At 65.4% G+C, this 57,671-nt stretch carries 54 protein-coding genes, 3 tRNA genes, 1 pseudogene and 1 riboswitch (2 of these 59 cut by a window edge); of the genes and pseudogenes, 23 read left to right on the top strand and 35 right to left on the bottom strand.

Going from position 1 to position 57,671, the window contains the following annotated elements; genetic code table 11:
- Both GOACH_RS22845 and GOACH_RS22840 read right to left on the bottom strand, forming a co-directional pair.
- Positions 1–645: the 5' portion of a maleylpyruvate isomerase family mycothiol-dependent enzyme gene (locus GOACH_RS22845; protein WP_005180663.1), read on the bottom strand. The gene continues 183 nt to the left of window position 1, outside the view; only the first 645 of its 828 coding nucleotides appear in the window; its start codon is at positions 643–645; its stop codon lies off the left edge, out of view.
- 87 nt (positions 646–732) lie between these two features.
- A complete protein-coding gene (locus tag GOACH_RS22840) occupies positions 733–2,034 on the bottom strand; it encodes a family 1 glycosylhydrolase (RefSeq protein ID WP_005180662.1) in 1,302 nt (433 codons plus the stop codon).
- 319 nt (positions 2,035–2,353) lie between these two features.
- Between GOACH_RS22840 and GOACH_RS22835 the strand changes: the two genes are divergently transcribed.
- The 6 genes from GOACH_RS22835 (at position 2,354) to GOACH_RS22810 (ending at position 7,541) form a co-directional block, all read left to right on the top strand.
- Positions 2,354–3,280: a CE1 family esterase gene (locus GOACH_RS22835; RefSeq protein WP_005180660.1), complete on the top strand. Its 927-nt coding sequence runs from the start codon at positions 2,354–2,356 to the stop codon at positions 3,278–3,280.
- 57 nt (positions 3,281–3,337) lie between these two features.
- Positions 3,338–4,306: a helix-turn-helix transcriptional regulator gene (locus GOACH_RS22830; protein WP_005180658.1), complete on the top strand. Its 969-nt coding sequence runs from the start codon at positions 3,338–3,340 to the stop codon at positions 4,304–4,306.
- A gap of 140 nt (positions 4,307–4,446) precedes the next feature.
- Positions 4,447–5,547 (top strand): SDR family NAD(P)-dependent oxidoreductase, encoded by a 1,101-nt coding sequence (locus tag GOACH_RS22825; RefSeq protein WP_005180655.1) that lies wholly within the window; start codon positions 4,447–4,449, stop codon positions 5,545–5,547.
- Complete coding sequence (locus tag GOACH_RS22820) at positions 5,547–6,260, top strand: CPBP family intramembrane glutamic endopeptidase (protein WP_040519619.1); 714 nt, start codon at positions 5,547–5,549, stop codon at positions 6,258–6,260. Before GOACH_RS22825 ends, GOACH_RS22820 begins: the two co-directional genes overlap by 1 nt.
- Positions 6,261–6,451: 191 nt before the next feature.
- Positions 6,452–6,523: transfer RNA gene (locus tag GOACH_RS22815), tRNA-Val, on the top strand.
- Positions 6,524–6,593: 70 nt separating this feature from the next.
- Positions 6,594–7,541 (top strand): GmrSD restriction endonuclease domain-containing protein, encoded by a 948-nt coding sequence (locus GOACH_RS22810; RefSeq protein WP_005180652.1) that lies wholly within the window; start codon positions 6,594–6,596, stop codon positions 7,539–7,541.
- A gap of 60 nt (positions 7,542–7,601) precedes the next feature.
- Here the strand turns inward: GOACH_RS22810 and GOACH_RS22805 are convergent, their stop codons facing one another.
- On the bottom strand, positions 7,602–8,477 hold the full coding sequence (locus tag GOACH_RS22805) for an aldo/keto reductase (protein WP_040519638.1): 876 nt from the start codon (positions 8,475–8,477) through the stop codon (positions 7,602–7,604).
- A gap of 249 nt (positions 8,478–8,726) precedes the next feature.
- Here GOACH_RS22805 and glgX point away from each other — a divergent pair, with 249 nt between their 5' ends.
- A complete protein-coding gene (gene glgX, locus GOACH_RS22800) occupies positions 8,727–10,751 on the top strand; it encodes a glycogen debranching protein GlgX (protein WP_005180645.1) in 2,025 nt (674 codons plus the stop codon).
- Positions 10,752–10,778: 27 nt separating this feature from the next.
- Here glgX and GOACH_RS22795 read toward each other — a convergent pair.
- From GOACH_RS22795 to GOACH_RS22785, 3 genes and pseudogenes are all read right to left on the bottom strand, one after another.
- A pseudogene (locus tag GOACH_RS22795) lies at positions 10,779–11,278 on the bottom strand (redoxin domain-containing protein).
- Between the two features lie 47 nt (positions 11,279–11,325).
- The gene (locus GOACH_RS22790) at positions 11,326–11,787 is read right to left on the bottom strand and encodes a DUF3052 domain-containing protein (RefSeq protein WP_005180642.1); all 462 of its coding nucleotides are present in this window, start codon (positions 11,785–11,787) and stop codon (positions 11,326–11,328) included.
- Between the two features lie 180 nt (positions 11,788–11,967).
- A complete protein-coding gene (locus tag GOACH_RS22785) occupies positions 11,968–12,579 on the bottom strand; it encodes an Rv2240c family protein (protein ID WP_245551999.1) in 612 nt (203 codons plus the stop codon).
- A 190-nt stretch (positions 12,580–12,769) separates the two neighbouring features.
- Here GOACH_RS22785 and aceE point away from each other — a divergent pair, with 190 nt between their 5' ends.
- From aceE to GOACH_RS22755, 6 genes are all read left to right on the top strand, one after another.
- Complete coding sequence (gene aceE, locus GOACH_RS22780; protein ID WP_005180638.1) at positions 12,770–15,664, top strand: pyruvate dehydrogenase (acetyl-transferring), homodimeric type; 2,895 nt, start codon at positions 12,770–12,772, stop codon at positions 15,662–15,664.
- A gap of 89 nt (positions 15,665–15,753) precedes the next feature.
- Positions 15,754–17,004, top strand: coding sequence for a PucR family transcriptional regulator (locus tag GOACH_RS22775; protein WP_174320867.1), 1,251 nt, complete (start codon positions 15,754–15,756; stop codon positions 17,002–17,004).
- A gap of 195 nt (positions 17,005–17,199) precedes the next feature.
- On the top strand, positions 17,200–18,099 hold the full coding sequence (locus GOACH_RS22770) for an ACP S-malonyltransferase (RefSeq protein ID WP_005180633.1): 900 nt from the start codon (positions 17,200–17,202) through the stop codon (positions 18,097–18,099).
- A 123-nt stretch (positions 18,100–18,222) separates the two neighbouring features.
- Entirely contained in the window at positions 18,223–18,534 is a 312-nt protein-coding gene (gene acpM / locus GOACH_RS22765; RefSeq protein WP_005180631.1) for a meromycolate extension acyl carrier protein AcpM, read from the top strand.
- Positions 18,531–19,802, top strand: a complete 1,272-nt coding sequence (locus tag GOACH_RS22760; protein WP_005180629.1) for a KasA/KasB family beta-ketoacyl-ACP synthase — start codon at positions 18,531–18,533, stop codon at positions 19,800–19,802. The genes acpM and GOACH_RS22760 overlap by 4 nt, the downstream gene beginning before the upstream one ends.
- A gap of 106 nt (positions 19,803–19,908) precedes the next feature.
- Complete coding sequence (locus GOACH_RS22755) at positions 19,909–21,360, top strand: acyl-CoA carboxylase subunit beta (protein WP_005180627.1); 1,452 nt, start codon at positions 19,909–19,911, stop codon at positions 21,358–21,360.
- A gap of 125 nt (positions 21,361–21,485) precedes the next feature.
- Here the strand turns inward: GOACH_RS22755 and GOACH_RS22750 are convergent, their stop codons facing one another.
- The 5 genes from GOACH_RS22750 to GOACH_RS22730 all read right to left on the bottom strand — a co-directional run bounded on the left by GOACH_RS22750 (position 21,486) and on the right by GOACH_RS22730 (position 26,738).
- Entirely contained in the window at positions 21,486–22,004 is a 519-nt protein-coding gene (locus GOACH_RS22750; protein ID WP_005180625.1) for a DUF3145 domain-containing protein, read from the bottom strand.
- A gap of 176 nt (positions 22,005–22,180) precedes the next feature.
- Entirely contained in the window at positions 22,181–22,996 is an 816-nt protein-coding gene (locus GOACH_RS22745; protein ID WP_005180622.1) for a serine hydrolase domain-containing protein, read from the bottom strand.
- Between the two features lie 28 nt (positions 22,997–23,024).
- Entirely contained in the window at positions 23,025–24,155 is a 1,131-nt protein-coding gene (locus tag GOACH_RS22740; protein ID WP_005180621.1) for an NDMA-dependent alcohol dehydrogenase, read from the bottom strand.
- Between the two features lie 121 nt (positions 24,156–24,276).
- On the bottom strand, positions 24,277–25,878 hold the full coding sequence (gene fadD5 / locus GOACH_RS22735; protein WP_005180619.1) for a fatty-acid--CoA ligase FadD5: 1,602 nt from the start codon (positions 25,876–25,878) through the stop codon (positions 24,277–24,279).
- Positions 25,879–25,904: 26 nt separating this feature from the next.
- Positions 25,905–26,738 carry an enoyl-CoA hydratase-related protein gene (locus GOACH_RS22730; RefSeq protein WP_157227945.1) on the bottom strand — a complete coding sequence of 278 codons (834 nt, stop codon included), beginning with the start codon at positions 26,736–26,738 and terminating at the stop codon, positions 25,905–25,907.
- 189 nt (positions 26,739–26,927) lie between these two features.
- On the opposite strand from GOACH_RS22730, the gene GOACH_RS22725 reads away from it, so the two are divergent.
- The gene (locus GOACH_RS22725) at positions 26,928–28,112 is read left to right on the top strand and encodes a TetR/AcrR family transcriptional regulator (RefSeq protein WP_005180616.1); all 1,185 of its coding nucleotides are present in this window, start codon (positions 26,928–26,930) and stop codon (positions 28,110–28,112) included.
- Positions 28,113–28,144: 32 nt separating this feature from the next.
- On the opposite strand, the gene GOACH_RS22720 is transcribed toward GOACH_RS22725, so the two are convergent.
- Complete coding sequence (locus GOACH_RS22720; RefSeq protein ID WP_005180614.1) at positions 28,145–28,918, bottom strand: Rv1363c family protein; 774 nt, start codon at positions 28,916–28,918, stop codon at positions 28,145–28,147.
- A 58-nt stretch (positions 28,919–28,976) separates the two neighbouring features.
- On the opposite strand from GOACH_RS22720, the gene GOACH_RS22715 reads away from it, so the two are divergent.
- Together GOACH_RS22715 and GOACH_RS22710 are read left to right on the top strand one after the other, a co-directional pair.
- A complete protein-coding gene (locus GOACH_RS22715; RefSeq protein ID WP_052004109.1) occupies positions 28,977–30,164 on the top strand; it encodes an acyl-CoA dehydrogenase family protein in 1,188 nt (395 codons plus the stop codon).
- The gene (locus tag GOACH_RS22710) at positions 30,121–30,867 is read left to right on the top strand and encodes a GntR family transcriptional regulator (RefSeq protein WP_083859133.1); all 747 of its coding nucleotides are present in this window, start codon (positions 30,121–30,123) and stop codon (positions 30,865–30,867) included. The genes GOACH_RS22715 and GOACH_RS22710 overlap by 44 nt, the downstream gene beginning before the upstream one ends.
- Here GOACH_RS22710 and GOACH_RS22705 read toward each other — a convergent pair.
- The 5 genes from GOACH_RS22705 to GOACH_RS22685 all read right to left on the bottom strand — a co-directional run bounded on the left by GOACH_RS22705 (position 30,847) and on the right by GOACH_RS22685 (position 33,273).
- Positions 30,847–31,272: a pyridoxamine 5'-phosphate oxidase family protein gene (locus tag GOACH_RS22705; RefSeq protein ID WP_005180606.1), complete on the bottom strand. Its 426-nt coding sequence runs from the start codon at positions 31,270–31,272 to the stop codon at positions 30,847–30,849. The two genes, GOACH_RS22710 and GOACH_RS22705, sit on opposite strands and share 21 nt — an antisense overlap.
- A gap of 39 nt (positions 31,273–31,311) precedes the next feature.
- Positions 31,312–31,626, bottom strand: coding sequence for a DMT family transporter (locus GOACH_RS22700; protein WP_005180604.1), 315 nt, complete (start codon positions 31,624–31,626; stop codon positions 31,312–31,314).
- Between the two features lie 15 nt (positions 31,627–31,641).
- Positions 31,642–31,705: riboswitch (guanidine-III (ykkC-III) riboswitch) on the bottom strand.
- Between the two features lie 98 nt (positions 31,706–31,803).
- Entirely contained in the window at positions 31,804–32,004 is a 201-nt protein-coding gene (locus GOACH_RS22695) for a hypothetical protein (protein WP_005180600.1), read from the bottom strand.
- A gap of 476 nt (positions 32,005–32,480) precedes the next feature.
- A tRNA-Asn gene (locus GOACH_RS22690) sits at positions 32,481–32,553 on the bottom strand.
- A gap of 120 nt (positions 32,554–32,673) precedes the next feature.
- Positions 32,674–33,273, bottom strand: a complete 600-nt coding sequence (locus GOACH_RS22685; RefSeq protein WP_005180596.1) for a TetR/AcrR family transcriptional regulator — start codon at positions 33,271–33,273, stop codon at positions 32,674–32,676.
- A gap of 87 nt (positions 33,274–33,360) precedes the next feature.
- On the opposite strand from GOACH_RS22685, the gene GOACH_RS22680 reads away from it, so the two are divergent.
- The 3 genes from GOACH_RS22680 (at position 33,361) to GOACH_RS24055 (ending at position 35,221) form a co-directional block, all read left to right on the top strand.
- Positions 33,361–34,518 carry a DUF418 domain-containing protein gene (locus GOACH_RS22680; protein WP_005180590.1) on the top strand — a complete coding sequence of 386 codons (1,158 nt, stop codon included), beginning with the start codon at positions 33,361–33,363 and terminating at the stop codon, positions 34,516–34,518.
- Positions 34,519–34,685: 167 nt separating this feature from the next.
- Positions 34,686–34,759 (top strand) — tRNA-Ile (locus GOACH_RS22675).
- A gap of 303 nt (positions 34,760–35,062) precedes the next feature.
- The gene (locus GOACH_RS24055; protein ID WP_005180589.1) at positions 35,063–35,221 is read left to right on the top strand and encodes a hypothetical protein; all 159 of its coding nucleotides are present in this window, start codon (positions 35,063–35,065) and stop codon (positions 35,219–35,221) included.
- A gap of 6 nt (positions 35,222–35,227) precedes the next feature.
- Here GOACH_RS24055 and dnaG read toward each other — a convergent pair whose 3' ends face one another.
- Positions 35,228–37,147 (bottom strand): DNA primase, encoded by a 1,920-nt coding sequence (gene dnaG / locus GOACH_RS22665; RefSeq protein WP_005180587.1) that lies wholly within the window; start codon positions 37,145–37,147, stop codon positions 35,228–35,230.
- Positions 37,148–37,293: 146 nt separating this feature from the next.
- Here dnaG and GOACH_RS22660 point away from each other — a divergent pair, with 146 nt between their 5' ends.
- A complete protein-coding gene (locus GOACH_RS22660) occupies positions 37,294–39,516 on the top strand; it encodes a glycoside hydrolase family 3 C-terminal domain-containing protein (RefSeq protein WP_005180585.1) in 2,223 nt (740 codons plus the stop codon).
- Between the two features lie 16 nt (positions 39,517–39,532).
- Here the strand turns inward: GOACH_RS22660 and GOACH_RS22655 are convergent, their stop codons facing one another.
- The 3 genes from GOACH_RS22655 to GOACH_RS22645 form a co-directional block, all read right to left on the bottom strand.
- Complete coding sequence (locus tag GOACH_RS22655; RefSeq protein WP_005180582.1) at positions 39,533–40,840, bottom strand: deoxyguanosinetriphosphate triphosphohydrolase; 1,308 nt, start codon at positions 40,838–40,840, stop codon at positions 39,533–39,535.
- The gene (locus GOACH_RS22650) at positions 40,833–41,306 is read right to left on the bottom strand and encodes a cold-shock protein (RefSeq protein ID WP_005180580.1); all 474 of its coding nucleotides are present in this window, start codon (positions 41,304–41,306) and stop codon (positions 40,833–40,835) included. Before GOACH_RS22650 ends, GOACH_RS22655 begins: the two co-directional genes overlap by 8 nt.
- Before the next feature lie 124 nt (positions 41,307–41,430).
- Positions 41,431–42,834 carry a glycine--tRNA ligase gene (locus tag GOACH_RS22645; protein WP_005180577.1) on the bottom strand — a complete coding sequence of 468 codons (1,404 nt, stop codon included), beginning with the start codon at positions 42,832–42,834 and terminating at the stop codon, positions 41,431–41,433.
- Positions 42,835–43,021: 187 nt separating this feature from the next.
- Here GOACH_RS22645 and GOACH_RS22640 point away from each other — a divergent pair, with 187 nt between their 5' ends.
- Entirely contained in the window at positions 43,022–43,453 is a 432-nt protein-coding gene (locus GOACH_RS22640) for an ArsR/SmtB family transcription factor (protein ID WP_005180574.1), read from the top strand.
- Entirely contained in the window at positions 43,450–43,905 is a 456-nt protein-coding gene (locus GOACH_RS22635; protein ID WP_005180573.1) for a Fur family transcriptional regulator, read from the top strand. Before GOACH_RS22640 ends, GOACH_RS22635 begins: the two co-directional genes overlap by 4 nt.
- A gap of 24 nt (positions 43,906–43,929) precedes the next feature.
- Here GOACH_RS22635 and GOACH_RS22630 read toward each other — a convergent pair whose 3' ends face one another.
- The 13 genes from GOACH_RS22630 to hrcA form a co-directional block, all read right to left on the bottom strand.
- Complete coding sequence (locus GOACH_RS22630; RefSeq protein ID WP_005180570.1) at positions 43,930–44,361, bottom strand: hypothetical protein; 432 nt, start codon at positions 44,359–44,361, stop codon at positions 43,930–43,932.
- 41 nt (positions 44,362–44,402) lie between these two features.
- Entirely contained in the window at positions 44,403–45,239 is an 837-nt protein-coding gene (locus GOACH_RS22625; RefSeq protein WP_040519613.1) for an isoprenyl transferase, read from the bottom strand.
- Positions 45,205–46,011 (bottom strand): DNA repair protein RecO, encoded by an 807-nt coding sequence (recO, locus tag GOACH_RS22620; protein WP_005180565.1) that lies wholly within the window; start codon positions 46,009–46,011, stop codon positions 45,205–45,207. The genes GOACH_RS22625 and recO overlap by 35 nt, the downstream gene beginning before the upstream one ends.
- Positions 46,012–46,116: 105 nt before the next feature.
- The gene (locus GOACH_RS22615) at positions 46,117–47,694 is read right to left on the bottom strand and encodes a YhgE/Pip domain-containing protein (RefSeq protein ID WP_005180563.1); all 1,578 of its coding nucleotides are present in this window, start codon (positions 47,692–47,694) and stop codon (positions 46,117–46,119) included.
- Positions 47,695–47,723: 29 nt separating this feature from the next.
- Positions 47,724–48,653 (bottom strand): GTPase Era, encoded by a 930-nt coding sequence (gene era, locus GOACH_RS22610; protein WP_005180560.1) that lies wholly within the window; start codon positions 48,651–48,653, stop codon positions 47,724–47,726.
- Positions 48,650–48,988 carry a cytidine deaminase-like protein gene (locus GOACH_RS22605; RefSeq protein ID WP_005180558.1) on the bottom strand — a complete coding sequence of 113 codons (339 nt, stop codon included), beginning with the start codon at positions 48,986–48,988 and terminating at the stop codon, positions 48,650–48,652. The genes era and GOACH_RS22605 overlap by 4 nt, the downstream gene beginning before the upstream one ends.
- On the bottom strand, positions 48,985–50,460 hold the full coding sequence (locus GOACH_RS22600) for a hemolysin family protein (protein ID WP_005180555.1): 1,476 nt from the start codon (positions 50,458–50,460) through the stop codon (positions 48,985–48,987). The genes GOACH_RS22605 and GOACH_RS22600 overlap by 4 nt, the downstream gene beginning before the upstream one ends.
- Before the next feature lie 2 nt (positions 50,461–50,462).
- A complete protein-coding gene (gene ybeY / locus GOACH_RS22595; RefSeq protein WP_005180553.1) occupies positions 50,463–51,056 on the bottom strand; it encodes an rRNA maturation RNase YbeY in 594 nt (197 codons plus the stop codon).
- On the bottom strand, positions 51,053–52,144 hold the full coding sequence (locus GOACH_RS22590; RefSeq protein ID WP_005180551.1) for a PhoH family protein: 1,092 nt from the start codon (positions 52,142–52,144) through the stop codon (positions 51,053–51,055). The genes ybeY and GOACH_RS22590 overlap by 4 nt, the downstream gene beginning before the upstream one ends.
- Positions 52,145–52,272: 128 nt before the next feature.
- Positions 52,273–53,043, bottom strand: a complete 771-nt coding sequence (locus GOACH_RS22585) for an alpha/beta hydrolase family protein (protein ID WP_005180549.1) — start codon at positions 53,041–53,043, stop codon at positions 52,273–52,275.
- A gap of 11 nt (positions 53,044–53,054) precedes the next feature.
- On the bottom strand, positions 53,055–53,804 hold the full coding sequence (locus GOACH_RS22580) for a 16S rRNA (uracil(1498)-N(3))-methyltransferase (RefSeq protein ID WP_005180547.1): 750 nt from the start codon (positions 53,802–53,804) through the stop codon (positions 53,055–53,057).
- A 55-nt stretch (positions 53,805–53,859) separates the two neighbouring features.
- Complete coding sequence (dnaJ, locus tag GOACH_RS22575) at positions 53,860–55,005, bottom strand: molecular chaperone DnaJ (protein WP_005180545.1); 1,146 nt, start codon at positions 55,003–55,005, stop codon at positions 53,860–53,862.
- A gap of 216 nt (positions 55,006–55,221) precedes the next feature.
- On the bottom strand, positions 55,222–56,256 hold the full coding sequence (gene hrcA, locus GOACH_RS22570) for a heat-inducible transcriptional repressor HrcA (RefSeq protein ID WP_005180542.1): 1,035 nt from the start codon (positions 56,254–56,256) through the stop codon (positions 55,222–55,224).
- A 168-nt stretch (positions 56,257–56,424) separates the two neighbouring features.
- On the opposite strand from hrcA, the gene GOACH_RS22565 reads away from it, so the two are divergent.
- Entirely contained in the window at positions 56,425–56,901 is a 477-nt protein-coding gene (locus tag GOACH_RS22565; protein WP_005180538.1) for a type II toxin-antitoxin system VapB family antitoxin, read from the top strand.
- A 60-nt stretch (positions 56,902–56,961) separates the two neighbouring features.
- On the opposite strand, the gene GOACH_RS22560 is transcribed toward GOACH_RS22565, so the two are convergent.
- Positions 56,962–57,671, bottom strand: partial view of an aliphatic amidase gene (locus tag GOACH_RS22560; RefSeq protein ID WP_005180536.1) — the 3' portion only. 328 nt of this gene lie beyond the right edge of the window; the window shows 710 of its 1,038 coding nt (coding positions 329–1,038); its start codon lies beyond the right edge, outside the window; its stop codon occupies positions 56,962–56,964.

The following is a 57,671-nucleotide window of genomic DNA, read 5'->3' as shown; positions in this document are numbered from 1 at the left end:
CCGGCCGTTCACCGCGACCCGGACGACACGAGGTGCACTTCCGACGACTTCGAAGCGAACGGTACTGCCGTCGGGGGCTGCGGCGCGCTTGCCCACCACGAACGGCAGCGACGCGGAGATCTCGTCGAGGGCCGCGCCCGCGGGGACCGGATCGGACGGTACCGAACCGTCGGCAAGCGCGTCGCGCAGGTCGATCTCGTGGATCCAGCAGTCGAAGACGCGGATACGCATGAATCGCCCATAGGTGTCCGGACCGGCAGGTGTGGCGCTCTCCGCGTCGAACTCCTCCGGCGACATCGCCAGAAGTGCCGCAGTGCGGACCTCGATGATCTCGTCGAGCGCAGCGAGCACCTCATCGCGCGACTTGCCGCGGAAGTGGTCCACCCATCGCTCGTTGAGTTCACCGATCGGATTCCTGACGTGCGAGCGAGCGGTGATGTCGTCAGCGGCCTCGACATCGCGCCCCGCGAGCATGCTCTCGGTGCCGATGATGTGGGCGACGATGTCGGCGTTGGTCCAGCCCGGCAGTACCGACGACGCCGACCACTGCTCATCGGTGAACTGCCCGGCCAGCGTCCGCAAGGCAGACCATTCGGCTCGCAGCGCAGCGGTGATCGCGTCCTTGTCGACGACGGTGTGTGCCATGTCCTCGCCTTTCGGTAGGTGGAGTGGGTGTGTAAACCGCTTGCCTGCATCGATGACCGAACTCGACGATGCGGGCGGTTCGATCGATCAGTGCACGGGCTGGGTGCAACTCGCGGGGGCTGCCGCCAACGAGCACCATTGCGCCGGCCGAGTCGGACGATACGCCTGCCCTACCCCGTTGTGTGCGGTGACGTCGCGATACGCGGAGACCGCATCGGTCGGCTGTCTGCGCAGCGTCGGATCCGTCTTGACGTCGACCGTATACAGTCCGAATCGTGGTGTGTACGAACCCCATTCGTAGTTGTCGGTCAAACTCCAGTAGTTGAATCCGATGACCGGGATGCGGTCGGCGCGCGCCCGGGAAACCCAGTAGACGAGGTCGCGGAGGTGGTCACCGCGTCGATAGCCGTCGCGGCGCGGCTTACCGTTCTCGGTCGGCATCCCCGTCTCGATGATGTAGAGCGGCTTGCCCGGATAACGCCGTGCGAGGTCGCGCAATGCATAGTAGATGCCGTCTGCGGATACCGAGGCATTCCACGCGGTGTCCGTCGCGGCGTTGATCGCGCTCAGGTCGCGCACCGACGCCGAGTAGTAGTAGTCGAGTCCGATGAAGTCGAGGGAGTCGCGCACGCGGTCGACGAACGCGGCGTCGAGGACCGGCTCCACCGTCGGCACGTAGGCGATGTTCGAGGACACCTGGGCACCCGGTTGGCGCTGATGGATGTAGCGATAGATCGACGTGTGCACGTCGACGAGCCGATCACGCATGCTCGCGGCGGCACTCGCGGACAGCCCGCCCATGCGTACCTCGTTGAGGATGTAGACCGCGGGTTCGTTGATCGTGATCCAGAGCGGGTCGTAGCGCGCATACCTGTCGACGACGAATCGGGCGTTGCGTAGCCAGGCCGTCGGCGTCGAGGCGTTCGACCATCCGCCACGCGAGGCCACCCAGCCCGGGTAGACCCAGTGGTCGAGAGTGATCATCGGGCGCATTCCGGCGCCGACGATCGCGGCGATCATGTCGTCGTAGTAGGCGAGCTCTCGCCGGTCGACGACCCCCGGCCGCGGCTCGATGCGGGCCCATTCGACCGACACGCGATACACCTTGACGCCCAACGACTTCGCGAGTGCGATATCCGAGCGGTAGCGGTGTCGGAAGTCGACGGCCGTCCCCACGGGGTCGTCGACTTTGCCTGCCGCGACGTACCTGCTCCAGTTGCTGTCGGGCGACGATCCTCCCGAGCGGAGTCCTTCTGATTGGAAGCCCGACGACGACACGCCCCACAGGAATCCCTGCGGCAACGTGCCCGGTCCCGCTGTCACCGGCGCAGCAATCGCTTGCGCGGGCAGTACCCAGACCGTCGCGAGCAGCGCGGACGCCAGCACCATCAGCGGCGCTGCGAGTCCTCGTCGACGGCGCTCCCGGATGACGCTCCTACCGAGTCTTGTCGCACACCGTCCACGCATCTGCATGTCGCTCAGCATCGCAAACCCGGTCCCGCAGCACAGCCGGATCGGCACGACTGCGCCAGAATGCCCAGAAGCCCAAAATGCACGGACCCCTGGATGCCCGGGCTGCCCTGATAACAGGGATCCCCGGATGCCCTGCGTGGGTCGCTCCGTTGTCGGTCGCACCCACTATTCTTTGTGCGTGCCGCAATCCGCCCGACGCAGCGCTTGGCGCTCTGCGATCTCCGTCGCCCTCGGTGTGCTCATCGTCCTCGCCGTCGTCTCGGTTGCCGAGACCGTGCCAGCGGCGAACGCTGCGCAACCGTTGCGCGGGGCGGCCGATCTCTCCGGCTGCGCGGGTCCGCATCGGCTCGCACCGGGGACGTCCAAGCACACCACCGAGGTCGATGGCGTCGAACGCGGTTACAGCGTGACCGTGCCCGCCGGGTACAGCGGACACTCGGCGTATCCGTTGATCCTCGCCTTCCACGGTCACGCTGAGCCCGCCGCGACCTTCGCCCGGTTCACGCAACTCGGGCAACTGCCTGCGATCGTGGTCTACCCCGAGGGGTTGCGCGGCACCGACGGACTCGTCTCCTGGGAGGGCGCTCCCTACTCCTCGCCTCGCGCCGACGACGTCGCGTTCACCAGGTCCATCCTGCGTGAGGTCAGCGCCGGCGCGTGTATCGATCCCGCTCGCACCTATGCGGTCGGCCGGTCGAACGGCGGTGGGCTCGTCGCCATGCTCGCGTGCCGCATGCCCTCCGATTTCGCCGCCTACGCCGTGGTGAGCGGGGCGTTCTACGACGTCGGCCGCCCCAACTGCCCCGGCGCTCCACCAGCGTCGATCATCGACTTCCACGGCACCGCCGATCAGACCATCCACTACGGCGGCGGTGTACGCCACGGCGGTGCCTACACCCCGGTGATGACCTGGCTCTCGGGATGGGCTGCGCGCGACCGCTGTTTCCCACAGCCTCTCGAGTTCCCCGTCAACCGATACGTGACGCGCGTCGACTGGCCGTTCTGCGCGGCGTCGGGCCACGAGATCACCCATTACCGGATCAACGGCGGCGCGCACGTGTGGCCCGGTTCCACCGGAAGTCCGTCGAAGGCCGGTCAGCTGAGCAATTCGATCTCGGCGACCTCACTCATCTGGCAGTTCTTCACCCGCCACGCGAAGTGACACCGCACAGTCGTATCGAGGACCACTTGTGTCCGCAATCCGGGCGACAATGACCGCATGCTCGATTCGTCGGCACGGCTCCTCCAGCTCCTGTCCCTGCTTCAGATGCGGCAGGAATGGTCGGGTGACGACCTCGCCCGACGACTGAACATCACGACGCGCACGGTCAGACGTGACATCGACAAGCTCCGTGACCTCGGTTATCCCGTCGACTCGACAGTCGGCGTCGGCGGCGGCTACCGCTTGGGCGCAGGCGCGGAGATGCCCCCGTTGCTGCTCGACGACCAGGAGGTACTCGCCGTCGCACTCGGCCTCAACGCGATCGGCAGCGCTGCCGTCAGCGACATGACCGAGGCCTCCGCGGGAGCACTCGCAAAGTTGCGACAGGTGATGCCCTCGCGGTTGCGTCATCGTCTCGATGCCCTGACACTCGATTCCCTTCCTCAGGGACGGCGCGATACCGAGGTAGCCGCCGCGGTTCTCTCCGACATCGCCACCGCGTGCCATCGCCACGAGCGTCTGCGTTTCGACTACCAGCGCCACGACGGCACCGGGAGTCGACGCGAGGTCGAACCGTACCGCCTGGTGCGCAAGGGATCTCGCTGGTACCTCGTGTCCTGGGACCCCGACCGCGACGACTGGCGCTCGTTCCGGGTGGACCGTATGAGAGTCAAAACCCCCAACGGCGCGCGCTTTTCGCCCCGCGAACTCCCCGAGGGCGGTGCCGCGGCGTATCTGGCCCGCAGCCTCGGCGCGGCCTACCGGTCGGCCACCGCTCGCGTGCGTGTCCACGCGCCGCTGGCGATCGTCGAAGCCATGGTCGACGACGCTTGGGGCACAATCGAGTTCGGCGACGGCTCGAGCTGCGACGTCACGCTCTACGCGACGTCGCTGACCTCCATCGCGCGGTGGCTACACGCCTTCGACGCCGACTTCTCGGTTCTCGAACCTCCTGCACTCCGCGAGGAGTGCCGAGCGGTTGCACAGCGGCACCTCCAACTCGCCGAGCGATACCGCCGCGCATAGATCGTGCAGAGCACTTCCGCCCGCCCGCTCGCGTTCTCCTCGTGGGCGCGTGATCCCTCGTGGTCGCGTGACCGTGATGGTCTCGTGACCAGGCAATCACGAGTGGGCCACGTCCTCCCGCGCTCGCTATCGTGGCGGAAATGCGACTACTGGTAACCGGCGCGACCGGATACGTCGGCTCACGACTGGTCCAAGCACTTCTCGACGACGGCCACGAGGTCGTCGTCGCGTCGCGCTCGCCGAAGCGACTGTCCCGGTACGGATGGGCCGACGAGGTCACCGCCGTCGAGATGGACGTCGACGACGCCGACTCGGTGCGTGCCGCGCTCGACGCGGCGAGCGCGGGCGGACATCCCGTCGACGCCATCTACTACCTCGTGCACGGGATCGGGCAGGCCGACTTCGCCGACGGCGACCGCGCTGCGGCGCACAACGTCGCGCAGGCCGCTCGCACCCTCGGCATCGCTCGCATCATCTACCTGGGTGGTTTCGTACCCGACGGCGACAAGATGTCAGCACACCTGCGCAGCCGGGCCGATGTCGGCGAGGGGCTGTCCATCGAAGGCGGCGCCGAGGTCGTCTGGTTGCGTGCGGCGGTCATTCTCGGCGCGGGCTCGACGTCGTTCGAGATCCTGCGCTACCTCGCCGACCGATTCCCGGTGATTCCCGAACCCGGCTGGATCGACAACCCGATGGACCCCATCTCGATCCGGGATGTCATCCACTACCTCGTCGCGGCAGCCGACCCGTCACTACCTGCGGGTTCCTACGACATCGCCGGACCGGACACGGGTGTCTACCGGTCGATCCTCGACGAGTACCTTCGCGCGATCAAGATGCCTCGGGCCCGCGTGCGGGTTCCCTCGATCAGCACGCGGCTCGCGGGTAAGGTCGGGGGCATCGTCACTCCAGCCCCAGCAGCGCTGACCGAAGAGCTGGTCACCTCGCTGCAGTACCCGATGCGAGCCTCCGAGCACCGCATCACCGAGTTCGTGTCCCCGCCGCCCGGAGGCCTGACCAGTATGAGAGACGCCATCCGCGCCGCGGTCGCCTCGCCCTATCCCCGCCCGGTCAACGAACTCGCCGATCTGCACCATCTCGCCGATACCGACCCCGATTGGGCCGGCGGAGACTGGCTGCGTGCCCGGCGCACCGCGGTCGGCGCCATCGTCGGGGTCGTCGGGACGGCCGCGGGTGTCGCACTGATCGGTCGCCGCATACTCGGGCGCCTCCTCCCCTGATGTCCACGACGTCCTTGCCACCCGCGATCGCGCGGGTCCGCGACGCCGTGTGCGTCGACCGCAACGCCGACGCTCCCCTGTACTCGACTCGACGCCGCCTCGGCGTGCTGGCCTTCCTACTCCTCGGCGCGGTGTTGCTGGGAGTGTCCCTATCGGTGACCCCGGGCGACACCGCGTTCTATCCGCTGACGCTGGGTCTCGCCGCGACCTGGATAGTCGGGGCCGTGGTCACCGGCCCGCTTCCCGCCGGTCGATTCTCTCTCGACGCAAGCTCGGGAACGGTGTCGAACACGGTGTGGCTCGGCGTGGCCGCGGGTGCCGCGCTCGGGGCGATCTTCGTCGTCGGTGCATTTCTCACCCGTCTGATTCCTCCCCTCAGCGACCTCGTCAGCAAGGTCCTCGCGTTCGCCGACTACGGCAGCATCGGCGTCGTCACGGCGATCACCCTCATCAACGGCCTCGCCGAAGAGCTCTTCTTCCGCGGTGCTGTGTATTCGGCCGTCCGCCCCTACCAGCCCGTTCTCGTCTCGACAGTCGTCTATGTGATCGCCACGCTGGCCAGCGGAAACGTGATGCTCGGGTTCGCAGCGATCCTTCTCGGCGCCCTGTGCGCAGTGCTGCGTCGCTGCACGGGCGGTGTCGTGGCGCCGATCTGCACGCACGTGGTCTGGTCGACGATCCTGCTGTTCGCCCTCCCGCCGATCTTCGGCTGACTCCGCTCGCTGAGCGCAAGACCGCATTTGTGTGCCCAGTCCAAGGATGTGTGTGCTGTGGCACCCACATCCTTGGATCCGACCCACATTCTCGATGCCGCCGGAGCGACTGCCATGGGCGGTTTGGGTTCCGACCGACCGACCGGCTAGATTCGTGTGTTGACGCGCGGCCTGTGTGGTCGACGCGTCGAGCGCGTATAGCTCAGCGGTAGAGCTCTGGTCTTACACACCAGCGGTCAGGGGTTCGAATCCCTTTGCGCGCACGTAACTCCCCGCGGCTCCGTATGCCGCATGCGCCCGATCGTTGTCGGTGCCGCCTGATACGTTCCCTCCATGCTGAACAACCCCGGTTCCCGCCGCTCCGACTTCACCTGGCCTGTCGTGGCGAGCGTTGCAGTGGCCGTGGCGTTCCCCGCTGCGCATGCCGCTACCGCTTCTGCATCTCCGTCAACATCTCCGTCAACTCCTGCCGCACCGGCTCCCGTCTCGCCGACGCAGGTCGCGGCGGCGAGCGCACAGACAACCCTCGACAGTCTCCCGGTGAAGGGGCGTGCACCCAAGACGGGATACTCACGCGCACAGTTCGGTCAGGCGTGGTCCGACGACGTCACGGTCGCCGACGGCCACAACGGCTGCGACACCCGCAACGACGTCCTCCGGCGCGACCTGACGGGCGTCGTCCTCAAGCCGAACACGCGTGACTGCGTCGTCACTTCCGGCACCCTCGACGACCCGTATACGGGAAAATCCATCGCATTCACACGAGGCACCACCACGTCGTCGAAGGTGCAGATCGACCATGTGGTGGCGCTGTCGGACGCGTGGCAGAAGGGCGCCCAGCTGCTCTCGGCGGAACAGCGTCGGAATCTCGCCAACGATCCACGCAACCTCCAGGCCACCGACGGCCCCACCAACCAGGCCAAGGGTGCGGGCGACGCCGCGACATGGCTGCCGCCGAACAAGGCTTACCGATGCACGTACGTCGAACGGCAGATCCAGGTCAAGGCCGTCTACCATCTGTGGGTGACTGCGGCCGAGAAACAGGCCATGATCCGCATCCTGTCCAATTGCGCTGCGCCCGAGGGCACGTCACCGTCAACGCCAGCGCCCACATCACCGCCTGCCACGTCGGGGGTTCCTCCTGCACAGAACGGTCCGGCCGGCGTGACGTACGCGAACTGCTCGCAGGCGCGGGCGGCAGGTGCTGCGCCGCTGCACCGCGGGCAACCCGGATACTCCGCGCGCCTCGACCGAGATGGTGACGGCGTCGCGTGCGAATGAGTTGCGCCACTCGACCCTGCGCGTGAACTGATCAGCCGACGCCGCGCCCCGTGCTCTCGATCAGCTGGGGGCGTCGAGGTTCATCTCGTCGGGGTGCATACCCACCCGCTCGCCGTTGTCGAGGGAGGCGATGCGTTCCATGTCCTCGTCATCGAGTTCGAAATCGAACACCGTGATGTTCTGCTTGATCCGATCCTGGTGAACCGACTTCGGGATCACGATCAGGCCTGACCTGATGTGCCACGCGAGGACGATCTGGGCCGGTGAGCGCCCGTACTTGGCGGCGATGTCGCCGATCGTCGAATCCGAGAGGACGGTGTTGGGCTTCGAGTTCGGGCCCCACCCCGACCCCGACGTCCCGCCGAGCGGACTCCACGATTCGACCGCGATGCCGTGCTCGCCGGCGAAGCCACGCAGCTCACGCTGCTGCAGATGCGGATGCAATTCCACCTGGTCGACGGCGGGCAGGACCCCACCTCGATCGATGAGCCACTGCAGGTGGTGTGGTTCGAAGTTGCACACTCCGATGGAGTGCGCCTTTCCGTCGGCGAGTATCTTCTCCATCGCGTCCCAGGTGCGCATCAACTGGTCGCGATCCTGCAGCGGCCAATGGATCAGATACAGGTCGACGTAGTCGGTGCCCAGCGCGCGCAGACTGGTGTCGACGGCGGCGAGTGCGCGCTCGTATCCATGATCGGCATTCCACAGTTTGGTCGTGAGGAACACGTCCGACCGCAGCACCGACGACGACGCGATGCCTTCTCCGACGCCCGCCTCGTTGCCGTAGGCGGCTGCGGTATCGATGTGACGGTAGCGCGCGTCGTCGATAGCGAAGCGGACCGCGTGCTCAGCCTCCTCCGACGTCGCCTGCCACACGCCCAGCCCGAGCTGCGGGATCTCGACGCCTGAATTGAGTTCGATGAGAGGAGCACCCATGTCTCCGGTGTACCAGAGACGGCCCTCGCGCCACCGCACCTCGCAGCACCACCGCAGCGAGCACCCGCCGGGTGCCCCGGTCTGACGTATCGTCACCACCAGCGACATCTGCCCAGCCGGGCATCTGCGCACCCGACGAGAAGGGACCCCGATGACCGGGACCGTCACGCCCGGCGATCCGTCGGTTCTCGGAGCGACCGTCACCCCGCGGGGAACCAACTTCGCCGTCAGTTCCGGCGGAGATGCAGTGTGGCTCTGCCTCTTCGACGACGACGGCACGGAGACACGCCTTCCACTCCCGGGCGCGAGATCGACGTGTGGCACGGATTCGTCGAAGGGGTGTTCGCCGGTACCCCCTACGGATTCAGGGTCGACGGCCCGTTCGCACCTGACCACGGACTGCGCTACAACCCCGCCAAGCTCCTCCTCGATCCCTATGCCAGACGTATCGACGGCGAGGTCCACTACTGCGACGCCCTCCTCGACCACGACGTCGACGACCCCTCTCGTCCCAGCACGCTCGACTCGGCGCCGTACGTCCCGCGCAGCGTCGTCACCGATCCGCTCGCACCGAGGCCCCGTCGTCGGCCTGCCGCGGATGCACAGCCGCGCCGTCCGGCTGCGGAGTTGGTGATCTACGAGGTTCACGTTCGCGGATACACCATGACGCACCCCGAGATTCCCGACGATCTGCGAGGCACCTTCGCCGGGCTCGCACATCCTGCGGCCATCGATTACCTCTCATCGCTCGGGGTGAACGCAGTCGAGCTCCTGCCCGTGCAACGCAGCATCGCCGAGCCCGAACTCGCCGCCTCGGGCCTGACGAACTACTGGGGCTACAACACCATCGGCTTCTTCGCACCGCACAACGGCTATTCGGCTGCCGAGCGCGCAGGATGCGGCACCGACTCCGTCGACGAGTTCCGCGACATGGTCGACGCTCTGCACGATCGGGGGATCGAAGTCATCCTCGACGTCGTCTACAACCACACTGCGGAGGGCGACGACTCCGGGCCGACTCTCTGTCACCGCGGCCTCGACAACCGCGCGTACTACGTCCTCCACCCAGACGACGGCTCGTGCGTCGACACCACGGGCTGCGGCAACTCGGTCGCGGTGAGCCATCCGACGACGTTGCGGATGATTTGTGATTCACTGCGCTACTGGGCATCTCTCGGTGTCGACGGCTTTCGTTTCGACCTCGCACCGACACTCGCTCGTCGCGGGGTCGAGCACGACGGCGGAACCTTCGACCCCGCGTCGACCTTGCTGCAGGTGCTCGGTCAGGACGAGGTCCTCTCGCAGGTGCGGCTGATCGCCGAACCGTGGGATGTGGGACGCCACGACAGTCATCAGCTCGGTGCGTTCGGTCCGGAGTGGGGCGAGTGGAACGACCGCTACCGCGACTGCATCCGCGATGTCTGGCGCAGCCGCGAGGGCATGCTCGCCCCGCTGGCACGACGCCTGACGGGCTCCGCCGACATCTTCGGCGGCAGCCACCACGATCCCGCTCTCGTGAGCCGACGCCGCGCCGCGTCGATCAACTACGTGACGTGCCACGACGGGTTCACGCTGCACGATCTGGTCTCCTATGAGCACAAACACAACGGCGACAACGGTTTTCAGAACGCCGACGGAACCGACGACAACCGGTCGTGGAACTGCGGAACCGAGGGCCCCACCGACGACCCCGCGATCCTCGGGCTACGGCGACGCCAGATGCGTGCGATGCTCGCGACGCTGTTCCTGTCCGCGGGAACCCCAATGCTGCTCGGCGGCGACGAACGCGGCCGCACGCAGCGCGGCAACAACAACGCCTACTGCCAGGACAACGCCACCGGCTGGTTTGACTGGGCGTCGAACGACGAGGAACTCGTCGCATTCACCCGCGACCTCATCGCTCTGCGACTGGGCCACAGCGCCCTGTGCCGCACAGCCGTCGAACGCGGGGAGGCGCCCGACTGGTTCACTCCCGCGGGTGATCCCATGACCGAGAGGGACTGGCAGAACCCAGATGCGCGCGGCACCGCCTGGGTGCTGCGGCCACCACACATCGCCCGCTCCCGAACACATCTGGCAGATAACCGCTTTATCGTGCTGCTGAACGCATGGTGGCAGGACGCCGAATTCGCGCTGCCCGCCGCGCTCGCGCAGGACGAGTGGGACGTGATGGTCGATACGTTCGCGCCAGAGGCACCGTCGACGGTCACCGACTCGGCGTGCCGGGTGCGCTCGCGATCACTCGTCGTGCTGCGCTCTGCGGATCGGCATTAACACGGAATTCCCTGGTGCCGTGTACATCTACTGCGCGGCGGCCGCTCCGAGTGCGATCTCCCAGTGCGATTCGGTTCGCGCCTCGCCGGGTCCGACGACGTCGCGGAACCCGATCCTGCCGTCCCGCCCGACGAGAAACGTTCCGCGATGGGCGAAGCCGCGCCCATCATCGAATACCCCGTAGTTGCGTGCGACCTCACCGTGCGGCCAGAAGTCGGAGAGAATCGGGAAGAGAAAGCCCTGCGCCGAAGACACACCTTGTGCGTGGGCGGCGGACCGACCGACACCGTAACGGCCGCAACCTCGTCATTGACGAACCGCTGATAGTTGTCGCGGATGAAACCGAGCTCGCCCTGACACGTTCCGGTGAAAGCGAGTGGGAAGAACACGATCAATACCTGACGGTCATCGAGCAACCGCGACAACCTGACCCGCTGGTTGTTCTGGTCGCGCAACTCGAAATCGGGAGCGACATCTCCGACCGACAGCACCCGCTGTGGGCACGGCGTGACATCGGCGTTCGACATGTCCGTGGCACGAGCAATCGAAGCGACCTCGGGGGTCGAGTCGTCGCTCATGCTCGCTTTCCGGGCCGCGCCTTCGGCTGCACCAGACGCGAACCCGACCATTCACCCAAACTCACGACGTTGGTTTGCGTCAGCCCGGCCGTCGGCGCGGCCTCGGCGATCTCGCTGGGATCGACGTAACCGGGGTTGCCGGTCTTGGGTGAGACGACCCAGACGTAGCCGTCGTCGGCAAGCGGCGAAATGGCATCCATGAGGCGATCAACGAGATCACCGTCGTCGTCGCGCCACCACAGCCATACGACGTCGACCACGTCGATCGCGTCCTCGTCGAGCATCTCGGCGTCGATCGCGTCCTCTATGTCGGCGCGCAGGTCGTCGTCGGTGTCCTCGTCCCAACCGAGTTCCTGCACCACCATTCCTGGTGCGAAACCGAGTTTCTGGGCATTGCTGCCCTCGGAGCCATTGCCCCCGCTGCCCTCGGAGCCATTGCTCCCTGTGGCGGCTACCACCGCGTGTCGACCTCCTACCGGTACGTTTCCAGATCTCATTGCGCTTCTCAGCTTAAGAGACAGCGTAGAGGACCTCAGTCCAACATGAGGAGGCTCCGCGCGCCAACATCGACACGAAAACTGTCGGCGGGAAGAACGCTAGCCAGACGAACGGCAGACGGCAGCGATGCGCGATCGTCATCACCCGGTCGGAGGTGACGTCGTGGTGCTCGGCTGACTCTCAGACGCCGACTGAGGTCCAGGCGTCACCGACGTGGCCGGCGGAGGTGGCAGATAGGCGCGGCAGGCGTCGAGCACCGCTCGGCGGCTCGCGGTCCACCGATTCGACGCCACGTTGAGCTCCACGGTCTGACGCCTGCCGATCACGTCACCGAGCGCGTTGCTGCTGTCGACGAACGATCCGACGACGGTACCGAGGTCACCTGGCACATCGGCGGTGCGTTTGGGCCGGACCATGTCGGTGCCCGCGATGAGCGCAGCACGCGCTTTGTCGCCCAGATCGCCTACCTTGTCGTAGGACTGCACGTCGTTGAGTCGGGCGATGAATGCGTTGTAGCCACGCAGCATGACCACCATCGACGTGGTCGACGTCGCGCAGAGTTCGGCCGCAGCCCTCGCCGAGTTCGCCTGCCGGGCCGTCGACACGTCGGAGCGATAGGCGGCAGCCTCACCTGGCGCCGGACCCGCGCTGCCCTCGACCGACGAACAGCCCGACATCACGAGCATCACGGTCGCTGCGGCGAGCAGTGCGGGGCACGCGCCTACCGCGCGTCGCATCGCTCGTCTTGTCATGTCTCCCCCACGGCTGCTTCCCCGACGGCCGTTGCCCATTCGGCACCAAACACGCGAAACGCTACCCCAGCCCGGCCGACGATTACCGCCGAGACCACCCGCACCGGTGCCAACGGGCGTGACATGGGGCACGATGTGAGGTGGACGACCGAGTCCGCACACCAACGCGACCCGTCGCCGAATTGTCGTCATGCCGGGCACCACCGTGTCCCGGCCGAACGAGGGAGTGGGCATCACCGTGACCGAACAGGCAGCCAGCACCGACACCGGCACCACCGGTATCGGCACCGCGACCGGAACCGCGTCGACCAAACCGGCGGGGTCGCGTCAGGGAGGCAGCCAACGCAACCCCCGGGTACGGGTCATCCGCGAAGGCGTCGCCTCGTATCTTCCGGACATCGATCCGGAGGAGACCGGCGAATGGCTGGAGTCCTTCGACAAACTCGTCGAATCCGAAGGGCCTCAACGCGCCCGGTACCTGATGCTGCGTCTCCTCGAGCGCGCCGGCGAGAAGCGTGTCGCCATCCCATCGCTGACCTCGACCGACTACGTCAACACGATCCCCACCGAGAGCGAACCGTGGTTCCCGGGCGACGAGGAGGTCGAGCGTCGATTCCGGAACTTCATCAGGTGGAACGCCGCGATCATGGTCCACCGCGCGCAGCGCCCCGGCGTCGGCGTCGGCGGTCACATCTCGACCTATGCGTCGTCTGCCGCTCTCTACGAGGTCGGCTTCAATCACTTCTTCCGCGGCATCGACCATTCCGGCGGAGGCGATCAGGTCTTCATCCAGGGTCACGCGTCGCCGGGCATCTACGCACGTGCATTCCTCGAAGGCCGGATCAGCACCGACCGTATGGACGGATTCCGCCAGGAGCACAGCCACGCAGGTGAGGGCGGCGGTCTACCCTCCTATCCGCACCCGCGACTGATGCCGGAGTTCTGGCAGTTCCCGACGGTCTCCATGGGTCTCGGCCCGATGAACGCGATCTACCAGGCCCGTTTCAACCACTACCTCCACGACCGCGGCATCAAGGACACCTCCGATCAGCATGTGTGGGCGTTCCTCGGCGACGGCGAGATGGACGAGACCGAATCACGCGGATTCGCCAGCTTCGCGGCGACGGAGGCTCTCGACAACCTGACCTTCGTCATCAACTGCAACCTGCAGCGCCTCGACGGCCCGGTCCGCGGCAACGGGAAGATCATCCAGGAACTCGAGTCGTTCTTCCGTGGCGCCGGCTGGAACGTCATCAAGGTCATCTGGGGTCGCGAGTGGGACGCCCTACTGCACGCCGACCGCGACGGCGCGCTGGTCAATCTGATGAACACCACTCCCGACGGCGATTTCCAGACCTACAAGGCAAACGACGGGGCCTTCGTCCGCGAGCACTTCTTCAACCGCGACCCGCGCACCAAGGAACTCGTCAAGAACATGTCCGATGCCGAGATCTGGAAGTTGCGGCGAGGCGGCCACGACTACCGAAAGATCCATGCGGCCTACGCTGCCGCTCTCGCCCACAAGGGGCAGCCGACGGTGATCCTCGCGCACACAATCAAGGGCTACACCCTGGGCAAGCACTTCGAGGGGCGCAACGCGACGCACCAGATGAAGAAACTCACCCTCGACGACCTCAAATCGTTCCGCGATTCCATCCACATCCCGGTCAGCGATGCCGAACTCGAGAAGGACCCCTACCTCCCGCCCTACTACCACCCGGGGATGGACGCACCGGAGATCCAGTACATGCTCGATCGCCGCACACAACTCGGTGGCTTCCTACCGACGCGCCGCACCACATCGAAGTCGCTCAAGGCCGATCTGAGCGGAGCCATCAAGGCGACGGCCAAGGGGTCGGGCAAGCAGCAGGTCGCAACGACTATGGCGCTGGTGCGCGTCTTCAAGGAACTGTTGCGCGACAAAGAGGTCGGCAAGCGCATCGTGCCGATCATCCCCGACGAGGCACGCACGTTCGGCATGGACTCGTGGTTCCCGACCCTCAAGATCTACAACCGCAACGGCCAGCTGTACACCTCGGTCGACGCCGAGCTGATGCTGGCGTACAAGGAGAGCGCAGAGGGACAGATCCTGCACGAGGGGATCAACGAAGCCGGTTCGGCCGGATCGTTCACCGCGGTCGGCACGTCCTACGCCACCCACGACGAACCGATGATCCCGCTCTACATCTTCTATTCGATGTTCGGTTTCCAGCGCACAGGCGACAGCTTCTGGGCCGCCGCCGACCAGATGGCCCGGGGCTTCATCATCGGCGCAACGGCCGGCCGGACCACGCTCACCGGTGAGGGCCTGCAGCACGCCGACGGCCATTCGCCGCTGCTCGCGGCCACCAATCCCGGTGTGGTCTCTTACGATCCGGCCTTCGCCTACGAGCTCGCGCACATCGTCGACGACGGATTGCGCCGCATGTACGGCGACAAGCCAGAGAACATCTATTACTACCTCACCGTCTACAACGAGCCGATCAACCAGCCCGCCCAGCCGGAGAACCTCGACGTCGCAGGCGTCCTCAAGGGGATGTATCTCTACCAGCAGGCTCCGTCGAACAAGGAGCTCTACGCCAACATCCTCGTCTCGGGCGTGACGATGCCCGACGCCTTGAAGGCCGCGTCGATTCTGGCCGACGAGTGGAACGTCGGCGCAAATGTCTACTCAGTCACCTCGTGGGGCGAATTGGCGCGCGACGGCATCGCGTTCGATCGCGCTGCGGTACGTGAACCCGGAGTGACGCACCCGCAGCCGTACGTGACCGAAGTGCTCGCCGACAGCGTCGGGCCGTCGATCGCGGTGAGCGACTACATGCGTGGCGTCCAGGAGCAGATCCGCGCCTACGTGCCCGGAACCTATCTGACTCTGGGCACCGACGGATTCGGGTTCTCCGACACGCGACCGGCTGCGCGGCGGGTGTTCAATGTCGACGCGGAGTCGATCGTGGTCGCGACACTGGTGGGACTTGCTCGCGACGGCAACATCCCGTTCACCACGGCAGCGCAGGCCGCCGAGAAGTACCGGATCACCGACGTCCACGCGGCCGAGGTGTCTTACGCCGACACCGGCAGCGCCTGAGTGCGGTCTCGACGCCGGGCGATCGGCCCGCCGTCGAGACCCGACCACCTCGAGGGCACGACTACATTGAGGATGTGTCCGAGCCCAACATGACGCCCCCGCCCGTCGACGTCTTCGGCGCGCGGGGCGCGCATGTGCCCGCACCGGCAACCGTTCACGATGCGCTCCCGGACACGCTGCTGCGCCGGGTCAAGCAGTACAGCGGGCGACTGGCCACCGAGGCCGTGCACTCGATGGCCGACCAATTGCCCTACTTCTCCGACCTCGATGCGGCACAGCGCGCGAGTGTGCAGTTGGTCGTGCAGACCGCGGTCGTGAACTTCGTCGAGTGGATTCAGGATCCTGAGGGCAACGTCAATTTCACCATGCAGGCGTTCCAGGTCGTGCCGCAGGATCTCGCTCGACGCATCTCGCTGCTCCAGACCGTTGAGATGGTTCGCGTCGCCATGGAGTTCTTCGAAAAATGGCTACCACTGCTCGCACGCAACGACTCACAATTGCGCGCCCTGACCGAATCGGTACTGCGCTACGGGCGTGAGATCGGGTTCGCTGCGGCGTCGATCTATGCATCTGCGGCCGAATCCCGCGGCGCCTGGGATTCGCGCCTCGAGGCACTCGTTGTCGACGCCGTCGTCCGCGGCGACAGCGGCCCTCAGCTGATGTCGCGCGCGGCGGCGCTGAACTGGGACTCGGATGCGCCGGCCACCGTCATCATCGGCGCCCTGCCGCCCGAGCAGAACGTCTCCGTCCCCCTGGCCATCCACAACACCGCAAAGCAGCACGATCGTGCAGCTCTCTCGGTGGTTCAGGGCTCGATGCTGGTGGCAATCGTCAGCGGCCCGATGCTCACCGGTGACGATTTCGGAGTTGCCCTCCTCGAGCATTTCGCCGACGGCCCGGTGGTCATCGGGCCGACGATGCCCAACCTCACCGCCGCTCATGCCAGCGCCAACGAGGCGATGGCCGCCATGGCTGCCGTCGACGGATGGCCGAACGCCCCACGACCGGTGCACAGCGTCGAATTGCTACCCGAGCGCGCGCTCAACGGAGACCAGTCGGCCATCGCCACGCTCATCGATACCCTCGTCCGGCCGCTCGCCAAGGGCGGGCCGACTCTCGCGGCGACCCTCGAGACCTATCTCGACACCGGCGGCTCGGTCGAGGCGTGCGCGCGCGAACTGTTCATTCATCCAAATACTGTTCGCTATCGCCTCAAGAAGATCGCTGAATTGACCGGACGTGACCCAACACACTCTCGAGATGGCTATGTCCTACGAATAGCGGGGACAGTAGGACGTTTGACACACTTCAAGAACGAATCGTCGTCACGAGCAACATGAGAAACATTGTTAACAGGACCGTCGTACCGTTTACGCAGGCAGACAGGCTTTGAGCACGTTTGTGTAACGAATCTCAGAGTGGTGACGATGGGATAGCCACTCAGGTCACCATTGTAGGAACCCCACAAAAACCTTCGTGAAGGTTCATCGACCTCAACACCCACAAATCCACGCTGAAGGGTGTTCTCTGGTCACGTGCTTTCCTTGCTAGCGCCCGGACAGGGCTCACAGACACCCGGCATGCTCGCTCCGTGGCTAGAGCTTCCCGGCGCGCGTGACCAGCTGGCCATCTGGTCCAAACTCGCGGGACTCGACCTCGAACGACTCGGGACGACCGCCACCGCCGATGAGATCACCGACACCGCAGTCACCCAGCCGCTCGTCGTCGCGAGTGCACTGCTGGCCTTCGGCGAGTACGCCAAGAACCACGAGTTGCCCGACGACGCGGTCGTCGCGGGTCACTCGGTCGGCGAGCTCACCGCAGCAGCCATCACCGGTGTGATCACCTTCGACGAGGCGGTCACGTTGGCCGCCGTCCGCGGCGCACAGATGGCGAAGGCGTGCTCGCTGCAACCGACCACGATGGCCGCGGTCCTCGGCGGCGACGAGAGCGAGGTTCTGGCTCGCCTCGATGAGCTCGACCTTGTTCCCGCGAACCGCAACGCCGTCGGTCAGATCGTCGCCGCGGGCGACGTCGCAGCGATCGACGAGTTGATCGCCAACCCGCCCGAGAAGGCACGCACCCGCAAACTGGCTGTCGCGGGCGCCTTCCACACGCGCTTCATGGCGCCGGCTCGCGACGCCGTCGCACAGGCCGCGGCGTCGATCACTCCCGCCGATCCCACACGTACCCTCCTGTCGAACTCCGACGGACAGCCGGTGACCACGGGCGCCGAAGCCCTGGCCAAGCTCGTCGAGCAAGTCACGTCCCCCGTCCGCTGGGATCTCTGCTCGGCATACATGCGCGAGCACGGCACCGACAGCATCGTCGAACTGACCCCGGCCGGAACACTGGTCGGCATCGCCAAACGCGAACTCAAGGGAGTCGGTTCGGTGGCACTCAAGGTGCCCGCGGACATCGAGAAGCTTGGATAGCGGTCGCGCTCGCCGCGACCCCCGGAAGACCGGCTTCGCCGGTGGTCCAAACACCCACGGGGCCAACCCCCGCGGTGTTCCGGAGTCATTCATATTCACAAGCACAACGAAGGGAACCACACAGTGGCTGCCACCCAGGAACAACTCATCGCCGGTATCGCCGAGATCATCGAAGAGGTCACCGGCATCGAGCCGTCCGAGGTGACCATGGAGAAGTCGTTCGTCGACGACCTCGACATCGACTCGCTGTCGATGGTGGAAATCGCCGTGCAGACCGAGGACAAGTACGGCGTGAAGATCCCCGACGAGGACCTCGCCGGACTGCGCACCGTCGGTGACGCCGTTTCCTACATCCAGAAGCTCGAGTCCGAGAATCCCGAGGCTGCCGCAGCGATCCAGGCCCAGGTCGAGGCCGACCAGAAAGCCGGCTCGTGACCACATCGCTCCGCGATTACTCCACGCTGGGGGGCAACTTCCCCAGCGTGGTGGTCACGTCGATGGTTGCGTCGACCTCCCTCGGTGAGGACCTCGATTCGACCTGGAAGGGCCTCCTCGCAGGTGAGACGGGCATTCGCCAGCTCACGGACGATTTCGTCACGAAGTACGGCGAACTCCCCTGCCGCGTCGGTGGCCGGATGGTCAAGGACCCCGCAGAAGAGGTGACCCGGGTCGAGGCTCGCCGCATGGCCTATGTCGAGCGGATCGCTCACGTGATGAGCAAGCGGCTCTGGGCACAGGCAGGAGAACCCGAAGTCGATCCCGACCGTCTGGCCGTCGTCATCGGCACCGGCCAGGGTGGCGGCGACGCGATGGTCGACGCCGTCAAGGCGATCGAGCAGTCGGGCAACTACCGCAAGGTCTCCCCGCTTGCCGTCTCGATGGCGATGCCGAACGGACCCGCCGCAGTCGTCGGTCTGAACATCGGCGCCCGCGCCGGCGTCATCACACCGGTCTCGGCGTGTTCGTCAGGAGCCGAGGCGATCGCCCACGCGTGGCGGCACATCGTGCTCGGCGATGCCGACATGGTGGTCACGGGCGGCGTCGAAGGCCACATCGACGCGATCCCGATCGCGGCTTTCTCGATGATGCGTGCGATGAGCACCCGCAACGACGACCCCGCGGCCGCCTCGCGCCCGTTCGACAAGGATCGTGACGGCTTCGTCTTCGGTGAAGCCGCTGCAATGCTGATCGTCGAGCGTGAAGACCACGCCAGGGCACGCGGGGCGCACATCCACGCACGCATCCTGGGCTCGGGTATCACGTCTGATGGCTTCCATCTGGTCGCACCCGACCCAAGCGGTCAGGGCAACGCTCGAGCCATGACCCGGGCGATCCAGACCGCTGGCCTGCAGCCCTCGGACATCACGCACATCAACGCTCACGCCACCTCGACCCCCATCGGCGACACCGCCGAGGCAGCGGGCATCGCGGCGGCGGTCGGCAACCACGCTGCGATCTACGCACCCAAGTCCGCACTCGGTCACTCGATCGGTGCGGTTGGTGCGCTCGAGTCGGTGCTGACGATCAAGAGCGTCGAAGAAGGCGTGATCCCGCCGACGCTGAATCTGGAGAACCTCGACCCCGAGTGCGGCGACATCGACGTCGTGCATGGCGAGGCACGGTATGGGCAGATCGACTACGCCCTGAACAACTCATTTGGATTCGGTGGACATAACGTGGCGCTGGCCATCGGGCGCTACTGAGTCACATCTCGACAACCGCGACGTCGACGATTCCGATGTCCGTGACGACACCGGATCGTCGACGTCGCGGTCGAGCACCATCGCACCGCAGCAGTAGGAGACAGCGATGACCACACTGGCCCCCATCACCGGCCACGAGGATGCAGTGGACCCTCGCGATCCGATGCTGCGTCTGACCAACTTCTTCGACGAGGGCACCCTCGATCTCCTCCACCCACGAGATCACTCGGGCGTCCAGGCCGCGGTCGGTCTCGTCCACGGCGTCCGCACCGTCGCCTACTGCACCGACGGCACCGTCATGGGTGGCGCGATGGGCATCGTCGGATGCGCCCACATCGTCAACGCCATCGATACCGCGATCTCAGAGCAGGCGCCGGTCGTCGGCATCTGGCACTCGGGCGGTGCGCGCCTCGCCGAGGGTGTCGAAGCACTGCACGCCGTCGGTGGGGTGTTCGAGGCGATGGTGAGGGCGTCCGGATACATCCCGCAGATCTCCGTCGTCGTCGGGTTCGCTGCAGGCGGCGCGGCGTATGGACCGGCACTGACAGACGTCGTGATCATGGCCCCGGCCGGACGGGTCTTCGTGACCGGCCCCGACGTCGTCCGCAGTGTCACCGGAGAATCGGTCGACATGGAGTCGCTCGGTGGCCCGCACACCCACGGCAAGAAGTCCGGGGTCAGTCACATCACCGCCGACTCCGAACCCGATGCGTACTGGCGCGCACGACGACTCGTCTCGACATTCAGCGCACAGGGTCACTTCAACCGCGAGCAGGCCGAGGCAGGCGACTCCGACCTACAGGCACTGCTGCCCGAATCGCCACGCCGCGCTTACGACGTACACCCCATCGTCTCCAAGCTCCTCGACACCCAACTGGCCGCCGACGGCCGCACCGAGATTTCGAGTTTTGAAGAGCTGCAAGCAAAGTGGGCTCCTAACATCGTCGTCGGCTTCGGCAGGCTCTCCGGGCGCAGCGTCGGGGTCGTCGCCAACAACCCGCTGCGCATGGGCGGCTGCCTGAACTCCGAAAGTGCCGAGAAGGCCGCGCGGTTCGTGCGCCTCTGCGACGCGTTCGGCATCCCGCTGATCGTCATCACCGATGTTCCCGGCTACCTACCTGGTGTCGGTCAGGAATGGAACGGCGTTGTCCGACGCGGCGCGAAACTGCTACACGCCTTCGCGGAATGCACGGTCCCGCGCGTCACGCTGGTGACCCGCAAGATCTACGGCGGCGCCTACATCGCCATGAACTCACGGGCACTCGGCGCCACGGCCGTCTTCGCGTGGCCCGGCTCCGAGGTCGCCGTCATGGGAGCCAAGGCAGCAGTCGGCATCCTGCACAAGAAAGCGCTCGCCGCTGCACCCGACCACGAACGCGACGCACTGCACGAGCGCCTCGCCGTCGAACACGAACAGATTGCAGGCGGACTCGACCGAGCACAGGCGATAGGCGTTGTCGACGAGGTGATCGATCCCGCCAAAACCCGCAGCATCATCGCCGAAGCACTGGCATCGGCGCCGGCACGGCGCGGACGGCATAAAAACATTCCGCTGTGAGTGGAGGCGGCGACTGCGTCGCCGCGCGTTCTGCACAACACGATTCGGCCCCGGCAGTACTCTGCCGGGGCCGAATCAGCGTGTCGGGTCGGTGATCGGAGGTAGGTCACCAACTCCGATGTGGTTCAACCGACGCGTTGCGTCAGCCAGGTCACCTCAGCGCCGGCACCGCCCATGCGATACGCCTCGAGCGCGTCGTCCCACGCGGTGCCAAGCGCGGCTTCGAGTTCGCCCGCGAGGCCCGCACTGTCCGGCTGGGCCTCGATGAGCGAGCGCAACTGCATCTCGCCGATGATCACGTCGCCGTTGGCGCTCGTCGAACCGCGCCACAGGCCGAGGCCCGGAACATAACTGAACCGCTCCCCGTCGACGCCCTCACTGGGATTTTCGGTCACCTCGAAGCGCAGCGACGACCACTCGCGCAGCGCATTCGCCAAACGAGCAGCAGTACCCACCGGCCCCATCCAGTCAACGGTGGCCCGCTGCATGCCGGGGTCGGCGTCTTGCGCGGACCACTTCAGGTTGGCCCGCGCATTCAGGGTCGACGACAGAGCCCACTCCACATGTGGGCACAGCGCAGCCTGCGCTGAGTGGATGTACACCACTCCGGTCGTCATGTCCGCAAACTGGTTCAGATTGCGCACCTTGTTCACCTCCGTTGTCGACGAGGAACGTCTTCCCCAACACACCTCGCGACAGCGGATATCACACTCGTGTTGTTTATTGTGCCTGATGTTGTACGTGTTGCGCTAGTTTCCGGAGATGATTGATGTGAATTACTGATTCACAGAGTCGCCCCGGGGTGCGTCGACAGAGACCGTCAGTCGTCGGCGACGAGGGTATCGACGATCGTGTCGTTGAACTCGGCCCACAGCGGCTTGGCCCACGCACCGAACGGCCGGTCGGTGAGCACGACGCATGCGGCGCCCAACTCGGGATCCACCCACAGATAGGTTCCCGATTGGCCGAAGTGACCAAAGGTCGACGGCGAGTTGCGGGTCCCGGTCCAGTGCGGTGACTTGTGCGAACGGATCTCGAACCCGAGTCCCCAGTCGTTCGGCTTGTGCTTTCCGTAGCCGGGCACGAAACCGTCGATCCCCGGGAACCACACCGAGTGCGCACTCTCGGCGAGTTCCGCCGACAGCAGATGCGGCTGCAACAGCTCTGCGGCGACGGCGGCGAGATCGTCGACGCTCGACCGTGCGCCGTGCCCCGCGGGTCCGTCAAGCGTCGTCGACGACAGTCCGAGTGGTACACACACCGCCTCGGCGAGATAGTCGGCGAATGCGATGTCGGTCGCCGACTCGACGGTCTCGGCGAGTACTTCGAAACCCGCACTGGAGTAGATGCGCTTCTCACCTACTCCTGCCTCGACCTCGCGAGCGTCAAAGGCGAGCCCCGAAGCATGTGCGAGGAGGTGGGCGATGGTCGCGCCGGGAGGGCCCGCGGCGTCGTCGAGTTCGACGGCCCCCTCCTCAACGGCAACGAGAACCGCCTCGGCCACCAGGAGTTTGGTGACCGAGGCGAGTTCGTAGATGCGCGTGGTGTCTCCGTATGCGACGACCTCCTCACCGGTGACGATCGCGGCGGCGACATTGTCGACCGGCCAGGTACCGAGGGCGTCGAGAACACTCACGACAACCCACGTTACCGGTCGACGACGATCAGTGATCCTCGTCGGTGTAGCGGATGACGCCGCGAATGTTCTTACCGTCGAGCATGTCCTGGTAACCCTGGTTGATCTGGTCGAGCCGGTACTGCCGGGTGATCATGTCGTCGATGTTGAGCTTGCCGATCTTGTACATCGAAAGCAGTTGCGGAATATCGAGTTTGGGGTTCGCGCCACCAAAGATGGTGCCCTGCAGGTTCTTCTGCAGCAGTGTGAGCATCGACAGGTTCAGCGTCACGTCGGTCTCGAGCATGTTCCCCATGCCCGTCAGCACACACGTACCCGCTTTCGCGGTGATGCCCATCCAGCTGTCGACGTCCTTGCCGTGCACCTCGCCGACGGTCACGATGACCTTCTGACACATGGCACCGTGGGTGGTTTCGGCGATCGCGCCCGCGGCTTCCTCGATCGACGCGTAAGCAGCGGTCGCGCCGAACTTCAGCGCCTGTTCGCGCTTCCACTCGACCGGGTCGATCGCGAAGATGTTGCGCGCCCCCGCGATCACCGCACCCTGCAGCGCCGCGGTTCCGACACCGCCGACACCGACGATTGCCACGTCCTCGCCGGGGCGCACGTCACCGCTGCGGGTGGCCGATCCGTAGCCGGTGGGTATGCCGCAGCCCACCAGCGCCGCCACCTCGAACGGGATGTCCTTGTCGATCTTCACCACCGACGCCTCGTGCACCACCATGTAGGGCGCGAACGTGCCGAGCAGCGTCATCGGATAGACGTTCTCGCCCTTCGCGGTGTGGATACGGAAGGTGTTGTCGGACACGGCTTCACCCTGCAGAAGCATCGCGCCTAAGTCGCACAGGTTCGCCAGACCCGACCTGCACGACGGACACTTACCGCACGACGGGATGAAGGAAAGGACGACGTGGTCGCCGACCTCGAAGTCGGTAACACCCTCACCGAGTTCCTCGATGACACCCGCACCCTCGTGGCCGCCGAGGATCGGGAAGCCCGCCATCGGGATGCCGCCGGTCATGAGGTGATGATCGGAGTGACACATCCCGGCTGCTTCCATCCGGATCTTGATCTCGTGCGCCTTGGGATCACCGATCTCGATCTCTTCGATCTCCCACGGCTGGTTGAGTTCCCGTAGCAACGCACCCTTGGTCTTCATTCATGCCCTCCGCTTGTCGTCGTCACGCCCACGCCTCCGTGATGAGGCGGCCCGAGCGTCCCTCTTGAGACGATAGTCACTTTTCGTCGAAAATGGAACGTGTTCTACTTTTTGGCGACGTTCACTTCGCCAGACCCGCGTCCTTGCTTCCGTAGGTCTCGCGCAGGCGCGGTTTGACGACCTTGCCACCTGCGTTTCGGGGCAATTCGTCGACGAGAACGATGTCCTTGGGCTGCTTGAACCTCGCCAGGTTCTCGTCGAGATACGCCCCGAGTTCGTCGAGAGTCAGATCGCCTCCGTCGACGGTCACCACCACCGCGACGGGGACCTCGCCCCACTTCGGGTCCGCTCTGCCGATCACCGCGGCCTCGGCGATCCTGGGGTGGCCGTAGAGAACGTTCTCGACCTCGGCGCAGTAGACGTTCTCTCCACCGGAGATGATCATGTCCTTGGCTCGGTCGACCACGTAGAGGAAGCCCTCCTCGTCGCGTCGAACGAGATCACCGGAGTGGAACCAGCCCCCGCGGAAGGCGTCCTCGGTGCCCTGCGGGTTCTGCCAGTACCCCAGCATCATGTTCGACCCGCGGTACACGATCTCCCCGATCTCACCGTCGGGCACGTCGTTCATCATCGGATCGACGACGCGCGCGGTGACCGCCGGCACCACCTTGCCGATCGACCCGAGTTTGCGTAGGGCGTCAGCCCCGTCGAGCACACACGTGATCGGCGACATCTCGGTCTGCCCGAACACGGCGACGTTCAGTGCATTCGGAAAGGTCTCGTTCATCGCGTTGAGCACGGTGTCCGACGCGGGTGCGGCCCCCCAACTGATCACACGGAACTTCACGTCCCGCGGTTTCGCCTGCTGCGCGGCGCAGACCGCCTGCCACTGCGCGGGCACGAGGAAGATCGACGTGATGCCCTCACGCTCACACATGTCGAGCATGTCGTCGGGGTCGAACGCCCCGAGGGGATGGATCACCGAGGTCGCGCCCATGTAGAACAGCGGTGCCATGGCACCGATCCCCGCGATGTGGAACATCGGTGCGACGCCTGCGCCGATGTCGTCACGTCGGGTGTGCAGCGCCTGCAGACAGGTGAGCGCCTGTGACTGCATATTCGTGTGAGTCAACATGGCACCCTTGGGTTTCCCCGTCGTCCCCGACGTGTACATGATCAGGGCCACGGTCTCTTCCGGGATGTCGATCTCCGGCAGGTCCGACGCGTCCTCTGCGATGAGGTCGGCGTAATCGAGATGCGCATCATTGTCCGAACCGCCGACGACGATCACCCGGTCGACGTCGCCGGTCGCCGCGACGACCGCGTCGGCCAACGGAGCCAACATCGTCTCCGTCACGATCGTGCGGGCACCGCTGTCGGTCACGAGGAAGGCGATCTCGGCTGGACTCATCCTCACGTTGACCGGCACCGGAATCGCGCCGATGATGTTGGCGCCCAGGATCGCTTCGACGTACTCGGCTCGGTTGAGCAGAACCATCAGCACCCTGTCGCCGAAGCCCACTCCCCGACGACTCAGCGCCGCGGCGAACGCATGAGTGCGCTCGTCGAGCTGCTTCCACGTCGTCGTGGCACCGAGGAACTTCAGTGCCGGAGCATCGGGCTGCATCATCGCGTGTCGTCGAATCTGGTTGTTCCAGTGGTTGCGGCGAGAACGCAGTGGCTCGGTATTGAGATCTTGCCCGGAGTCGACGGTCACGGTCATGGAAACTCTCCTCGGTTTTCTCGACGTCAGTGACGGCGTGTGGTGCTGAACGCGGCGATGGCCGCCTGGAATTCGTGTGATTGCAGCAATCGGGTCTGGCCGTCGGTCTCGCGCGTGAGAGTTGCCTCGAACCCCGCGAGGGTGTTGGCGTCGAGCGCGGCCTTCGCCAGTCGCAACGCCTGACTCGAACTCTGCGCGAAGCGCGTGGCCACACCGCCGATCTCCGTGTCGAGAGCGGCCCTGTCCTCGACAAGCCCACTGATCAACCCGGCGTCGAACGCCTCAGGGGCGTACAGCTTTTCACCGAGCAGGACAAGTCGGTTGGCGCGTGCGCGGCCGATGGCGGTGGCCACCGTCTGAGTGGCACCCCCGTCGGGCATGAGGCCGATGTTGGTGAACGCCAGAAGAAAGTACGACCGCCTGGTGGCGATGATGAGGTCGGAGGCGAACGCCAACGAGGCCCCGATGCCGACGGCCGCACCGTCGACCGAGGCAACCACCGGCACCGCGACCGAGCGCACCGCGCGGGCCAACGTCGACCCGCCCCCTATCACCGACGCGGCGCTGCTCTCGTCGATCCCACCATTCCTCGCCGAGTCCGCCGCGAGGTCGCGGATGTCGGCGCCGGTACTGAAGTTCCCACCCGCACCGTCGATGATCACCGCTCGAACGTCGTCCTCCGCACAGCGTGTGGTCAGAAAGGCGACAAGCGCAGCAGCAGCCGTGCCGTTGAGTGCGTTCATCCGCTCCGGACGATGAATGGTCGCGCGGGCGATCCCGCGATCATCGACCTCGGTGACTATTCCCGAGCTCGGCGCGCCACCAGACGACGGCACTGAACTCGCTGAGGTCTCAGTCACCGAAACGTCCCATCGTCGGCGCAGAACTCGCCTGCAGAGTGATCCATGCCGCAACCATACATCCATGTGAGATCTACACCACAAGAGTTGCGATTAACTTATGTGTCCGTCATACCGCCACTAGCTGTGGTTATAGACGATTTCTCGATTCGTTCCACAGCGAAGACACGATCGCTCTACTCTGGGCCGATGAGCAGTCAGCCCTCGACTGACGACGTCGCGCCACCACGTCGACGACCCGCCGACCGTCGGGCACTGATCCTGCGGACCGCGGCGGCCGAGTTCAGTGATCGCGGCTATCACGCTGTCCGGTTAGAGGAGATCGCCCGGATCGTCGGAATCTCCGCTCCTGCGCTCTACCGCCACTTCCCCACGAAGTACGCGCTCTTCGCCGAAACCACAGCCCTCCTGGCCGACGCACTGACCGAGGCCCTCGATGCAGCCGACGACGACCTCGAGTCGGCACTGACGGCTCTCGCACAGTCCGCCATCGACCACCGCAGAACCGGGGGGCTGTATCGCTGGGATCAGCGCTTCCTCCACGGCGACGATGCAACGAGGGTGAGATCGGTTCTGGTGGATCAGCACCGAAGGATTCGTGCGCCGCTTCTCGATCTGCGGCCCGAGTTCTCCCGACCGCACGCAGATCTCGTTGCGGCCGCGATGATCAGCGTCGTCGCGAGTCCGACAACCCACCGCACCACGCTGCCCGACCGCGACATCCGTCGACTGCTCGTGGCAACCGCGCTCTCGCTGGCCGACGTTCCCCCGACGACCGCTGACGGCCCACCGGGCAGCAGCGTGCCCTCGGGTCTCACACCTGCGTCCAAACGTGAACTCGTGCTTGCCGAATCGATCTCGCTGTTCGCCGCCAAGGGCTTCGGAGAGGTCACCATCGACGAGATCGCAGCTGCAGCCGGGATTCCCGCATCGGGGGTCTACCGGCACTTCGACGGCAAGGCGGCCATTCTGTCGGCTGCCTTCTGGCGCGCGTCGGACCGCGTCAGTGCGGCAAACTCGGACGCCCTCGCCGCGTCGACAACCAGTCGCGCCGCGCTCGAGGAACTCGTCGACAGATACGTACGACTCTTCGTGCGCGACAATGCTCTTCAGTCGTTGTACCTCAGCGAGATCGGCCACCTCGCGCCCGCCGAACGCAGCGCGCTACGTCGACAACAACGCGCGAACGTCGACGAGTGGGCTGCGTGGGTGACCCGCGACCGCGGCGAAGCGATCACCCGTGCGGAGGCACGCTTTCTCGTCCATGCAGCGCTCGGCGTCACCTCGGATCTGCTCAGGCTGCCGCGATCACCGTCCGCCGAGCAGATCATCTCCCTGTGCCGCGCCATTCTCATCGACCCGCAGCGGGATTGACGCGAGCCAACGGGTTGCCACCGACCCACTGCTCATACGGTGGCGAGGTCGTCGAGCAGCCACTCCCCGTTTCGCTTGGTGAGGGTGATCTCCACACGCGATTGATACGGAATACCGTCGGGTACCTGCGCCGCGATCTCCGACGACTTCACCGTCTGGTCCAACGCCACGAGAACCACCGCACGGTCGGCGGTCATGGATTCCACCCCGGCGCGCTGCGCCTTCGCCGTGGACACACCCTTGACGTTCGCATTGCCCTTGCGCGCGTCCTGTGATGAGGCGATGTAGGTCTTACCGAACTCAGGTGTGGAGATCTCGGTGATCCGGCGATCGAGGTCGGCGTAATCCGACGGGTCGTAGGTGGTCAGCTCGACGGCATAGCGGCGCGCCGTGTCGAGCACCGTGGCACGGTCGGCGTCCGATGGCCCGTCGTCCGAGGCGCGGCCGTCGGCCTGCACGTACAGGTAGGCCAGCACCCCGGTCGAGATCGCGAGAACAACAACCAGCAGCGTCAGAGTCCCGACCAACGCCCGCCCACCGACAAATCGCCGGATTCGTCGGGTACCGCCGGACTCGTTCGCCGCGGCGTCGAGCTTGCGGGGCACGCGGTCGGCCGACTCTGCACGCAGTTTTGCGCGCCTGTCACGATTGGCCGCCAGGAACTCCTCGCCGTCGAGTGGCGTGACGTCGGTCGCCGCGGGTGAACCCGGCTGTTGATCCTCCGCCGCGAGATCGACCACCTGGTCTGCAGAGCGCGCCGACTCGCCCCGCACACCGTTGTCGGAGGGGACACGCGATTTGGGCATGGCAACCAATGTAGCCATCGAAGTTGTGGCCCAGACCACGGGTCGTCATATCACATATATGATCTGTGGAGGGGTCATCGCACCCAGCTCCGCAATCGAGAGGACAGCAGTGAAGTTCACGCAAGAACAGCAGGCATTCGCGGCATCGGTCGCTGACTTCTGCCAGCGCGAGGTCGGCACGCGCGAGCAGCGCAATCGCTACACCAAGGACGGGACGGAGCTGCACTCACGCGAGCTCTACCAGAAGATGGCCGACCTGGGCTGGGCAGGCATCATGCTGCCCGAGGCGTACGGCGGATCGGGGGCAGGCAACGTCGAGATGTGCATCCTGCTCGAGGAAGCGATGCGCGGCATGGCACCCATCGGCGGCATCGGCCCCACCTTCATCACGGCACTGGCCTACAACCGATTCGCCGACGATCAACTGAAGAAAGAAGTCCTGACCGGCGTCGTCAATGGTGATGCACTGTCGATTTCGATGTCGGAGCCCGAAGCTGGCTCCGACGTCGCGAACCTCACCTGCCGCGCAGAGAAGGTCGACGGCGGGTGGATCATCAACGGGCAGAAGACATGGTGCTCCAATGCACATTTCGCACGCTCGATCCTATTGATCGCCCGCACGTCGAACACCGGCAAGAAGCACGAGGGCATCACACAGTTCCACATTCCTGCCGACACACCGGGGTTGGAGATCAAGGGCATCGACACGCTCGGTGGCCGCGAGGTCAACGACCTGTACTTCACCGACTGTCGAGTGCCCGACTCAGCGGTCGTCGGCGACGTGGGCAACGGCTGGAATCAGTTGATGGCCGGACTCAACACCGAGCGGTTGATCCTGGCCGCCATGCAACTCGGGGTCGCAGAACGTTCATTCGCCGACACACTGGCGTTCATCACCGAGCGCAAGCAGTTCGGGCGGCCGATCGGCTCGTTCCAGACACTCCGGCATCGCATGGCCGATCTCGCCACGGAGATCGAGTGCACCAAGCAACTCGTCTACTCCGTGGCCCAACTCGCCGACGACAATCCAACCAAGCTCCTCCCCCGCGAGGCGTCGATGGCGAAGCTCAAGGCCACCGAGACGTCGAAACGCATGACCATCGACGCCATGCAGATGATGGGCGGCTACGGCTACGCAACGGAATTCGACGCAGAGCGCTTGATGCGCGGCGCGATCATCTCGACGGTCTACGGTGGCACGAATGAGATCCAGCGCGACATCATCGGCAAGACCTTCGGGCTCTGACGGCTCGAGGGCGCCGCGTCGGATCCCGCGGCGCCCTCAACTGTCCGAAGAAGTGGCCGCACACCTACGCCACCGCATCATGACCGCCGATCTACGCCCCGGAGACTTCATCAGACTCGACGACGTCGCCGAGGAGTTGGGGGTGAGTGTCACACCGGTCCGCGAGGCGCTGTTGACCTTGCGCGGCGAGGGCATGGTCGATCTCGAGCCGCACCGTGGATACCGCGTGGGTCCACTCGATCGAGTCGACGTCGACGATCTGTTCTGGTTGCAGGGTGAGATCGCGGTCCGGCTTGCGCGTCGCACCGCAGGTGCGGTCACGCCCGCCGATCTCGACGAGTTGCAGTGGTGGACCCGACGCCTCCGTGCCGCCGTGGAGTCGGGTGACGAGCAGGGTGTCATGGAGGCCGAATTCGAGTTCCACCGCGCGCACAACGTCATCGCAGGCGGCACCAAACTGGCGTGGTTTCTGCTCGCCGCCACGCGGTACACACCTGCACGGCTCTACGCGACAGACCTCGAATGGGGCCACACCGCGGTCGACAGTCACGAGCGGTTGGTCGACGCCTACCGGCGCGGCGACCTCGACGAGGCAGTCACTCAGACGCGTCGCCAATTCACCGACGGCGCAGCGCGTTTAACGCGCCATCTTGAGCAGAGCGGGATCTGGAGCGCTACCGACTCAGACCGAACCCAGGTCTGACGCGACCCACTGTTTGGGTCGCACAACGACTTTCGTCTGCGCGCCGTGATCGGACGTAGCGAACTCGACGTAGCCCGCCACTTTCTCTGCGGGCAGATATCGTGTCGCCATCTCGACGAGATCGTCCATTGTGCCGTCGACATAGTCGATCACCGGCCCCGACACCGCGGCGTAGGCGATCGTCGGCGAGACCACTTCGGCCATGACCGTGCAGCGTCCGGCAGCGCGTAGCAGCGCGATCTTGCGCGACTCCGCACCGGTCAGAAACCAGAGGTCGCCGCCAGGGCTGTACTGATACCAGATCGGCACCACAAGCGGCGCCCGATCGGCACCGGCCTCGATCGAAAGCGCACCGATGTGGGGCTGCGCAAGAAATGCTTGCCGTTGATCACTGTTCATCGCCATGAGATCGACACTAATGAGTTGCGCGGCCGGCGACGACTCTCAGTGGGCCAGCTTCAGTCCGACCACCGATGCGACGATGAGAAAGATCAACCCGATCTTGAGCAACGACGCCGACTCGGCGCCGGTCACCATCGCATACGTGACCGTCAGTGCTGCCCCTATGCCCACCCAGATCGCATATGCCGTGCCGGTCGGCAAGTCACGCAGTGCGAATGCGAGTCCTGACATGGAACCCAGCAATGCCACCGCGAAAATGACGGACGGAACCACCTGGCTGAAACCTTGCGACTTTCCGAGAGCGGTTGCCCACACTGCTTCGAGCACACCGGAAATGATCAACACAATCCACGACATGAGACGCTGAACCTCCGAGCGCCGTCTTGTCGCTGGCCGGGTACGGCGCGCCTCGTCCGGGTGTCAGCATTGACACCTTTATTGTAGCAAATCTTGTACTGAGGCTATTCGTGGCGATTCACGTGCGGGCCGCGCCGCGAAGCGTTTCCGGTTCCGGTTCCGTGTGGTCCGGCAGCGCTACTCCGAAGAGCTACCGCGACTCACACCGATCACGCCGGCGCCGACGATTACAACGGCCAGACCGAAGATCGTGTAGAGCCACGCTGCGACGCCGCCGCCATAGTTGGCGATGTCGCCTATCCCCGCCGCGGCAAAGATGAGACCCATGGCGATGGCCAGTCCGGGGAGCACATAGAAGAGCGGTGAATGCGACGACATGGTGTCGACCTCCTGGCGTGTTATCGGTGCGGTGAGGAGCCTCCGACATCGACGTTAGGATTCGCGTAACCGTGCAGATAGGGCCTTTCGTCGAGAAATCCCGAGAATCCGCAGATATGTCACAGATGGTTCGTTAGATTCTTCGGCGGGCGCTTCTCGGGCTGACCGGTTGCGTAGGCACGGAGTCGACACCGCCCGCCTGCCGCGGTGAACGACGACGGAGGCAATTACACAACCTGTGAGAACGGCCAGTGGAAGCCCGTGCGACCTACCTACGATCCAAACTCCGCTGACGGGTACGGCCCGAAGTACACATGCTGGGGTAGGCCCTGCGGCGCCTGCAATCCAGCCGTCGACAGCGTTGCTCAGGGCCCGAGCGGGAAAGCAATCATGTGCGGCGGCCAGGTATGGGTGGGTGGACCGTGACCGCAGACAAGAAAGGCGCCCCGAGGGGCGCCTGACCTGCTCTAACTCTGCTCCCCCAACTGGACTCGAACCAGTAACCGTTCGATTAACAGTCGAATGCTCTGCCAATTGAGCTATGGGGGATTGCTCCGATCCGGACGCTGCGAAGAGCACCAGAACCGAACGCTGACTCTAGCGTATGGACTCGCGTCAGGACAAAACGGCTGGTCGCAGAGATGCCGCGCAGGGCTGTCTCGCCGTCATTCAGGGCGTCCGCGGGTGCTTGAGCGAGGCGAGATGCTCGCTCACCGCGGCACGGGTCTGATCGCGCGAATCGGTGCCGGCGAGCAGGAGGTGCATGGCGAGGCCGTCGATGAGAGCATGCAGCAGTAGAGCTTCGGCGTCGAGGTCGCGTTTTTCGTCGACCAAGCAATGCTCGCGCAGATCCGCGAGGACCCGCACACAGAGCGCACGCAGCCCCTGATGTGCCTCCACCGCCGCTGCCGCGAGACCGGGATGAGCGACGGATTCCGTCACCATCGCAAGGTTCACATGCATCTCGACGCGCCGGTTGTCGTCAAACGGGAGCAATTCGGCCAAGATGGCCTCGGCACGACGCAGCGGATCGCGGATGCGTGCCCGCTCTTGAATCCGTGCGGCGACACGCTCATAGATCAACCGCATGGAGAATTCGAGTAGCTCCTCCTTGTCGGCAAAAACATGCCGCAGCGAACCCGCAGAGATGCCCGCCTCGGCGGCGACCTCGCGAATTGAGACTCCGGATACCCCTTCCCGCAACGCAATCCGCCAGAGCGCCTCGGCTATTTCGGAGCGTCTCTCGGTGTGGTCGATCAGTTTGGGCATTGACTTATGCTAGCCCACTCGTGCTAGCTTAGCGATCATGCCTTGGTAGCACATTCGTATCACCTCCACCGACGACTGGAGCACAGCATGGGCGACACACGACGACACGTCTCCCTCGACGTCCTGCGTGGTATCGCGATCCTGGGAACCCTCGGCACGAACATCTGGATCTTCACCAATGTCGACGGCCTGATCGGCTACATCCTGGGCACTAACGAGGCGTCGGGCCCCTGGGGCACAGTGCAATCCGTGCTGCAGCAGATCACCCAGGGCAAGTTCTTGGGACTACTCACCATCATGTTCGGCGTCGGGCTCGCCATCCAGCAACGCTCGACCGCCAGACGTGGGCACAGATGGCCCGGCAAGTACTACTGGCGCGCCAGTCTGCTCTTCATCGACGGCACCGTGAACTACTTCCTTTTCACCGAGTTCGACGTGCTGACGGGCTACGCCGTCACCGGACTCATCGTCGCCTACCTCCTCGCGATGAGCATCCGTCGCCAACGGGTCGCGCTCTTCGCCGCAGCGGGCATACACGTTGCACTCCTAACGATAGTGGTGTGGGCTCTCGCCACCACAACACCTACCGCTGTTGCGCAACAACAACTCTCGCCAAATCCGTACGCTGACGGCTCCTTCCTCGAACTGGTTGCCTTCCGTACCGAACACCTGGTGCTGTTTCGGAGCGAGGTCATCTTTATCCTGCCGATGTCCATCGCGCTGTTCCTCGCTGGAGCGGCACTACTGCGCGCCGGTGTGCTCGAGCCGCACGGCGTGGCGCTGCGCAGTCGACTGATGATCGCAGGCGCAATCGCGTTGCCACTGGACTTCGCCGCAGGCCTCTTCGGAGGAGATGCCGGGCTCGTTCTTGGCCGCTACGGACTTGCTCCGATCGTTGCGTTCGGCATCCTGGCGTGGGTGGCACAGTTCTACGTCGACGGTCGTGCACCCGGCGCGCTTGGACGTGCGCTGGCTCCCGTGGGACGCACCGCCTTGACGTGTTACGTCCTGCAAAATGCACTCACAGGCGCGGTCTGCTACGGATGGGGACTCGGCCTTGCGGCCAAACTCGACTCCACCACGGTTGTCCCTGTCACCGTGACGCTCTTCCTCGCGATCGCCGGACTACTGATGGTGGGGTCGCGACTGTGGCTGGCACATCACGACCGCGGGCCGCTCGAATGGATGTGGCATCGCGCGTATGACCTTCTCAGCAGTGCCACGCGGGAACGGGTACGTAGCTGAATTTACGGCGACGTTCGTTCTCGAGCTTTACGGTCGGCAGATCAGGCCAAATGACTCGAGTCGACCTTCCACACGGCAACTGGCACGGCTCACGTCGCTGCAGTGGGGCGGGCGCGCGACCTGCGACCTACGGACGACAGATGACCCTGTAGGCTCGTTCGGTGCTAGCCCAGGTAGCTCAGTTGGTTAGAGCCTCCGACTCATAATCGGCCGGTCGCGGGTTCAAGCCCCGCCCTGGGCACACGAGAGGCCCCCACCGTGGAGGTGGGGGCCTCCTTCGATCTGGCGGAAGTCGTCGTCGTGGCAGGCTTCGGGGCCCACACAGTCCCTCGCCGAAGTTCTGACGGCAGTCCCCGTCCCGAGCAGCCGAACCGCCCGCCCGGTGACCGTCCCCACATTCGGGGCGCGGGGAGCGAAACGTCGCGTCAACTGGCCGCCCGGGCAGGTATCCGGCCATACTTTTCGATAGGTCGTAAAGCCTTGTGAATCCAGGCAGCTCCACCGTCGCAGCGCCGCCATCCCGAGTCCTCAAGGAGGCGAAAAGATGAGTGCAGATCACATCTGGGGACGCCCGCGTCCGACGCCTGACCGCTGCGAGGGTGCCCACACCTATGCCGGCGGCTGCCAATACAACTCCGACGACCCGCACCGACCGCTGTTCCCCGAGGAACTGCGCCCCGGCGGCAGGTTCACTGCCGCCTGAGCGCGCTCATCCGGCGTCGACCACGGGGTCGACGGCCTGCTCGAGCAGACTGCGCCGATATGCCTCGAGCGCGACGAGGTCCCCGAATACCGTGTGATAGCCGTCGGGATCGTCACCAGGGGCCATGCGTCGTAGCCGTGACTTGATATCGGCGATCTGCGACCCCACCCAGACCTCCTGCAGGCGAGCCAGCACGCTGCCGATGTATCGCGGGATGTTCTGCTCACTGACGGGCATCGGTTCGACGGCGAGCTCGGTCACGATCGGCCCGACCACCGGATTGTCGACCTCGTGGTTGACGGCGTCGATCCATTCCGTGCCCCCCATCCCCGACGACGTTCCGCCCAACGCCGACATGGCATTTCGGACCACGGTGTATGCGGGTTCGGTGAAGCACTCCTCGGGCAGCGAGTCGAAGACGGTACCCGCGATCGCCGGGTACTGTAGCGCGGCCTTGAGTGCCTCACGCTGCGGCCACAAGCGGGGATCGTCCGGATTGGGTCGTCCCGGTCCCGGTGCCTTTTCGGCTTCGGGTCGATCGCGTCGCATCTGCCGTCCTCGCCCGGAGGCTGACGGACGTCCGTTCATACGGGCGACGCGTGTTCCTTCCTCGCGCACCCGCGCGAGGACCTGCCCCACTTCTTCCCAACCGACCCATCCCGCGAGCTGACGCGCATACTCGTCGCGCAGTGCGACATCTTTGATACGCGCCACCACCGGGACGGTGTCCCGCAATGCGTGCACTCGTCCCTCGGCAGTATTCAGATCGAACCCCGCCAACAATGCCTTGATGGCGAACTCGAACATCGGCACCCGTCGCGCGATGAGATCGCGGACGGCGGCGTCGCCCCGGCTCTGTCGCAACTCGCAGGGGTCCATGCCCTCCGGCGCGATCGCGACGAAGGTCTGGCCGGCGATGGCTTGCTCTCCCTCGAAAGCCTTGAGCGCAGCGGCTTTTCCCGCCTCGTCGCCGTCGAAGGTGTAGATCACCTCGCCACGGAAGTACGAGTCGTCCATCATCAATCGACGAATCAACGCCAGGTGGTCCTCGCCGAATGCGGTACCACACGAGGCGACGGCAGTGGTCACGCCGGACAGATGCATCGCCATCACGTCCGTGTACCCCTCGACCACAACCACCTGATGGCTTCTGGCGATGTTCTTCTTGGCGTGGTCGAGACCGAACAACACCTGAGACTTCTTGTACAGCATGGTCTCCGGTGTGTTCATGTACTTGCCGAGGTTGTCGTCGTCGAACAGCTTCCGCGCTCCGAAGCCGATGACGTCTCCGCCGAGATTGCGGATGGGCCATAGGAGCCGACGGTGAAACCTGTCGATGGGACCTTTACGCCCCTGCTTCGACAATCCGGCGGCCTCCAGTTCAGCGAACTCGAAGCCCTGCGCCAACAATGCCTTGGTCATAGTGTCCCACCCGGCGGGCGCATAGCCGCAACCGAAGGTCGACGCCGCAGCGGCGTCGAAGTTCCGTTCGGTGAGGTAGTCGCGTGCGATCTGGGCGTCGGGGGTACGTAACTGCTCGGCGTAGTACTTCTGTGCGGCGGCGTTGGCAGCCACCAGGCGGGCACGGGTTCCGCGATCTCGTGCGACCGACGTCCCGCCGCCCTCGTAGTGGATCTGATACCCGATGCGGTCGGCGAGTTGCTCGACAGCCTCGACGAAACTCACGTGTTCCTGCTTCTGCAGGAAGCTGTACACATCGCCACCCTCGCCGCAGCCGAAGCAATGGAAGTGACCGTGATGCGGGCGGACGTGGAACGACGGCGTCTTCTCGTCGTGGAAGGGACACAGCCCCTTCAGCCGGTCGGCCCCCGCGGGACGAAGTGCGACGTAGTCACCGATGATCTCCTCGATACGTGTCTGTTCACGGATTGCCGTGATGTCACGATCGGGAATTCGGCCTGCCACGCCGACCAGTGTAGTGACCTCGCAGTTCCCGACGTCCGCTACATCCACAAGCACGCACCCCGACAAGCGAGCGAGCCGGTTCGCCCCGCTCGATCGACTACCGTCGAGGAGGAGGGGGGCACGAGTCGTCGCACCGAGGAGCACCCATGGCCACACCGTCGTTGTCCACCGCGCAGCAAGCCCGCCTCACCAGCGGCAAGAATTTCTGGCAGACCAAACCCGAAGCCGGCTTGCCGTCGATTGCGATGACCGACGGCCCGAACGGGCTCCGTAAGCAGGAGGGTTCTTCAGACGCCCTCGGCCTGTCACAGAGTGTCCCCGCGACGTGCTTCCCGCCCGCTGTCGGACTCTCGCAGACGTGGAACCCCGACCTCGCGGCACGCATCGGTGCGGCGATCGGCACCGAGGCACTCGCACGGCAGGTCTCGGTGGTCCTCGGCCCCGGCGTGAACCTCAAACGCTCCCCTCTCGGAGGCCGCAACTTCGAGTACTACTCCGAGGACCCGGTGCTGTCGGGAGCCTTCGGCGAAGCATGGGTGCGCGGTGTGCAGAGCGTCAACGTCGGGGCGTCGCTCAAGCACTTCGCGGCCAACAATCAGGAGACCGACCGCATGCGGGTCAGCGCCGCGATCGACGAGCGCACGCTGCACGAGTTGTATCTGCGCGCGTTCGAACACATCGTCCGCACCGCGCGCCCCTGGACTGTGATGTGCTCGTACAACCGGATCAACGGCACCCACGCGAGCGAGAGCCGCGAGCTTCTCACCGAAACCCTGCGGGACGCATGGGGATTCGACGGCGTGGTGGTCAGCGACTGGGGCGCGGTCGTCGATCGTGTCCGATCGGTGGCGGCGGGTCTCGATCTGATGATGCCGTTCGGGGGCGACGAACTCGACAACGACGTCGCAGCAGCAGTCGAAGACGGCAGACTCAACAGCAAGGCCCTGTCGGAATCCGCCGACCGGATGATCGCGCTGGTCGAGCGTGCGGCACCGCACATCCGTTCGGAGAACGGCACATTCGACGTCGACTCCCACCACGCGCTGGCACGTGAGGCGGCGGCGCAGGCGATCGTGTTGTTACGCAACGACGACGACCTTCTCCCCTTCGACAGCTCGGAGTCCGTGGCCGTGATCGGCGCGATGGCCACCGAACCGCGCTATCAGGGTGGCGGCTCGTCGAAGGTCAATGCCACCAAGGTCGACATCCCGCTCGACGAGATCAAGAAGCACGCGGGCACGGACGTCGCCTACGCCGCCGGTTACACCACTGACGGCGACGGGTCATCACAGAGCAGCGAGCTCATCTCGGAGGCAGTCACGACGGCGCAAGCAGCGACCAACGTCGTCTTGTTCCTCGGTCTCGCCGAACATCAGGAGTCGGAGGGATTCGACCGCACCACCATCGACCTGCCGTCCGACCAGCTCGAACTCGCGCAGGCCGTCCTGGCAGCCAATCCACGTACCGCCGTCGTGCTCTCACGCGGCGGAGTACTGCGGGTCGACCCCCTGCTCGCGCCCGCAATCCTCGACGGCGCGCTTCTCGGCCAAGCCGGAGGGGGCGCCATCGCCGACGTGCTGTTCGGAACCGTGAACCCATCGGGCAAGCTGTCGGAAACGATCCCGCTACGTCTGGAGGACAACCCGAGCTACCTCAATTTCCCCGGGGAGTTCCAACACGTCACCTACGGCGAAGGTCTGTTCATCGGGTACCGCTGGTACGACGCGCGCACGATGAACATCTCCTACCCTTTCGGACATGGCTTGTCCTACACACGCTTCGACTATCGCGATCTCTCCGTGACGACCACCGCCGACGGCCTCGACGTCGAGGTGACCATCGCCAACGTCGGACAAGTCGACGGCCGCGAGGTCGTGCAGATCTACACGGCGATCCAGAAGTCGGAGGTGTCGCGCCCCGTGCGCGAACTGAAGGCATTCGCCAGCGTCGAGGTCAAGGCGGGCGAACAGGAACGCGTCACGATCCGGGTACCGCGAGAGGTGTTGGCGTACTGGGATGTTCGGGTCCACGGATTCGTCGTGGAGGGCGCAACGTATCGAGTCGAGGCCGGAGCGTCGAGTCGTGACATCCGGCTGCACACCGACGTCGAGATCAGTGGAGACGAGGTCACGATCCCGCTGACCACCAATTCGACCATCTCCGAGGTGGTCTCGGTTCCCAGCGGCAAGGAGGCTCTCGCCGACCTGGTCACGAGTTCATTCCCCGACCTCACCGAGGACGACGGCCCAGGGCTACTCGCCATGATCGGATCGGTTCCCGTCGACGGGTTGCCCGAGTTCACCACCGGGACGGTCACCAAGAAGGCACTCGAGGACAAGCTCAAGGCGATCAACTCGTCGAACGACTGAAGCGGGCAGAACCCGGTCAGCCCAGATGCGCCTGGGCGCCGGAGTTCTGCTTGTCCATCCGTTCGAGCCGCCCCTCGGTCATCGAGGCGATCTGGTCGACGACGACCCGCAACCGCTGGGCGTCGGTGTCGGCGGCCTGCCAGGTCGGGACGAAGATCGGGTCCAGCCCTCCCGGCGCGGCAGCGGTCAACCACCCGGCGACACGATGAATTCGTTCACGTTGACGTGCCTGATGTGCCTTGTGACGTTCGTTGGAGAAAATGAATCGCAGCGCCATGGTCTTGAGAATCGCGACCTCGGCTGCGATCAACGGAGGCACCGTCAGGTCTGCGTCATACCGTGAAATCGATCGACCCCCCACCTGCTCGCGGGTACCGGTGATCGCCGCTGAGGCGAACCGCCCAATCAATTCACTCGTCAGCCGCTTCAACCGCACCGATGCGTCGAGACTTCCGTCGAACACTCCGACCGCCTGCACGATATCCATCCGCGAGAGTCTGCCCGCGGCGTCGATCAGCGGTTCCGGTTCGAGTTCGGGAAACTCGGCAACTCCGATCTCCGCGAGCATCCGCTGATCGTCAGGGTCGCCGAGCGATCGGAGGTCGATCCGGTTGGCGATGACCCCGTCCTCGAGATCATGGACGGAGTACGCGACGTCGTCGGACCAGTCCATCACCTGCGCTTCGATACATTGCCGATCGCCGGGCGAGCTCTGCCTGATCCATGCGAGAGTGTCTGCGTCGTCGTCGTACGCACCGAACTTGCGTGCCGGGGGCCGACGCAGCCAGGGGTATTTGAGCGTGGCGTCCAGTGATGCACGGGTCAGGTTGAGGCCTGCCGAGGCACCGTCGGCGTCGAGCAATTTGGGTTCGAGCCGCGTGAGGATGCGGAGATTCTGCGCGTTGCCCTCGAATCCCCCGATGTCGGCCGCGACCTCGTTGAGCGCACGTTCTCCGTTGTGTCCGTACGGCGGATGACCGATGTCGTGGGCGAGACCCGCGAGTTCGACGAGATCGGGTTCGCAGCCGAGTCCGATAGCGATCCCCCGGCCGATCTGCCCCACCTCGAGAGAATGCGTGAGCCGCGTGCGCGGGGTATCGCCCTCGCGGGGCCCGACGACCTGCGTCTTGTCGGCAAGGCGCCGGAGCGCAGCCGAGTGGAGTACGCGCGCCCGATCGCGCGCGTACTCACTCCGGTGATCGGTCCTGGTGCCGGGCAGACTGGCGGTCTTCGCGCCCTCGCGCACGATGCGCTCGACAGCCTCCTCGCCGTACGTGGCCGTCGACGGTATGCCGGTTTGACCCGAAAGCGGGGTACTAGTCAAGCACCCAACCCCGACCGACCGCGAAGTCGGTGACGCGCTGGCGGATGGCGACGATCTGCTTGGCGGTTAGGTCACCGGAAGCATCAAGCAGAAGCTCGGTGATCTCCTCGGTGAACGCTGCCGAATCGAGTGATCCGCCCCCGCCGCGTGGTCGACGACGATCGGCGCCGTGCGAGCGGTCGGAACCGTGCGACCGGCCGTGGTGTTCGTGGGAATCGCGACGATGCGGGCGCGACGACCCGGAGTCGTCGGCGGGCGCCTCCTCGGTGACCGCGACGTTGACCGCCTTGGCCCCGCGGTCGGTTTCCTCGATGTCGAACGAGACCTTGGCCCCGGGCTTAAGCGAATCCTCGTCGATGTCGATGTCGTTGATGTGCAGGAACACATCGGCACCGCCAGACTCAGGAGCCAGAAAACCGAAACCTCTGTTCGTGTCGTAGTGCACGACTTTCCCACTGACCGCCACGGCTCCACTCACTCTCCTCGCCGCCCGATCGAACCCCTTGTCCGACCACGCACGGCAACTCTTCCCAATTGTGACAGACCCTCGCAGGTCAAGCCCAGTCAACGACGGACCGATGCGCTGAGCGTCACGCTCCGAGCAGTCTGCTTCCCAGGTACTCGACGACGCGGTCGAGCGCGATCCGCTCCTGGCTCATCGTGTCGCGCTCGCGGATGGTGACCGCCTGGTCGTCGAGCGTGTCGAAATCGACCGTGACACAGAACGGCGTTCCGACCTCGTCCTGCCTGCGGTAGCGCTTGCCGATCCCCTGCGCGTCGTCGAAGTCGACGTTCCAGTACTTGCGTAGTTCCGCGGCGAGGTCCTTGGCCTTCGGCGAAAGCTTCTCGTTGCGTGAAAGCGGCAGCACAGCCGCCTTGACCGGCGCGAGTCGCCGATCGAGCCTGAGCACGGTGCGGGTGTCTGTGCCGCCCTTGGCATTCGGCACCTCCTCCTCGGTGAGCGCGTCGCAAAGGAATGCCATCACCGAACGGGTCAGGCCCGCAGCCGGTTCGATCACGTAGGGGGTGTAGCGCTCGCCGGTCGCCTGGTCGAAGAACGACAGGTCTTCTCCCGAGTGCTTGGCGTGGGTCGACAGGTCGAAGTCGGTCCGGTTGGCGACGCCCTCGAGCTCGCCCCACGGGTTACCGGAGAAGCCGAACTTGTACTCGACGTCGACGGTGCGCTTGGAGTAGTGCGAGAGCTTTTCCTTCGGATGGTCGTAGAGCCTCAGATTCTCGGGATCGATACCGAGGTCGGTATACCAGGCGAACCGCCGGTCGATCCAGTACTGGTGCCATTCCTCGTCTTCACCGGGTTTGACGAAGAACTCCATCTCCATCTGCTCGAATTCACGCGTACGGAAGATGAAGTTGCCCGGTGTGATCTCGTTGCGGAAGCTCTTGCCGATCTGCGCGATGCCGAACGGCGGCTTCTTGCGCGAGGTCGTCATGACGTTCTTGAAGTTGACGAAGATTCCCTGAGCGGTCTCCGGGCGCAGATAGTGCAGCCCCTCTTCGTCGTCGACCGGTCCGAGGTAGGTCTTCATCAAACCGCTGAATGCACGCGGCTCGGTCCAGTTACCCGGCTGCCCGGTCTCCGGATCGTTGATGTCGGCGAGCCCGTTCTCGGGCGGATGCCCATGCTTCGCCTCGTACGCCTCGATCAGATGGTCTGCGCGGTAGCGCTTATGGGTGTACAGCGATTCGACGAGAGGATCGGTGAACACCTCCACGTGACCACTGGCCTCCCACACCGGCCGCGGCAGGATGACCGACGAGTCGAGTCCGACGACGTCGTCACGGCTGGTGACCATGCTCCGCCACCACTGCCGCTTGATGTTCTCCTTGAGCTCGACGCCGAGCGGGCCGTAATCCCACGCCGACCGTGTCCCGCCGTAGATCTCACCACTGGGGTACACCAGACCCCGACGCTTGGCGAGGTTGACGACGGCTTCGACTTTGGACGGGGCAGCATTCGACGGGCGGGAGGCCACAGGGATCGTTCTCCACGGACGTTGGGACAGGTCACGAACTTCTCGCCGGTCACGCAACCGGCAACCCCTACAGCCTAGCCGCCCATCGAGGATGCCTGACCAGCGCCGTCGAGCGCAGGCGGACCTGCGCAGCACGGCAACGGGGGCGTCGGCCACAAATGACAACCAGTTCCCTTAAGATGGAGGAGTGGGAATTCGCGGCCAGTGTTCGGAAGGCCTCGGCCCGCGCAGCGTCGGGGCTCGCGACCTCGCTGCGCGTGAGGCTGCCAGCGATCTTCTCCGCGCGCTCGCATCGCCCACGCGGATCGCCATCGTGCTGGCTCTGCAGGAGAACGCCCGCTGCGTGCACGAGCTGGTCGGCTCACTCGATCTGAGCCAGCCGTTGGTCAGCCAGCACCTCCGTGTGTTGAAGGACGCCGGCGTCGTGCGCGGCGAGCGTAACGGTCGCGAGATCATGTACTCGCTGATCGACGATCACCTCGCCCACATCGTCACCGACGCACTCACACACGCGACAGAGCCGCACGCCGCCACGATGCCTGCGGCCGGGACTCCCGCAACACCGGGGGCGAGCGCCCTGCCCGACCCCACACCCCCGAGCGACGAAGCGACCCGATGAGCAGCACCGAAACCAGCCCGGCGACAGACCCCGACAGCACAGCCGGGCGAGAGCGCCCCGTCACCGGAATCCGCTCGACCAGACAACGGGCGGCGATCGCCGACGCATTGTCGGAGGGCGACGACTTCCGGTCGGCGCAGGAACTCCATGAGGAACTCAAGGCGCGTGGCGAATCGATCGGGTTGACCACCGTGTATCGCAACCTGCAGGCGCTGAGCCAGGCCGGTCAGATCGATGCCCTCTGGGACGGGTCGGGCGAGATGCGTTACCGCAACTGTTCCTCGGGACACCACCACCACCTGGTCTGCCGTGTGTGCGGGACGACGGTCGAGGTACAGGCAGAGCCGGTCGAGCGCTGGGCTTCACGCATCGCTGCCGAACACGGTTTCAGCGATATCCACCACACGGTCGAGGTGTTCGGAGTGTGCGCCGACTGTCGCGCCTCCCGCTGAGATGCTCCAGAAGTCGGTAGGACGTCAGGTCGCGTCGACGAGCTTGCGGGCGATGTCGCCGCCGGCAGACAGCACGATGTGCAGCACCGTCAGCATCGGAATATCGGCGAGCCCGTCGACCGCAAAGGTGTAGTACTGCAACACATCCGTGGTGATGCCGGTCAGATCGGAGCGACGCAGGTTACCGAAACTCAGTGTCGCGTCGAGCTCCTCGACATCGGAACGCAAGGCATCAGTGTTGGGCAGATTGAGCGCGAGTAACTGCGTGACCGACACCACGTGGAGATCGTCGGCGAGGGCGACGACCCGCACGGATGCCCGCGTCGAACCCACCTGCACAACCACCGATTCGCTGTCGGATTCTGCAACGTCGCCGATCTCACCCAGCAGCGCCGTCACGCGAGAAAGCAGATCTTGCTGTGCCGCAGACGGATTGACGTTCGAATAGTCGCTCATCGGCAACACCGGCTCATCGGGGATTCACACTCATCCGTCACTCACTCCGTCGTCATCACACCGCCGAAGCGGCGATCGCGTGACGCGTACTCGACACACGCTGCCCACAGGTCTCGGCGATCGAAATCGGGAAACAACTTCTCCTGATAGACCATCTCGGCGTACGCGGATTGCCAGAGTAGGAAGTTCGAGATGCGCTGCTCGCCCGACGGCCGGAGGAAGAGGTCGACATCGGGCATGTCGGGCTCGTCGAGGTACTTCGCGAACGACGCTTCGGTGATCCGCTCGGGATCGATCTCGCCCGCTGCAGCGCGTCGCGCTATTTCCCTTGCCGCGTCTGCGATCTCGGCACGTCCGCCATAGTTGACGCACATGGTCAGAGTCATGACCGTGTTGTCCTTGGTCAGTTCCTCGGCAACCTCGAGCTCCTTGATCACGCTGCGCCACAGGCGCGGACGGCGTCCCGCCCAGCGCACGCGCACACCCATCTCGTTCATCTCGTCGCGGCGACGTCGGATCACATCGCGATTGAAGCCCATGAGGAACCGGACCTCATCAGGGCTGCGCGACCAGTTCTCCGTCGAGAACGCGTATGCCGACAGCCACGTGACACCCATCTCGATGCATCCGCACACGGTGTCCATGAGGACCGCCTCACCGCGCTTGTGGCCCTCGGTGCGCGGCAGTCCGCGCTCGGTGGCCCAGCGTCCGTTGCCGTCCATCACCAGCGCGACGTGGCGCGGGATCAGTTCCGCGGGCAATGCGGGCGGCGTGGCACCACTGGGGTGTGGATCGGGTGGACGAACCACGCGTCGTTGCTGTGCTGCGGCAGCTCTCGCTCGTTCATCCCGAGCCGCGGACCGCGACCGTAGCGCCATCGCCGGCTCCTCTCACGTTCGGTGAAACCAGACTATGAGGGGCGGCACGTTCGATGAGCGGCAGGGTGCGCAACTGCCGCTCGAGATGCCACTGCAGATGTGCGGCAACCAAACCGCTGGCCTGGCGTCGAAGCGACTCCGTCGCATCGGTGGTGTGCTCCCACTGCCCGCGGTACAGCGCGTCCATCAGGTCGAGGACACCGGGCGACGGAGTCGCTGCGCCCGGCGGGCGACAGTGCAGACACACCGCACCTCCGGCCGCGACATGAAAAGCCCGATGTGGGCCCGGCTGGGCACAGCGCGCACACACATCCAACGCAGGCATCCAGCCGGCACAGTGCATCGCCCTGAGCAGGAAGGCGTCGAGGATCAACCCGCCCGGTCGTCGGTCGTCGGCGAGCGCTTCGAGTGCCCCGACGGTGAGCCGGTGCAACTGCGCCGCAGGCGCACGCTCTTCACCTGCAAGACGTTCAGCGGTCTCGAGAACGGCGCACGCGGTGGTGTAGCGGGCGTAATCGGCGACGATCGCGTCGGCAAAAGCGTGGATCGAGTGGACCTGTGTGACGACGTCGAGGTTGCGTCCCGGATAGAGGTGGATGTCGACGTGGGCGAACGGCTCCAGCCGGGCACCGAACTTGGACCTCGTCCGTCGCACGCCCTTGGCGACCGCACGCACCAATCCGTGCTCCGCGGTCAACAGAGTGATGATGCGGTCGGCCTCGCCGAGCTTGTGCTGACGCAGCACCACCGCTTCATCCTGGTAGAACCTCACCGCGCCATTCTTCCACCGAGCACCGACAACACCCGCTGTGACATGCCGCCAGAGGCGGGGACATGCCGCCAGAGGCCGGGGACATGCCGCAAGAGGAGCGAGGCCCTACTGTCGATCCACTTCCGAGTCGACGTCGCTGTGCCGCGGTTTCGTGGCGGTTGCCACCGCGTTCCGACTCCGCTGACTCGCGCCGACCACACCGGCGACGTGCTGGGGAGCGGGAGTGGTGATCGTCGGGAGGCTCCCGCTGCCGCCGTCGAGCAGTTTCGCCATCCGCGGACTCAGCCGCATACCGCCGGGAAAACGATGCCAGCCCTTGTGGTCGTAATACTTGGTTCCCGCCCAGCCGAGGAGAAGTCCCACGGCCAGTCCGACGAATGTCTGGATCACCGCACGGCCGAGACCTGCATCCCAGTCGGCGTCGAAGTACAGGATCGCCCGTACGCCGAGATAGACCAGGTGCATCGGCTCGAAGGCCGCGATCCAGGCGAAGATGCGTGGGCTGGCCTCCAACGGAACGGTTCCGCCCGACGACGGCAGACCGAGAATCACGAAGAACACGAGGTTGAGTATCAGACCGGGATTGCCGAAAACGGCCATCGCCGACGCCGAGGACACGCCGACCGCGAAGATCACCAGCACTGAATAGGTCCACAACACGAAGGCGTTCGGCAACGACGTCCCCACAGCGGTACACACGCCTATGTAGAGCGCCGATTGGACGAACGCGATCAACAGCATGATCGTCCACTTCGCGGCGAGCGTTCCCCAGCGGGAGATGGCCAGCCGAACCCGCAGTTGGTAGAAGGGCCCGAACTCGATCGGCGTCTGGCCGAGTGCGGCGTCGACGACGATGCTCACCATCATCGCGCCGGTGAATCCGGCGAGGATCAGCAGCAGCGTGAAGTAGAAGGCGGAGAGTCCGTTGCCCGATCCATCGGGCAACGGATTGGGTTCGACCGTCTGCACGTCGACAGGCTGCGACAACGCCAGCTGAGCGGCGCCCGTGAACGGCACGTCGGCCTTCGCCAACTGTTGCCGTACCGATTGAGTCAGCTGGTCGCCGACCTGCTTGTTGACCTGCGACGACACCCGCTCGGAGAACGTCGTCGTGATTGCCGAGGCGAACGTACCCGATCCGCGATTGATGTAGATGTCGATCGAGAGCTTCTCCGGCTTCGCCTGCAGCACAGCCGACTGCCCCAGTGCCACCGCCCGATTGGTGAAATTCGGACTGATGATGACGACGCCGTAGACCTTGCCGCTGTTCAACTCGTTGAGAGCGGTGGTCCGATCGGTCTGGTGAACCGCGATGCCGCTCTTGGCGGCCTCGTCGGTGATTCCCTTCGCGATCTGATCGCCGTAGTTCTGTTTGTCGCTGCCCCCGTCGGCGTTGGGGACCTCACCGCCGTTGTCCTGGTTGGCGAGTGCGATCGGGAAATCGTGCAGATTGCCCTCGGGGTCGGCGATGGCCCCCATGTAGAGCGCCGACATGAAGGACATGATGACCACGACGAGCAACAACGGCGCCAGCCAGAACTTCGGAGCGCCGAGCACCTCCGAGATGGTGCCCACCGCCTGCTCCTCATGCGGCGCCTCGTCTGCCTGCTCCGGCACTTCCTGCGTGACGTCGGAGTCGCCGACAGAGCCTGTCCCGTCGGTCGTTCCCTCGTGCTTACCCACTGCGTCGTACCTCCTCGAGAGATCGGCGGTCAGAAGCCCATTCGTCCCAACTGCTTCGGGTCGCGCTGCCAGTCCTTGGCCACCTTCACGTGCAGGTCCAGATACACCTTCACTCCCAGCAATCGCTCGATCTGTGCGCGAGCAGTGGTACCCACGTGTTTGAGCCGCGCACCCTTGTGGCCGATGATGATGCCCTTCTGGCTGTCGCGCTCCACGTACAGGATGGCGTGGACGTCGACCATGGGCGCCTGGTCAGGGCGGCGGTCCTCGCGCGGGATGATCTCCTCGATCACCACCGCCAGCGAGTGCGGCAACTCATCGTGCACTCCCTCGAGCGCGGCTTCACGGATGAACTCGGCCATCAGCACCTGCTCGGGTTCATCGGTCAGCTCGCCGTCGGGGTAGAACGCCGGGCCGGGTTCCATCAGCGACACCAGGACGTCGGTGAGCACGTCGAGTTGTTGGCCGCTCGTGGCCGACACGGGCACCACTTCGGACTCGCCGCCGAGTAGCTCACTCAAGGCCAGTAATTGCGCCGCGACGCGGTCAGGGGTGACACGATCGATCTTCGTCACCACGCCGAGCACCGTCGTCTTCGGCGCCATCTGGCGCACTTGCGACACGATCCAGCGATCGCCGGGACCGATCGCCTCGTCGGCGGGAATGCAGATCCCGATAACGTCCACTTCGGAGTACGTGTCACGGACGAGATCGTTGAGTCGCTGCCCGAGCAGGGTCCGAGGTCGGTGCAATCCCGGCGTGTCGACGATGATCAGCTGAGCGTCGGGGCGGTTGACGATTCCGCGAATCGTGTGGCGCGTGGTCTGCGGGCGATTCGACGTGATCGCGATCTTCTCACCGACGAGCGCGTTGGTCAGCGTCGACTTGCCGGTGTTGGGTCTGCCGACGAAACAGACGAAGCCTGAACGGAAGTCGCCCGAAGCGACCTCGTCGCTCATGACGACTCGACACGGCCGACGACTGCTCCGCTTCCGTCGGTGACGATCAACGGAGCCGCCGGGCTGATCTCCCGCAGCGTCGCCAGTCCCGGGTCGTCGGCACCACCACCGACGACGACGGCGGCCTCGAACTGTCTCGCTCCGCTGCCCAACGCCGTCGCGAGCGCGACCTGAAGCCCGGTCAGCTGTAGTGACCGGGTTGCGACGTCGGCTCCTGCGTAGGTGCGTCCGTCGCCATCGCGCACGGCGGCTCCCGATGCTGCCTCCGCGCGAGCGCGCGCTCCTCTGGCCAGCACGACGAGTTTGTGATCCTCGTCGTCGAGTGTCTGCGTCACCTGTGATCCTTGCCGTTGGGTGCGTGGGCCGCCGTGCCGCGGTCCGCGTCGTTCGGCTCAGAGTATTCCCCATCAGCGCCGGCTTCCCGATCGCGCACGCCGCGTCGCGCCGCGGTGTCGGACTCATGGCGCTCGCCGTTGCGGCGTCGGTCACGACGTGTGTCTCCCCCGTCGCCGGAGTTGTCGTCTGCGTCGACGTCGACGTCGCTCTCCAGCTTGGTCACCAACACGGTGGTGATACGTTGACGCCCTTGGCGGTTCGGCCCGCCCTCCGCGACGAGCCGCAGTCCGTGCGATTCCACGTCGGCACCGGGCAACGGAACACGCCCCAGTTCGAGTCCGACCAGTCCGCCGACGGTCTCCACGTCGTCGTCATCGATCTCGATGTCGAAGAGCTCACCCAGGTCTTCGACCGGCAAACGTGCCGACACCCGAATCCGTCCGTCTCCGAGGTCTTCGACGGGCGCGACCTCGTCGGTGTCGTACTCGTCGGTGATCTCGCCGACGATCTCCTCGAGCACGTCCTCGATGGTGACCAGGCCCGCGATACCTCCGTACTCATCGACGAGCAAAGCCATGTGGTTCCGGGTGCGCTGCATGTCGGCGAGGACCTTGTCCAAGGGTTTCGAGTCGGGAATGAACTCGGCCGGCCGCATCAGATCCCGCGTTCTGATGACAGTGATCGGCTCTCCGGCGTTCAGCGTCGACGCGAGGTCTTTGAGATAGACGACGCCGAGCACGTCGTCGGGATTCTCGCCGATCACCGGTATGCGTGAATGTCCCGACCGCAGAGCGAGGTTCAGCGCCTGCGCAACGGTCTTGTCGTTCTCGATCCAGACCATCTCGGTGCGCGGAACCATCACTTCGCGCGCATTGGTGTCGCCGAGGTCGAAGACGGACTGGATCATCCTGCGCTCGTCGGCGGCCACGACGCCGCTCGCCTCGGCGAGATCGACCACCTCACGCAACTCGACCTCCGTGGCGAACGGGCCGTTGCGATAGCCTCGGCCAGGCGTCAAAGCGTTGCCGATGAGGATCAGCAGTCGGGTGACGGGGGTCAACAGCACCCCGAGTGCCTGCAGAAACACCGCCGACGCCAGCGCGACACTGTAGGCGTGCTGCCTGCCGAGCGTGCGGGGCCCGACACCGGCCGCGATGTAGGAGAGCACTGTCATCCCCGCGATGGCGACGACGAGCCCCCACCCGACTCCGAGAAGGTCTACGAGTGAGACTGCGGCGAGCGCGACGGCCGCGGTCTCGCACGCCACACGGAGAAAGACTGCGAGACCGACATAGGTGGCACGCGCGTCCAACACCGCGACGAGACGTCGAGCACCTGCGCGCTGTTCTTTGACCATGTCCTCGACACGCGCGATCGACACGGTCGACACCGCGGTGTCGACGGCGGCGAACACACCGGCGACGGCGAGCAGAACGAGAGCGACGACGAGGAACCAGATGTCGTGCGACACGCTCACGTGTCCTTCGACGGGGGCTGAACCGGATCGGCGGCATCTGCCGCCTCATCGACCGCCGCGACGTCGGAGAAACCGATGTTGGTCAACAGTTTGGTGTCACGATCGGATTGCCGCCGTGCCTGCGCGATCCGGTGACGCTCGGCGTAGAACTCCTCGAGGATCTCGTTCTGCAGGCCGAACATCTCTTTCTCTTCCTCCGGCTCTGCGTGGTCGTAGCCGAGGAGGTGCAGCACGCCGTGGATCGTCAGCATCGCCAGTTCGTGCTCGTAGGAGCGTCTCGCATCCTTGGCCTGCTTCTTTGCGAAGGCGGGACAGATCACGATGTCACCGAGGATCGCCGGCCCGGGTTCGGCGGCATCGGGACGGCCCCCTGGCACGAGTTCGTCCATCGGGAAGCTCATGACGTCGGTCGGGCCGGGCAGGTCCATCCACTGGACGTGCATGTCAGCCATCGTGTCCTCGTCGACGAGGAGCAGCGAGAGTTCGGCGGCGGGGTTGACGTCCATCGCGGCGACGGCGAATCGAGCCGCGCCGATGATGAGTTCGGCCGGGGCGTCGACCCCCGACTCGTTGGCGAGTTCGATACTCATGAGCGTCGTCCCTGTCCTGCTGCGCGTCGGGCGGCACGGTTGCCCTGCGCTCCGGCATCACGCAACCGTGCCGACGACCGATGCGCCTCGTCGTCGCGTCCGTAGGCGTCGACGATGTCGGCGACGAGACGATGACGAACGACGTCGGAGCTGGTCAGGTGCGAGAAGTGGATGTCGTCAATGCCCTCCAGGATGCGGGTTGCGGCGTTGAGGCCGCTCTGCGCGCCGCCCGGCAGGTCCACCTGCGTGACATCGCCGGTCACAACCACCTTCGACCCGAATCCGAGCCTGGTCAGAAACATCTTCATCTGCTCGCTGGTGGTGTTCTGTGCCTCGTCGAGGATGATGAAGGCGTCGTTCAACGTCCGGCCGCGCATGTATGCCAGGGGCGCCACCTCGATGACGCCCGCGGCCATCAGTTTGGGAATCGACTCCGGGTCGATCATGTCGTGCAACGCGTCGTACAGAGGCCGCAGGTACGGGTCGATCTTCTCGCTGAGAGTGCCGGGCAGGAAGCCGAGACGCTCCCCTGCTTCGACGGCGGGCCGCGTGAGGATGATGCGGTTGACCGTCTTGCCCTGCAGCGCCTGAACGGCTTTCGCCATCGCCAGGTAGGTCTTGCCGGTACCCGCAGGACCGAGGCCGAACACGATGGTGTTGTTGTCGATGGCGTCGACGTACTTCTTCTGGTTGAGAGTCTTGGGCCGGATGGTCTTTCCACGACGGGAGATGATGTCGAGCGACAGCACCTCCGCAGGCGATTCCGCCGAACCTTCGCTCATCATGGACACGCTGTGGCGCACGAGATCGGGAGTCAGCGGAGTTCCGCGGCCGACCAGCTCGACCAGCTCGGCAACAACTCTCTCCGACGCCGCGACGTCGGCCTGTTGTCCGCTCAGCGTCACCTGATTGCCCCGCACGTGGATGTCGGCGGGCAGGAGCTTCTCCAGCGTGCGCAGGTTGATATCGCCGGCCCCGAGCAGACCGAAGACCACCTCGGGAGAGATTTCCACGGCGGAGGTGACCACAGGTCTGCCCCCGGGTGTTCCGCTGTTCGGCGCGTTCACGTCGGGGGTGCCGTCACTCACGTATGCAATCACTCCTGGGTTCGGTGGGGGTCGCAGACACGGATAAACCCGTGTCCGTGACGAGTCTATCGCGCCACAACGGCCGATCAGCAGGCAATATTCCGGTAGTCGCCACCACTCGCCCCTGCTCAGATCCCCAGGGCCCTCAGCGTGTGCCGATTGCACACGCTCCGTGGGTCGACGAAGGCGTCATGTCCCTCATCGGGCACGACGACGAGCTCTGCGGATTGTCCGCGCGCACTGACCGTTTCGACGTAGTGGCGGCTGACGTCAACCGGAATGGCGGTGTCGAGGGTGCCGTGGATGGCGACGACGTGCGCGTCGAAAGGCTCCTGCTCGATCGGCGAGGCCTGCCGATACTGCTCGGGCGCCTCATCGTAGGTCGCACCCATCAGGCCCTCGACCGACGGCCGCGCGGCACGGCCCGCTCCGACCAGGTCGAGTGCCGACGCCTGCGCGACCACAGTCGTGATCACCGTCGACGACGTTCTCGCACCGAGGTGTGCAACGGACCAGAGAGCAAGTTGTCCCCCGGCCGAGTGACCGACGACGGCCACATCGGCCCAGTCGACGCACGCCGCCAGATCCGGGTCGAGCGCGTCGGCAACGGAGGTGTCGAGTGCCTCGATCGCAGCGCGCACGTCGGCTCCCGTGCCGGGCCATCCACCGCCCGCCTCACCGACACGCCGGTACTCGACGTTCCACACCAGCGCGCCCCGCTCCGCGTACTGCCGGGCGATCGCCGACTCGATGGTCAGGCTGAACTCCGTGGTCCAGTAGCCGCCGTGGACGAGGACGACAGGACGCATCCGACCGGGACGATCGGCAGGGTCGGCGACGTGGTAGAGATGTCCGAACTGCGACGGCTCCGCGCCGTAGGCGATCTTCGTGCGGTGCACCGCGCACCGCTTCACCGGTCCCACCGATCCGTGAGCACTCCGATCGCGCCCAGTGCGACGGCCGCAGCAGCGGACGTGCGCAGCACCTCCGGCCCCAGCACCACCGATGTCGCTCCCAGCGCGGTGAGATCTGCGATCTCGGAGTCGTCGAGTCCGCCCTCGGGTCCGACGATGAGCACGATCTCGGTCGCCCCTGCCAGCTCTAACGACCGGAAGGGCACCGCTCCGTCCTCATGGAGTACGGCGACCACGCCGCCGGTTCCCGTTGCCTCTGCACAGAGTGCGCGGACGTCCATCGTCGTCGCGAGGTCGCCGATCTCGGGAATCCAGGGGCGCCGGCTCTGCTTCGCGGCCGCCGATGCCGCAGCCCTCCACTTGGCGATGCCCTTGTCGGCCTTGCCGGTCCACCGCGCGACGCACCGCGCGGACTGCCACGGCACGATGCGATCGGCGCCGGCCTCGGTCGCCAGATCGACGGCGAGTTCGGAACGCTCCGCTTTCGGGAGAGCCTGGACCACCGTCACGGTCGGGCGCGGGCGGTCGACGAAGGAGTAGGCATGAGCGCGCGCGACGAGGGTGTCCTTCGACCGGGTGGCCTCGACCGCGCAGTCGGCGACCGAGCCGCGACCGTCACCGACGAGGATCTGCTCACCGACGCCGAGGCGAGTGACCGTCACCGCGTGACGCCCTTCGCTTCCGGAGAGGACCACCTCACCGCCGACGCGGGGCACCTCGTCGACCCAGAACAGCGGAGGACTCATCGACGTCGATCTCTATGCGTGCGATCCATTCGCTGTGCCGCTCCCGGTCGACCGGTCAGCGTCCCGCGAAGGCGTTGCGAAGTCGCGAGAACAGACCACCGGGCGCCGCCGCGGCAGTCGTCGTGACCAGGTCGATCTGGTCGCCGGACGCCTCACGATACGCCGAGAGTGCCGCCGACCCTGCCGCGTCGAGCTTGGTGGGAACGTGCACGTCGAGGTGGACGTGGAGGGTGCCCCTGACACCGCTGTTGACGTGGGGCATACCCTGCCCACGGACCTTGACGACCTGCCCGGGCTGGGTGCCGGGCTCGATGGCGACGGTGATGTCGTCGCCGAGGATCGATTCGACCGTGAACTCCGCGCCGAGCGCGGCATCGGCCATCGGTACCCGGAGTGTGCAGTGCAGATCGTCCTTGTCGCGAATGAAGACGTCATGCGGACGCTCGGAGACCTCGACATAGAGGTCGCCCGCGGGTCCGCCGCCCATACCCACCTCACCCTGGCCCGCGAGCCGGACACGCATACCGCTCTCGATGCCCGCGGGAATGCGCACGGTCATCGAGCGCCGCGAACGCACGCGGCCGTCGCCGCCGCACTTGTGACACGGATCGGGAATGACCTCACCCGTGCCGTGACAGGTCGGGCACTCGCGCACCGTCATCACCTGACCGAGAATCGAGCGCTGAACCGCCTGGATCTCGCCGGCACCCTTGCAGATGTCGCAGGTCACGGGCTTGGAGTCGCCGTTGGTTCCCGAGCCGTGGCAGACGTCGCACAGGATCGCCGTGTCGACCGCGATCTCTTTGTTGACCCCGGAGGCGCACTCCTCGAGCGTCAGTTCCACCGACACGAGCGCGGGCTCGCCCGGTTGCACCCTCCCCTTGGGGCCGCGACTACCACCGAATCCGCCGCCGCCACCGAAGAACGCCTCGAAGACGTCACCGAGTCCGCCTCCGCCGAAACCTCCGGCGAACCCACCCGCACCCGGCCCGGCCAGCGGATCGCCCCCGGCGTCGACGATGCGACGCTTCTCTGGATCGCTGAGCACCTCGTAGGCCGTGGTGACCTCTTTGAAACGCTCCTCCTCGTTGGGGTTCACGTCGGGATGCAGTTCACGGGCCTTCTTGCGGTACGCCCGCTTGATCTCCTGGTCGCTGGCACCCTTGGCCACGCCGAGAACTCCGTAGTAGTCAGTTGCCACGCTGTTGTCCGGTCCTCTGTGTCCTGGCCGGAATGTCCGGCCCGCTGTTCTGTGTCGAAAATGTCCTGTGTCGCTGGTGTTCTGTGACGACGATGTTCTGCGTCGACGATGTTCCGGGTCACGATGTCTCGGGCCACAACCCCACGGGTGCCGGGCCTCGACGGTCCGGCTCGACGCCAGGGAGGTGACGGGTTGGCTCACTACGCGTCGCGCCGTTCAGCGCTCCGCGAGGACCTCACCCACATACTTCGCAACGGCCGCCACCGAGGCGATTGTTCCCGGATAGTCCATGCGGGTCGGGCCCACCACGCCAACGCTGCCGAACACCGTTCCCGATGCACCGTACCCTGTGGAGACCACCGACGTTCCACGGAGGTTCTCCGTCTGCGTCTCTTCGCCGATCTGCACGGTCACCCGTCCCATCCGCTGTGTCGTCGCCAACAGCTTGAGAACGACGACCTGCTCCTCGAGCGCTTCGAGGACCGTGTCCATGCCACCGTTGGTCGGCGCGAAGTCGGCGGCCGAGCGTGCCAGATTCGACGTACCGCCGAGCACCAGGCGGTCGACGCCGCGTTCGACGAGCGTCTCGACGAGCACCGTCGCGACCCGGATGACCTCGCTGCGGATGTCGCCTGGCGCCTCGTTGGCCAGTTCGGCAACCGCTGCCGATGCCTCCTCGAGGCGCTTTCCGTGCAGCGCCGCCGAGAACATGTCGCGAAGACGTGCGATGTCATCCTCGGACCGGTCGGCCCCCAGCGCCACCATCCGCTGCTCGACCCGACCGGTGTCGGTGATGACGACGAGCAGCAGACGCGCCGGCGACAAGGTGACCACTTCGAGGTGCCGGACCCTCGCCGTCGACAACACGGGATACTGAATGACCGCGACCTGCCTGGTCAGTTGGGCGAGCAGTCTCACGGACCTGCGCAGCACGTCGTCGAGATCGACGCCCCGGTCGAGGACCGAAAGGATCGCGCGACGTTCGGCGGCCGACAGCGGCTTGACCTCACTGATCCGGTCCACGAACATCCGGTAGCCCTTGTCGGTGGGGACACGCCCCGAGCTCGTATGCGGTTGCGCGATGTAGCCCTCGGCCTCGAGCACGGCCATGTCATTGCGCACCGTCGCGCTCGACACCCCGAGATGGTGCCGTTCGACCAGGGCCTTCGAACCGATCGGTTCCTGCGTGTCCACGTAGTCGGTCACGATGGCACGCAGTACCTCGAACCGCCGATCGTCGGTCGCCGACACGCTCGCCACACCTCCTCGGGCCTACTGCGAATACAGTTCAGAGAAATACACTCTGGCCAATACAGTTGGCTGGATCCATCTTAGGTGACAGTCGGCGCCCGACCGGGCCGACACGGAGCGCGCGCCGAGCGGCGACCACGCGCCAGACACAACGGAGAGAACGTCGGGATGATTTTCAAGGGTGTGCGCGAGGGGAAGCCCTATCCCGACCACGGGCTGTCGGTACGCGGCTGGGCCAAGATCCCGCCCCGCCAGCTGCGGCTCGACGAGCTCGTCACGGTCACGACAGTGCTGGCACTCGACAAACTCCTCAGCGAGGATTCCACCTTCTACGGCGACCTGTTCTCCCATGTCGTGCGCTGGCAGGGCGAGTTGTACCTCGAGGACGGCCTACACCGCGCGGTGCGCTCGGCGCTGCGAAACCGACACATCATCCACGCACGGCTCCTCGACCTCGACGCCTACGATCTCTCCCCCGGCGCACTACCGCTCGAGGAGCAGCTCGACGACACCGCCGAGATCCCAACGACGTCGAGCCGTCCCGTCCGTCCGGTCGACCCGCCGCGCAACTCCTCCGGTGCGGGTGGCGCACATCGCCTCAGAGGCCGCAGCACCGGGTGGACGACGCCACCGCGTCGACCGTGATCAGACGCCTCGTCACGGACACACCGTCACGAGCACAGACCGTCCGCATACAACGGGCGCTCACGCCTCCAACGTCTTCTCGGTGGGCAGGTCGTACACCGGGCACTCGGCGACGCCGACCGTGTCGCGGGTGATCGCCTCGACCGCGGCCTGTGTCGCCTCGGCGTCGTTGACCCAGTTCTTGTAGAAATCGAACGGACAGTCGGCAACCCCCTTGTCGCCGTCACCACCGGCCAGCACACCCGTGTACCCACGATGGAGCAGCTTGAACAGGTGGTTCTGCGACTGGTCGTACCTGCGCGCGTCCCGGATCGTCGACAGCGACAGCTGCGCGTACTGGATGCCATAGTCTTCTTCGCCGCATTCGCCGAGCGTCCGCCCGTCGAATCCGATGATCGAACTGTGCCCGAAATAGGTGTAGACGCCGTCCCATCCCGTCGCATTCGCAACCGCGACATAGCAGTTGTTCGCCCACGCCATCGCCTTGGCCATCAGGACCTGCTGGTCCTTGGCGGGATACATGTACCCCTGAGGCCGGACGATCAACTCGGCACCCTTCATCGCGCAATCACGCCAGATCTCCGGGTAGTTGCCGTCGTCGCAGATGATCAGCGAGATCTTCATCCCCTTGGGACCGTCGGTCACGTAGGTCTGACCACCGGGATACCAACCCTCGATAGGCGTCCACGGCAGTATCTTCCGGTACTTCTGCACGATCTCGCCCTCATCGTTGATGAGAACGAGGGTGTTGTAGGGCGGCTTGTTCGGAT

Origin of the sequence: Gordonia aichiensis NBRC 108223 (assembly GCF_000332975.1) — a bacterium.
Lineage (GTDB): Bacteria > Actinomycetota > Actinomycetes > Mycobacteriales > Mycobacteriaceae > Gordonia > Gordonia aichiensis.
The sequence above is the reverse complement of the archived record's forward strand: the minus strand, read 5'-3'. Positions and strand labels throughout refer to the sequence as shown.

Coding starts and splice junctions, on each gene's coding strand:
- GOACH_RS22840 (WP_005180662.1), bottom strand. CDS start 2,034: ATGGTGCTGGCGTCCGCGCTGCTCGCGACGGTCTGGGTACTGCCCGCG.
- GOACH_RS22830 (WP_005180658.1), top strand. CDS start 3,338: ATGCTCGATTCGTCGGCACGGCTCCTCCAGCTCCTGTCCCTGCTTCAG.
- GOACH_RS22825 (WP_005180655.1), top strand. CDS start 4,447: ATGCGACTACTGGTAACCGGCGCGACCGGATACGTCGGCTCACGACTG.
- GOACH_RS22820 (WP_040519619.1), top strand. CDS start 5,547: ATGTCCACGACGTCCTTGCCACCCGCGATCGCGCGGGTCCGCGACGCC.
- GOACH_RS22810 (WP_005180652.1), top strand. CDS start 6,594: ATGCTGAACAACCCCGGTTCCCGCCGCTCCGACTTCACCTGGCCTGTC.
- GOACH_RS22805 (WP_040519638.1), bottom strand. CDS start 8,477: ATGGGTGCTCCTCTCATCGAACTCAATTCAGGCGTCGAGATCCCGCAG.
- GOACH_RS22785 (WP_245551999.1), bottom strand. CDS start 12,579: ATGACAAGACGAGCGATGCGACGCGCGGTAGGCGCGTGCCCCGCACTG.
- aceE (WP_005180638.1), top strand. CDS start 12,770: ATGCCGGGCACCACCGTGTCCCGGCCGAACGAGGGAGTGGGCATCACC.
- GOACH_RS22775 (WP_174320867.1), top strand. CDS start 15,754: ATGACGCCCCCGCCCGTCGACGTCTTCGGCGCGCGGGGCGCGCATGTG.
- GOACH_RS22755 (WP_005180627.1), top strand. CDS start 19,909: ATGACCACACTGGCCCCCATCACCGGCCACGAGGATGCAGTGGACCCT.
- GOACH_RS22740 (WP_005180621.1), bottom strand. CDS start 24,155: ATGAAGACCAAGGGTGCGTTGCTACGGGAACTCAACCAGCCGTGGGAG.
- fadD5 (WP_005180619.1), bottom strand. CDS start 25,878: ATGACCGTGACCGTCGACTCCGGGCAAGATCTCAATACCGAGCCACTG.
- GOACH_RS22725 (WP_005180616.1), top strand. CDS start 26,928: ATGAGCAGTCAGCCCTCGACTGACGACGTCGCGCCACCACGTCGACGA.
- GOACH_RS22720 (WP_005180614.1), bottom strand. CDS start 28,918: ATGCCCAAATCGCGTGTCCCCTCCGACAACGGTGTGCGGGGCGAGTCG.
- GOACH_RS22715 (WP_052004109.1), top strand. CDS start 28,977: ATGATCTGTGGAGGGGTCATCGCACCCAGCTCCGCAATCGAGAGGACA.
- GOACH_RS22710 (WP_083859133.1), top strand. CDS start 30,121: ATGAGATCCAGCGCGACATCATCGGCAAGACCTTCGGGCTCTGACGGC.
- GOACH_RS22705 (WP_005180606.1), bottom strand. CDS start 31,272: ATGGCGATGAACAGTGATCAACGGCAAGCATTTCTTGCGCAGCCCCAC.
- GOACH_RS22700 (WP_005180604.1), bottom strand. CDS start 31,626: ATGTCGTGGATTGTGTTGATCATTTCCGGTGTGCTCGAAGCAGTGTGG.
- GOACH_RS22695 (WP_005180600.1), bottom strand. CDS start 32,004: ATGTCGTCGCATTCACCGCTCTTCTATGTGCTCCCCGGACTGGCCATC.
- GOACH_RS22685 (WP_005180596.1), bottom strand. CDS start 33,273: ATGCCCAAACTGATCGACCACACCGAGAGACGCTCCGAAATAGCCGAG.
- GOACH_RS22680 (WP_005180590.1), top strand. CDS start 33,361: ATGGGCGACACACGACGACACGTCTCCCTCGACGTCCTGCGTGGTATC.
- GOACH_RS24055 (WP_005180589.1), top strand. CDS start 35,063: ATGAGTGCAGATCACATCTGGGGACGCCCGCGTCCGACGCCTGACCGC.
- GOACH_RS22660 (WP_005180585.1), top strand. CDS start 37,294: ATGGCCACACCGTCGTTGTCCACCGCGCAGCAAGCCCGCCTCACCAGC.
- GOACH_RS22635 (WP_005180573.1), top strand. CDS start 43,450: ATGAGCAGCACCGAAACCAGCCCGGCGACAGACCCCGACAGCACAGCC.
- GOACH_RS22630 (WP_005180570.1), bottom strand. CDS start 44,361: ATGAGCGACTATTCGAACGTCAATCCGTCTGCGGCACAGCAAGATCTG.
- GOACH_RS22625 (WP_040519613.1), bottom strand. CDS start 45,239: ATGGCGCTACGGTCGCGGTCCGCGGCTCGGGATGAACGAGCGAGAGCT.
- era (WP_005180560.1), bottom strand. CDS start 48,653: ATGAGCGACGAGGTCGCTTCGGGCGACTTCCGTTCAGGCTTCGTCTGT.
- ybeY (WP_005180553.1), bottom strand. CDS start 51,056: ATGAGTATCGAACTCGCCAACGAGTCGGGGGTCGACGCCCCGGCCGAA.
- GOACH_RS22580 (WP_005180547.1), bottom strand. CDS start 53,804: ATGAGTCCTCCGCTGTTCTGGGTCGACGAGGTGCCCCGCGTCGGCGGT.
- GOACH_RS22565 (WP_005180538.1), top strand. CDS start 56,425: ATGATTTTCAAGGGTGTGCGCGAGGGGAAGCCCTATCCCGACCACGGG.